The sequence below is a fragment of the Actinosynnema sp. NPDC037264 genome (assembly GCF_055603705.1).
Map to the genome: position 1 here is coordinate 55,002 of NZ_JBVJVK010000011.1, position 46,407 is coordinate 101,408.

Here is a 46,407-nt window from a genome sequence, read left to right on the forward strand (position 1 = left end):
ACCCGCGCAGAGCGCTGACCAGCCGGGTGAGGTGGCGGCGCTCCGCGTCGGTCGGGGCCAGGGCCAGGGCCCGCTCGTAGGCGGCGAGCGCCTCGGTGGTCCGGCCGAGGCGTCGCAGGAGGTCCGCCCGGGTGGCCGGGAGCAGGTGGCCGGTCACCTCGTCGGCGAGGTCGTCCACCAGCGCCAGACCGGCCGCGGGGCCGTCCGCCATCGCCACGGCGACCGCCCGGTTCAGCCGCACGACCGGTGACGGGACGAGCTTGGCCAGCTCGCCGTAGAGCAGGGCGATCTGGGGCCAGTCCGTGTCGTCCGCCCGCGCGGCGGTGGCGTGGCAGGCGGCGATGGCGGCCTGCACCTGGTACGGCCCCGGCCGGCCGCGCCGCAGCGCCGAGTCCAGCAGCGCCACACCCTCCTCGACCTGCCCGCCGTCCCACCGCGACCGGTCCTGCTCGTCGAGCGGCACGAGGTCGCCCGCGTGGTCGAACCGCGCGTCCCGGCGGGAGTCCTGCAACAACATCAGCGCGAGCAGGCCGACCGCCTCCGGCTCGTCGGGCATCGCCGCGACCAGCGTGCGCGCCAGCCGGATCGCCTCCGCGCACAGGTTGCGCCGCAGCAGGTCGGCGCCACCGCTGGCCGCGTACCCCTCGTTGAACAGCAGGTACAGCACGCCCAGCACGCCACCAGTGCGTTCGGGCAGCAGGTGGGCGGGCGGCACGCGGTACGGGATGCGGGCGTTGCGGATCTTCTGCCGCGCCCGCACCAGCCGCTTGGCCATCGTCGCCTCCGGCACCAGGAACGCCCGCGCGATCTCCGCCGTGGTCAGGCCGGCGACGGTGCGCAGGGTCAGCGCGACCCGCGCCTCCAGCGTCAACGCCGGGTGGCAGCACGTGAAGATCAGCCGCAGCAGGTCGTCGCCGAGCTCGTCGTCGACCTCGTCCGGTGGCGCGTCCAGCACCGCCACCACCTCCCGCAGCTTCGCCGCCTCCACGCTGGAGCGCCGCAACCGGTCCAGCGCGCGGTTGCGGGCGGTCGTGGTGAGCCACGCGCCGGGACGGCGGGGGACGCCTTCGCGCGGCCAGCACTCCAGTGCCCGCGCGAAGGCGTCCTGCACGCACTCCTCGGCCAGTTCCCAGTCGCCGGTGAGGCGGATCAGCGTCGCCACGATCCGCCCCCGTTCGGCCCGGAACAGCTCCGAGACCTCCGCCTCGACCGTCATCCGGTGAAGAACGGCCGCACCTCGACCGACCCGAACCGCGCGCACGGGTGCCGTGACGCGATCCGGATCGCCTCGTCCAGGTCGGCGCAGTCGACGACGTCGTAGCCCACGATCTGCTCCTTCGTCTCGGCGAACGGCCCGTCGCTCAGCAGCACCTCGCCACCGCGCGCCCGCACGGTCGTGGCGTCCTCGACCGACCGCAGCTGCGAGCCGTCCAGCCGCCGGTCCCCGAGCTCGGCCAGCCACTGCTCGATGGTCGGGTCGCCCTCGGTCGGCTCGATGGTGTCGTCGACGCAGATCAGCAGCATGTACTTCATCGGTCACTCCCGTCGTCCGGTGCATTCCACCACTACGACGAACGGGGACCGCCGAGGAGGACACCCCGCCCGCGATCCGCGTCATGACGAGGGACCTGGTCGTGATCGAGGAGGACGTCGCGCTGCTCGACGCCGTCCGTTCCGCGTTGACGCTGCCTCGTCGACCGGTACGGCCTCGGCTCGGTGCGCGGGATCTTCCTCAAAGCCGCCCGGTGAAATGGCCCGGTCGGCCCGGGATAGCACGCGCGCGCAATTCCCGAGCTCGGGTTTGCGTGCCGGTGACAAGAATCCACAGGGCGCTTGACCTGCGGGAACCCGTCACGCAATGGTTCGGCGGTATTCGCCCGAGCTCGACGAGGAGCAGCCAATGCGATTGCACCGGGGGTGGGCCGTCGCGCTCACCGCGGTCCTGACGGCGGCCGGCACGACCGACGCCGTCGCCCAGATCTCCTACACCGGAACGGGCTCCGCGCCGGCCAACGGCGACGTGCTGCGGTCCGAGCCCGCCGACTTCTTCCTCGACCCGGTCAAGCTGCTGCGCGCGCCCGCGACCGTGCACCGGATCCTGTACCGCAGCACGGACACGCACGACCGCCCGATCGACGTCAGCGGCACCGTGCTCACGCCGCACACGCCGTGGTCCGGCCCCGGTCCGCGCCCGGTCGTGGGGTACGCGCCGGGCACGCAAGGCGTCGGCGACGACTGCGCGCCGTCCCGGCAGCTGGCGATGGGCAGCGAGTACGAGGGCCCGTTCCTGGCCGGTCTGCTCACCCGCGGCTACGGCGTCGTCGTCACCGACTACGAGGGCCTGGGCACGCCCGGCATGCACACCTACGTCAACCGCGCGGCCGAGGGGCACGCGGTGCTGGACGCGATCCGCGCCGCGCAACGGCTGCCGGAGGCGAACCTGCCCGACGACGGGCCGGTGGCGGTCGCCGGGTACTCGCAGGGCGGCGGCGCGGCGGCGGCTGCCGTCGAGCTGTACGCCGGGTACGCCCCGGAACTGGAGCTGAAGGGCGCGTACGCGGGCGCGCCGCCCGCCGACCTCGGCGCGGTCGCGCGCAACCTGGACGGCCACTACGCCGCCGGGTTCCTGGGCTACTCGCTGCTGAGCCTCGACGCCGCGTACCCCGAGCTGGACATCCCCGGCGTGCTCAACGACGCCGGCCGGACGCTGCTGGCGCAGGTGGCGCGCCAGTGCACCGCCGAGGCGCTCCTCGCGCACGCGTTCCGCAAGTCGGTCGACCTCACCGCGGACGGCCGGCCGCTGGCCGCGTACCTGGACGAGGAGCCGTACAAGTCGCGGGTGGAGCAGCAGCGGATCGGCGTGCGCAAGCCGGGCGCGCCGGTGCTCGTGATCCACAGCGCGTTGGACGACATCGTGCCGTACGCGCAGGGCGCGGAGATGGTGCGGCGGTGGTGCGCCCTGGGCGCGAACGTCAAGTTCAGCACCTCGCTCGTGCCGACGCACGCGGCCGGCATGGTCGCGGCCTACCCGGAGGCCTTCGCCTGGCTGGAGGCCCGCTTCGCAGGCTGGCCCGCGCGCGGCACCTGCTGAGCGTCGCGCGCCCGGCGGAGCAACCGGCGGGCGCGCAACGCGATCTCCAGCGTCAAGCGCTCGTCGGGGTCGGCCAGCCGGTCGCCCAGCAGCTCCTCCAACTGGTGCATCCGGTACCGGACGGTCTGCGGGTGCACGTCGAGCCGGTTGGCGATCTCGCCGATGCCGCCGCGCGTCTCCAACCACGCCAGCAACGTCGTCTCCAGCCGTTCCCGCTGCTTGACCGTCAGGCCGTTGAACGCCGCCAGCGCGCGCCGGCTGAGCTGGCCCACCAGGAACTCGTCCGACAGCAGCGCCAACGTGGCCAGGTGGTCGTCGCACCACGTCACCGGCACGGCGGGCAGCAGGCCGCGCCGCACGAACCCCAGCGCCCGCCGCGCGCACGCCAGCGACTGCCGCGCCTCGGCCAACGGCACCGTCGGACCCACCGCGGCCCGCCGCCCGCGCAGCTCCAGCTGCGAGCGCCCCTCGGGGTTGGCCACCACCAGGCACGGCGTGGAGCTCTCCAGGTCCACCAGCACGTCACGGCCCAGCGTCACCGACGGGAGCTGGTGCTGGTCCTCCCGGTACTCCAGCGCCACCACCGCGACCCGTTCCGGCAACGGCCAGTCCGTCGTGCCCGCCAGGTCCGCGAGCGACCTCGGCGACGGCGGCTGCTCGGCCAGCACCAGCTTGAGCAGCTGGCGACGCCTGCGCTCCAACGCGCCGCTGGCGTTGGCCTGCGCCTCCGAGTAGCCCTCGATGGCCACCCGGCACAGCTCGTCCACCCACGCGAAGATCGCGTCGGCCACCACGAACAGGGTGTCGGTGGACACGCCCACCGCGCGGCCGTGCTCGCTCAGGTGCCGCCACACGACCCGCGCGCCGACCCGCACCGCGGTCTGCAACGAGTCCATCGTGCGGCCTTCGAGGTACTCCATCCGCCCGCTGTAGCGCAGCACGGCCTGCCAGTCGGTCTGCGCCGCGTCCGGGTTGGCGATGTTGTCGAAGCACTTCACGATCGCCATCTCGACCGCGCCGACCAGCACCTCGCGGAACTTGCCCTCCAGCGGCTGCGCGTACGCGGGCACGGTCCGGCGGATCTCCCGCACCACGTCCCGCACCAGGACGCCCGACAGCGGCGCCATCTTCTCCGCCAGCTCGCCCGGGATGCTCGACCACAGCTGCCGCGCCGCGCTGTAGGTCCGCTGTCGCACCAACCCGCCGTTCAGTGAGATCGCCATGCCGCCTCCGCTGTGCGCGAAGCACCGCCCTGGGACTTCGCCCGGCTGACCATAAAATCATCCGCGACGGTGTGTCAAATATTCTTTCCGGCACTGCTCCGCGTTCACTCTTTCGAGTGATGGGGCTTGTTGTACGAGCATTACAAATCCGGTTTTGGAAACACGCACCCGGATGACAAGTCGGGCGGTCGGCCTGGACTGGCCGGTCCGGATTAATGCACTGTGCATTGTCTCTGTCACATTTCCTGGGAGGTGTCGGTTTGCGAAAGATATTCTCATTATCGGCGGTCGCGGTCGTGGTGGCCGCCGCCGTCACGGGCCTCGCGCCCTCGGCGGCGGCCGACGACTCGTTCTACGTGCCGCCCAGCCCGCTGCCCGCGGGCGCGCCGGGCGACGTCATCCGGTTCCGCGCGTCGTCGGCGGGCGCTCTCGGCTCGACGGTGAACGCGTGGCAGGTCATGTACCGGTCCACCGACGCGCTGGGGCAGCCGAACGCGGTGACCGGCACCGTGCTCGTGCCGCGGTCCGCCGACCCGGCGACGGCGCCGGTGGTGGCGTTCGCCGTGGGCACGCACGGCCCGGCGTTCAGGTGCGCGCCGTCGGAGATGGTGCGCATCGGCGCGCTCTACGAGCAGCCCGCCGTCAACGACCTGCTGCGCGCGGGCTACGCGGTCGCCATCACCGACTACGAGGGCTACCGGCCCGACCCGAGGACCACCTACGTCACCGGCCGGTCCGAGGGTCACGCGGTGATCGACGTGGTCCGGGCCGCGCAACGGCTGCCGGACGCCCGGCTGTCCCCGGCCGCGAAGGTCGTGTTCCGGGGCTACTCGCAGGGCGGTGGCGCGGCGATGTGGGCGGGTCAGCTGCAGCCGGCGTACGCGCCGGAGCTGAACCTGGTCGGCGTGGTCGGCGGCGGCGTGCCCGCGGACCTCGTCCAGGTCGCCCTGCCGCTGGACGGCCGGAAGGGCTTCGGCCTGCTCGCGTACTCGTTGATCGGGTTGGACCACGCGTACCCGGAGCTCGACCTGGAGGCCTACCTCAACGACGCGGGCCGCGCGGAGTTCGCCCGCATGGAACGCGAAGCGTGCACGTTGGAGCTGCTGGTCGACTACCAGGGCCGCAGGCTGTCCGACTACACGACGTCCAGCCCGGTGCTCACGCCGCCGTGGCTGGCGAGGGTGGCGGAGAACAAGCTCGGCGGCACGGCGATCCGCGTGCCGGTGCACGCCTACCACGCCACCGGGGACGACCTGGTCGACTTCACGCAGGCCAAGGCGTTGCGCGACGCGTACTGCCGGCTCGGCGTGCAGGTGGACTGGCGGACCTACGCCACCGACCACATCACCGCCGTGCACACGGGCAGCGCGGCGGCGCAGGCGTTCACCGCGGACCGGATCGCGGGCCGCCCGGCGACGTCGAACTGCTGACCGGCCCGGAACAGCAGGAGACCGCCGCGGTCGGACGCGGCGGTCTCCCAGTGCGGTCGGGGTGGGTTCCGGGCGGTTACGCGGTCTTCGCGGTGAGCGTCAGGTCGATCGTGTTGTCCGGGCCCGCGGCGAAACCGCTGACCAGGTCGTTGAGCGGACCGCAGCCCGTCAGCGCCGGGATCGTGTACGTGCCCGCCAGCTTGCCGCCCTTGAGCGGGTCGAAGCCCGCCGCCGACGCCAGGCCGATGTCCGCGGGCGTGGTGGTGCGGCAGTTCGGGTCGTTGCTGATCGGGATGCCGAACGCGGTGACCGACGGCAGCTTGATGGTGACCTTCGAGCTCGACTTCACCGCGCCGGCGGCGAGCGTGCCGGTCGTCTTGCCCTCCGGCACGAACTCGATCTTCGACTCCACCGGCACGAACCCGAACAGGCTGAACTTGCCCGAGGTCGGCGGCAGCACCAGGTCACCGGTGAAGGCGCCGGTGGCCAGGTCCAGGTCGGCGTTCAGGCTGCCCGGGCCGAGCGCGACCGCGCCGCCCAGCTTCTTGATCGTCGACGTGCCGTTCAGGGAGTAGGCGTACTTGATGCCGCCGGGGGGCCGGGTCGTCGTGGTCGTGGGCACGGTGGTGGTCGTCGTGGTGGTGGTCGTGGTCGTGGTGGTCGTCGTGGTCGGGCCGCCGCCGCCCGACACGTCGAACCGGATCAGCGTCGGGTCCTGGCCCGGGTCCAGCACGCAGTTGGACGTGAACGTGCCGAGGCCGGTGTCGGTGCCGTCGGCCTTCTTCGGCGTCAACGTCGTGCTGTAGTTGCCGACCGTCACGGTCGTCGTGCCCGCCTTGGGGATCACCGCGGTCGGCACCGGACCGCTCGCGACCACGTCGAACGCGCCCTCGGTCGGCACCGGGGTCTTCGGCACGGTCAGGCCGGGGATCTTGATGTCGAGCTTGCTGCCGGCGTTGTCCAGCGTCACGCCCGCCTCGGCGGAGCCCTCCACCGTCGCCGCGCCGACCAGCGTCAGGCCCTGCGTCGCGGTCGGCGGCACGGTGACCGTCGCGGAGAAGTCCGTGGTCTTCAACTCGCCGCCGACCGAGGTCGGCGCGTCGATGGTGGCCCGGATCCGGGTCGACAGCACCTGGTTGCCGATCAGCGGGAACGGGCAGGTGAACGTCAGCGTCTTGTCGACCTGGACGGGCGCCGCCGAGCCGCTGCCGACGCCGGCGAGCAGACCGGCCACGACGAGCCCGGACGTCACGCCCGCGCCCAGTATTGTCTTCAACCTCACGGGTGATCCTTCCTCGAAATCTGCCGGAAATGTGCCGACTCGACGGAAGTTAATGAGGTGCGCGGACCACCGGCAAGAGTTGCCCGGAAAACCTTCGATATCCGCTAAATAATGCGGCAGACATTGTGGCGGCGCCGGTCGCGGCACTCACGTGGTGACAAGAACGCGGCGCCGCGCACTCGTGATCGTGCGAACAATCGCTAGTCGTCCGCCTTGGCCTCGCCGCGGCGGCGCATGAACGTGAACCCGGGGATGCCGAGGATCGCCTGCCGGACGTCGTTGGTGACCTCCAGCAGCTGGTGGATGTCCGGCCCGACGCGGTCGAGCGTGGCCAGGATCGGCAGGACGTCCTCGATCAGGTGCTTGGTCAGCACCGGCAGCTGGTCCACCAGCTGCACGGCGGCGTCCACCTCGTGGGGCGACAGGTCGTCCACGAACCGCTGCGCGAGCGGCTGGGCCTTCCGCGCGATGGGCGCGTAGCTGTCAAGCAGCTCGCGCGACGTCCGGGCGGTGCGGCCGACGTCGGTCGTCACGTCCTCGGCCGTCGCGGTCACCGCCTTCGCCCGCCCGACCAGCGCCTCGGTCTCGGCCAGCACCCGTTCGGTGCGTGTGACCATCTCGTCGGCGCGGCGCACGACGGCCTCCGCCGCGCCGAGCAGGTCGAGCACGCGGCCCGGCACCGACACGGCGGTCTCGACGGTCGTCCGGGCCAGGCCGAACAGGGCGCGCGGGGTGAGCTCCATGCCGTCCACTGTGCCGCACGCGGACGTGCCCGGCCTCAGGGAGATCCCTGACCGGGCGATCCTTGTCCGAGTCGTCCAGACCAATTACAGTGACCTGCGCCACCGCCTCGACCCTCCCCGTCACCAGGGGAGTCGAAGGAGGCGCGCATGTCCGGAACACTCGGAGCCCTGGTCGCGGCGGTGTTCGTCGGCGGCCTGGTGGTGGCCCCACCGGCCGCGCACGCCCAGGTCGAACCCGGACCGTGGACCTCGTACTCGCCCACCTTCACCGTGCAGGAGCGGGGTTGCGGCGACGTCGCGGACCTGACCTTCCGCCTCACCTGCGCCACCGCGAGCGGCGACCAGCGCGCCGAGCGCCGGTACGCCACCTACTCCGGGGGCACCCGCCAGTTCGAGGGGTCGTTCCGCATCACCAGCCTCGGCGGCACCCGCGTCAGCCTGAAGCAGACGTTCCACGAGTCCGCGGCCGGCCCGTTCTTCATGCTGGCGGTGGAACGGGGCGGCCGGCTGTACGCGGTGCACGGCGGCGCGACGATCGCCACGGGGGCGACCGTCGGCACGTCCGTGCGGGTGAACACGGTGCACGTGGTGGGCGGTCAGCACCGCACGTACATCAACGGATCGCTGAAGCACGCGTACGACCGCCCCGGTGGCAGCTTCTACGACAAGTTCGGCGCCTACCGCACCAACAGCGGCCAAGGCCCGGCGACGGTCGTGTGGAGCGGCATCCGGTTCTGGCGCAAGTGAGGCGTCTCGTCGTGGTGTCGGTGCTGCTCCTGGTCGCGTGCGGCCGGGAGCGGCCCTCGACGCTCACCGCCACGTTGACGTCGCCGACGGACGTCTCGCTGGCGTGGGAGGCCGAACCGGGCGCGGCGGGGCAGGTCGTCGAGTACGCCCACGCGGCCGACGACGCGTACACGGTGCTGGAGTTCGTGCCGCCGTCCCGGACGACGTTCGCGCACCCGGACCTGATCCCCCGGACGTCGTTCCACTACCGGGTGCGGTCGTTCCACGGCCCGGCGTCGGCGTCGGTGGACGTGGCGTTGCCGCCCGGCGACGAGGTGCCGCCGGCCGACGGTCACGAGTGGGCCGCGCCGGTGAGCGGTCCGAGCGGCGTGCGCCCGGTGCGTTCGGCCGACGCCGGTGCGGGTGACTTCCGGGCCGAGGTGAAGCACGCCAACGGGATCCTGTTCACGTGGACCGACCGCGCGGCGGGGGAGGAGGGGTACCTGCTGGAGGTCAGGCCGGCCGGGGCGGCGGAGTTCTCGGTGGCCGCGCGGCTCGACCCGGACGTGCGGTCGTTCGGGTTGATCACGCTGCCGACGGAGAAGACCGCCACTTACCGCGTACGTGCCTACTACTACGGCGCGGCGTCCGACGTAGTGCACCTGACGACCGGAGGCGAGGCCTAGGCCAGCGCGAGGTCGACGCCCGTCTCGACGTGGATGCGGGTCGAGTCGACCAGCGGCACGGTGCTGTCGGACTGGTCGACCAGCAACGTGATCTCCGTGCAGCCCAGGATCACCGCCTCCGCGCCGCGCTCGACCAGGCGTGCCATCACGTCCCGGTAGGCGGCGCGGGACGCGGGCTCGACCCGGTTCTTGGTCAGCTCCTGGTAGATCACGTCGTGCACGAGCGTGCGGTCCGGTTCGTCCGGGACGACCAGCTCGATGCCGTGCGCGCGCATCCGGTCGCGGTAGAAGTCCTGCTCCATGGTGAACCGGGTGCCGAGCAGGCCGACCTTGCGGTAGGCGGTCAGCCGCCGCGCCGTGGCGTCCACGATGTGCACGAACGGCACCTGGACGGCGTCCGTGATCGCGTCGGCGACCTTGTGCATGGTGTTGGTGCACAAGAGGACCAGCTCGGCGCCCGCGCCTTCGAGCTTGCGGGCGGCCTCGGCCAGCAACTCGCCCGACCGCTCCCACTGCCCCGTGCGCTGCAACTGCTCGATCTCGGCGAAGTCGACGGTCAGCAGCAGGCTGGGCGCGCAGTGGTGGCCGCCGAGCCGGCGCCGCGTCTCCTCGTTGAGCAGCCGGTAGTACTCGGCGGACGATTCCCAGCTCATCCCGCCGATCAACCCGATGGTTCGCATGGCGACGATTGTGTCGGCACGCCGTCTGCCGAGCGGCATGAATAACGTTGTCGCTGGTCACGAGGTTGCGGCCTGCGGTACGTTGCCGTGATGGCGCACCTGAGTTACTCCTCGGGCACCTCCGACGTGCCGCTGCTGGGCGACACCATCGGCGTGAACTTCGACCGCGCGGTGGCCACGCACGCCGACCGGGAAGCCCTGGTCGACCTCCCCACCGGCCGCCGGTGGACCTACCGCGAGCTGGCCGCCGAGGTCGACTCCGTCGCGGCCGGGCTGATGGCGGCCGGGGTCGGTGTCGGCGACCGGGTCGGGATCTGGTCGCCCAACCGGGCCGAGTGGGTGGTGGTCCAGTACGCGACCGCGCGCATCGGCGCGATCCTGGTCAACATCAACCCGTCGTACCGGGTGCACGAGCTGGAGTACGTGCTCAACCAGGCCGGCGTGCGCACGCTCTTCGCGGCCGCGTCGTTCAAGACCTCCGACTACGCCGGGATGATCGCCGAGGTCCGGCCCCGCTGCGCGGCGCTGCGCCAGGTCGTGCTGTTCGACAGTCCCGAGTGGACGGACCTGCACGCGGACGCGTTGCCGCGGTGGCCGGAGCTGTCGGCGGACGACCCGATCAACATCCAGTACACCTCGGGCACCACGGGGTTCCCGAAGGGCGCGACCCTGTCGCACCACAACATCCTCAACAACGGCTTCTTCGTCGGTGAGCTGCTCGGGTACACCGAGGACGACCGGATCTGCGTGCCGGTCCCGTTCTACCACTGCTTCGGCATGGTCATGGGCAACCTCGCGGCCACCTCGCACGGCGCGTGCGTGGTGATCCCCGCGCCCGCGTTCGAGCCCGCCGCCACGTTGCGGGCCGTGGCGGAGGAGCGGTGCACGTCGCTGTACGGCGTGCCGACGATGTTCATCGCCGAGCTCGCCGACCCCGGCTTCGACTCCTACGACCTGTCGTCGCTGCGCACCGGGATCATGGCCGGCTCGCCGTGCCCGGTCGAGGTGATGAAGCAGGTGGTGGAGCGGATGGGCATGCGCGAGGTGTCCATCTGCTACGGCATGACCGAGACCTCGCCGGTGTCCACGCAGACCCGCCGTGACGACTCGCTGGACCGGCGGGTGTCCACCGTCGGCCGGGTCGGGCCGCACCTGGAGGTGAAGGTCGTCGACCCGGACACCGGCCGCACCGTGCCGCGCGGCACGCCCGGCGAGCTGTGCACGCGCGGGTACTCGGTGATGCTCGGCTACTGGGAGCAGCCGGACAAGACCGCCGAGGCGATCGACGCCGCCCGGTGGATGCACACCGGCGACCTCGCGGTGATGGACGCCGACGGGTATGTGAACATCACCGGCCGGATCAAGGACATGGTGATCCGCGGCGGCGAGAACCTGTACCCGCGCGAGATCGAGGAGTTCCTCTACACCCACCCCGACGTGCTCGACGCGCAGGTCGTCGGCGTCCCCGACGTGAAGTACGGCGAGGAGCTGATGGCCTGGGTGCGCCTGCGCCCCGGCGCGGAACCGCTGACCGCCGAGTCGCTGCGGTCGTTCTGCGCCGGCAAGCTCGCGCACCAGAAGATCCCCCGGTACGTCCACGTGGTCGACGAGTTCCCGATGACCGTCACCGGCAAGGTGCGCAAGGTCGAGATGCGCAAGCAGGCCGTGCAGCTCCTCGGTCTTGCCGACGCCGACGCGGTGCGGCACGCGTAGGTGCCGGCTTACGACGTTCGCACCTCCTCCGCGAACTGGGTCCGGTACAGCTCTTCGTAACGCCCGCCCGCGGCGAGCAGTTCGGTGTGGGTGCCGCGTTCCACCACCCGACCGCCCTCGACCACGAGGATCAGGTCGGCCGCCCGGATCGTCGACAGCCGGTGCGCGATCACCACCGCCGTGCGCCCGTGCAGCGCCTCGCCCAACGCGGCCTGCACCGCGGCCTCCGAGGTGGAGTCCAGGTGCGCGGTGGCCTCGTCCAGGATCACCACGCGCGGCTTCGCCAGCAGCAGCCGGGCGATCGTCAACCGCTGCCGCTCGCCGCCGGACAACCGGTAGCCGCGCTCGCCGACCACGGTGTCCAGCCCGTCCGGCAGCGACGCCACCAACTCGGCCAGCCGCGCCCGGCCCAGCACCTCCCACAGGTCGGCCTCGGTGGCCTGCGGGCGGGCGAGCAGCAGGTTCGACCGGATCGACTCGTGGAACAGGTGACCGTCCTGCGTCACCATGCCCAGCGCGCCGCGGACCGAGTCGGCGGTCAGGTCGCGCAGGTCCACACCGGACAGGCGCACCACGCCCGAGTCCACGTCGTAGAGCCGGGGCAGCAGCGAGGCGATCGTGGACTTCCCGGCGCCCGACGAGCCGACCAACGCCACCACCTGGCCGGGCTCGGCCCGGAACGACACGTCGTGCAGCACCTCCTCTCCGCCGCGGCTGTCGAGCACCGCGACCTCCTCCAACGACGCCAGGGACACCTTGTCCGCCGACGGGTAGGCGAACCGGACGTTCTCGAACTCCACCGACACCGGACCGTCCGGCACCGACCGCGCATCGGGCTTCTCGGTGATCAACGGCTTCAGGTCGAGCACCTCGAAGACCCGCTCGAAGCTCACCAACGCGCTCATCACCTCGACCCGCGCGCCGGCCAGCGCCGTGAGCGGCGCGTACAGCCTGGTCAGCAGCAACGCCAGCGCCACCACCGACCCCGGGTCCAACTCGCCGCGCAGCGCGTAGAACCCGCCCAACCCGTACACCACGGCCAACGCCAGCGCCGAGACCAGCGTCAACGCCGTCAGGAACACGGTCTGCACCATGGCCGTGCGCACCCCGATGTCCCGCACCCGCCGCGCCCGCGTCGCGAACTCCTCCGACTCGTGCGCCGGCCTGCCGAACAGCTTCACCAGCGTCGCCCCCGGCGCCGAGAACCGCTCGGTCATCCGGGTGCCCATGGTGGCGTTGTGGTTGGCCGCCTCACGTTCCAGCCGCGCCAGCCGCGTCCCCATCCGCCGCGCCGGCACCACGAACACCGGCAGCAACACCAGCGCCAGCAGCGTGATCTGCCACGACAGGCTGATCATCACCGCCAGCGTCAGCGCCAACGTGACCAGGTTGCCCGCCACGCTGGACAAGGTGTCGCTGAACGCCCGCTGCGCCCCGATCACGTCGTTGTTGAGCCGGCTCACCAGCGCCCCGGTGCGGGTGCGGGTGAAGAACGCGATCGGCATCCGTTGCACGTGGTCGAAGACCGTGGTCCTCAGGTCGAGGATCAGGTCTTCGCCGATGCTCGCCGACAGCCACCGCGTCAGCAGCCCCAACCCCGCCTCGACGATCGCGATGACCGCGATCACGACCGCGAGGACGAGCACCACCCGGTACGCCGCGCCGTTGACGATCGCGTCCACGATCCGGCCCGCGAGCACCGGTATCGCCACCGCCAGCACCGCCACGACCACGCTCAGGGTGAGGTACTGGGTCAGCCTCACCCGGTGCGGACGGGCGAACGCCCAGATCCGGCGGAACGTGGCGACGGAGAACGGCCGCTTGTCGTCCTGCGCGTTCGTCACGTGGTACAGCGACATCCAGGCGGTGGTCTCCATGTCCATGCCCGGAACGTAGGACCTGGAGTCAGGTGGAGGTCAAGCTCCGGGGCCGGTAGTCCGCCAACGACACGGTGTTCGCCAGCTTCTGCAGGTCGCCGAACAGTCTCGCGCCGCCGGGGATGTGCGGGACTACGCGGATCGCGAAGTCGCGCATGCGGATGGACATCCGCGACTTCGGCATCAGGCTGTCGACCCCGCCCAGCGCGAACTTCTGGCACCGCGTCACGTACTCGCGCATCACCTCCTCGTACCGTCTGAACGCCGTGGCGTGATCCGGGGCGGTGGCCAGCTCGCCCGCGAGGACGTACGCGCCGACCAACGCCATGCTCGTGCCGTTGCCCGCCATGGGCGACGCGCAGAACGCCGCGTCGCCGAGCAGCGCGACGCGACCGTCCGACCAGGTGTCCATCCGGATCTGGCAGAGCCGGTCGAAGTAGAAGTCCGGCGCCTCGCGCATGTCCTCGAGCAGCCGGGGCACCTCCCAGCCGTCGTCGGCGAACGTGGTGGCGATCAGCTCGCGCTGCCACGCCGTGTCGCGCCGGTCGTGCTCCAGCGGGGGCGAGGCGAACACGAACATCGCCTTGGCCCCGCCGTCCGGCGTGGGGTAGATGCCCGCGGTGCGGCCGGGCACGGTGTGCATCAGCTGCACGCCGTCCAGGTCTTCTCGCTGGGTCGTGCCGAAGATGGAGATGTAGGCGCCGAGGTCGTGCGCGAACCGCGACTCGGGGCCGAACGCCAGCGACCGCACCTTGGAGTGCAGCCCGTCCGCGCCGATGACCAGGTCGAACGTGCGCGGCTCGCCGCGCTCGAAGGTCACCGCCACCCCGGCTCCGGTCTGGGTGAGCGAGGTGATGCCGTCGTCGAAGACGTGCTCGACGCCGGTCGCGGTCGCCTCGTGGAGGATGCGGACCAGGTCGCCCCGCAGGATCTCCAGCTCGGCGATCACGCCGCCCGAGTCGCCCATCGCGTCGGACGCCATGGTGGCGGTGCGCTTGCCCTCGGCGTTCACGAACGCCATGCCTCGCGCGCCCGTGTGCGCGGCGCGCACCTGATCGAGCACGCCCATTCGCTCGGCGACCTCGCGGGCCGTTCCGCGCAGGTCGACGGCCTGGCCGCCGGGGCGCGGGGCGGGTGCCCGCTCGACGACGGTCGGGGTGAAGCCGTGGTGGCGCAGCCAGTAGGCGAGCGCGGGGCCGGCGATGCTCGCGCCGGAGATCAGTACGGTGTTCATGCGTACACCGTACATGGGTGTTCTGCTTGGTCAATCACTCGATCGTGCACTAGTGCTGTAGCATCAGGTGCACTACCTTTGAGGAGGCGGGCGATGACTGACGCGATCTACCAGCGGATTGCGCGCGAGATCCGCGATTCGATCGAGTCGGGCCAGCTGCGACCGGGTGATCGGGTGCCGTCGACGCGCGAGATCACCGTGCGCTGGAACGTCGCGATGGCCACGGCGACCAAGGTGCTGGTCACCTTGCGTTCCGAGGGCTTCGTGCGTCCCGTGGCCGGCGTGGGCACGGTCGTGTCGCCGGAAGGTGGGGAACCTGTGCGGCCGCGCGCGCAGGAGACCGACCTGACCGGCGAGCGGCTGGTCCTCGCGGCGGTCCGCCTGGCGGACCAGGAAGGGCTCGACGGGTTGTCGATGCGGCGGGTGGCGGCACGGCTGGGCGTGGCGACCATGTCGCTGTACCGGCACGTCGAGAGCAAGGACGAACTGGTCCTTCGGATGATCGACCACGTGTTGCGGAAGGAGGAGTTGCCCGAGCCGGGGCCCGAGACCTGGCGGGAGCGGCTGGAGGTGAGCGCGAGGGTGCAGTGGAAGTTGTTCCAGGAACATGCGTGGCTGGCGCCGGCCATGTCCATGACCAGGCCGCAACTGCTTCCCAGTGCGCTCGCGCACACCGAGTGGGTCCTGCGCGCGCTCGACGGGAAGGGGCTGAACCTGGAGGAGATGATGCACGCCGCCGTGACGATGTTCGGCTTCGTCCGGGGCGTCGCGGTGAACATCGAGCCGGAGGTCGAGCAGCGGCGGGACACCGGGATGACCGGGGACGAGTGGATGACCCAGCAGGCGCCGGCCCTGCTGGACATCGTCTCCGGCGGGGAGTTCCCGATGTTCAGCCGCGTCGTGGGCTCTGACCTGGACCTGGGGCTGGACACGCTCTTCGAATTCGGTCTCGCTCGAATGCTCGACGGAATCGGGGAATGGATCAGCGGTCGGTCGACGTTGACGGAGGGGAGGACTGGCATGTGAGCACTTGGGGAGGCACGAGGTGGCGCTGGACCCGGAGGATCTGTTCGAGGTCGACTCCGACGTCCCGGACCTGACCGGAGCGGTGTTGTTGCACCACTTCGACGGCTTCATGGACGCCGGTGCGGCGGGCGCGACGGTGGTCGCCCACCTGCTGGAGGTGCACGAACACCGGGTGATCGCCCGGTTCGACATCGACGACCTGATCGACTACCGCGCCCGGCGGCCGACGATGATCTACGCCACCGACCGCTGGGAGTCCTTCGACGCGCCCGAGCTGGTCGTGCACCTGATGCACGACGCGGTGGGCACGCCGTTCCTGCTGATGACCGGCCCCGAGCCGGATCGCCGGTGGGAGGCGGTGGTCGCGGCCGTGCGGTCGCTGATCGAGCGGTGGGGTCTGCGCCTCGCGGTCAGCTTCAACGGCATCCCGATGGGCGTGCCGCACACGCGGAAGCTGTCGGTGATCTCGCACGCGACCAGGCCGGAACTGGTGACGGAGGGCTCGCCGTTCAGCCGGGTGCAGGTGCCGGGCAACCTGTCGGCGCTGCTGGAGCTGCGGCTCGGGCAAACCGGCCACGACGCCATGGGCTTCGCCGCCTACGTGCCGCACTACCTGGCGCAGGGCACCTACCCCGCCGCCGCGCTGAGCCTGCTGCAGGCGTTGACGAAGTCGACGGGCCTGGTCATCCAGGCGGCGGCGCTGAACGAGGCGGCCAAGCGGACGGACGCCGAGATCACCCGCCAGGTGTCGGAATCGGCCGAGGTCGCCCAGGTCGTCGAGGCATTGGAACGGCAGTACGACGCCTTCACCGAGGCCTCGGACAACCTGCTGATCAACGACGACGAACCACTGCCCAGCGCCGACGAACTGGGCGCCGAGTTCGAACGCTTCCTAGCCGAACAACAACGCGACCACTAACCCCGCACCAACCGGCCCCACCAAGGCCAAACCGCAGCCGCACCGCAGCCCAACCGGCAGCCCTGCCACGCCGCGCCACCACCCATCCGCGCGCCGCACCGCAGCCCTGCCACCGGCGCTCCGCTGTGCCCGCACCAGCCGCCCGGCAGCCTGCCCCACCGCAGCGCTGCTGCCCAGTGCTGCCCTCAGCCGACCTACTGCCGACCAGCCGCACCGTAGCCTCGCCACCCGGTGCTGCCATCGGCTGACCGGCAGCCGTGCCACCCGGTGCTGCCATCGCGGCGGCCTGACAGCCTTGCCGCAGCGCTGGCGCACCGCGTTCCGCTATGTCGCCACCGGCCGGCCGACCGACCCGCAGCCTCGCCACCCGGTGCTGCCACCGGCCGCTCGGCGGTCGGGCCGCACCGCAGCCCGGCCGCACCTTGCCGCGCTAGCCCGCCCGGCAGCCTTGCCGCACCGCAGCGCTGCCACCCGGCGCTGCCACCGGCTGACCAGTGGCCCTGTCCCACCGCAGCCCGGCCGCACCGTGCCGCGACAGCCTGACCGGTAGCCCTGTCCTACCGCAGTGCTGCCGCCCGGTGCTGCGGTCAGCTGACCGGCAGCGACGCCGCAGCGCTGCCATCGCGGCCGGCCGCCCGGCGCCTTGCCACAGCGCGGCCGTACGGCGTTTCCGGTAGGCCGCCCGCAGCCGACCGGCCGACCTGCAGCCGTGCCACCCCAGTGCTGCCACCGGCTGACCGGCGGCACTGCTCCACCGCAGCGTTGCCACCTGGTGCTGCCATTGGCTGACCGGCAGCCATGCCCCAGCGCTGCCGACCCCCGCTCAGCAGCGCCGCCACCAGCCGACCCCCGCAGGCTCCCCACCGGGGGGCGTGCGGACCTGCCGCGCCACTACCACCACCACGCCGCGTACCCGAACCCGAGCGCCCGCACCAGGGCACCCGAACACCCGCACCACGGCACCCGAGCGCTTGCGCCGTGGTGCCTTCAGCGCTGTGCCGTCGTGTCGTGGACCCCCGCCCCCGCCGCGCCGAGGATTGGTGCTTTGCCGTGCTGCGGAGTGGCATGCGCTGGTAGCGGTGTTCGGGTGGTGGGGCGTTTGGGTGCCGTGGGGTTGCGAGGTGGGGAGTAGTCGGTTGGTATGAGTCGTGGATGATGATGGACGTGTCTGACTCCACCTCCACGTCGGTCCCGTCGCCGTCGCCGTCGTCCGATTCGTCGTCGCAGCCGTTGCTGCCCCCGACGTCACTGGACGAGGTTCGTGCGCGCATCGATGTGATCGACTCGGAGCTGGTGCGCCTGCTGGCGCAACGGCAAGGTCTGGTGCGGGCGGCTGCGGCGTTCAAGTCGGATGACCAGGCGGTTCGGGCGCCGGACCGGGTTGCCGAGGTGATCGCGTCGGTGCGGGAGCGGGCGTCGGTGGCAGGGTTGGAGCCGGTGGTGGCGGAGGCGGTGTGGCGGGCGATGATCGGTGCGTTCATCGAGGTTGAGCTCGTAGAGCACGCGGTGGCACAGCGCGCTGGGGCACAGCACACGGCAACCCGGCACGCGGCGACTCGGCGCGCGACGAACCCGCAGGGGTGACGCGGTCCGTCGGAGTCTGACCGCAGGCGGCGGTCGTGCGGGTCAGAGGTAGAGGTCGGCCAGTCGGCGGTACGAGTCGAGCATGGCGGCGCGGTCGTACGTGCTGGTGGTGACCAGGACCTCGTCGGCGGCGGTGCGGTGGAGGAGGTTGTCCAGGGCCTTGGCGACTTCGGATGGTGTGCCGTGGACGTGGCCTTGGAGGGACTGCTCGAACAGTCGGCGCTCGCGGCTCGTCATGGCCTGGGCGAGGATGTCGTTCGGCGCGCTCAGGGGTGGGAACTCGCCTCGGGTGCGTGAGTGCGCCATCGCCCACGCCTCCGGCACGAGGAGTCGCCAGGCGTCCTCGGTGGTGTCGGCGACGGCGACCGTCGAGGAGATCACCACGTACGGCTCGTCCGACCACGCCGACGGGCGGAACTCGGCGCGGTAGGTGGTGATGGCGTCGATCATGGCGTCTTCGCCCCGGAACGAGCCGATGACCAGTGGGACGCCGTGTGCTGCGGCAACGCGCGCGCCGGCGCCGGTGGCGAGGACGAACGGCGACACGCGGAGGCCGTCGGCCGGGTAGCCGCGCACCGCCTGGTCGCCCGTGAAGTACCCCAGCAGCTCGGTGAGCCTCGGGCCGAAGTCGGCGGCGTCCTCCTTGTCGTGCCCCAACGCCTTGCGGACCGCCTCGATGAAGCCGACCGACCGGCCGAGGCCCATGTCGATCCGGCCCGGGAACAGCGACTCCAGCACACCGAACTGCTCGGCCACGACCAGTGGCTGGTGGTTGGGCAGCATCACGCCGCCGGTGCCGACCCTGATCCGGGACGTCGCCCCGGCGACGGCTGCCGCCAGCACCGTCGGCGCGGAACCGGCCACGCCCGGCACGCCGTGGTGCTCGGACACCCAGAAGCGGTGATAGCCGAGCTGTTCAGCCTGACGGGCGAACGCGATCGTGTCGCGCAGCGCCTCAGGGTGACCACTCCCGACCCTCACCCGCGACCGGTCCAGCACGGAAAGCTTCACGACAAGGTCAACGGTGTCGATCACCACCGCATTCCGGTCGAACCGCGTTCCGGATGTGCGGGGGTGGCGAGGGGGAGGGGGAGTTCGGGGAGGGGATGGTGCAGCTGGGGAAGTGCGACGGCAGGGAGGTGGGCGTGAGCATCCGCGTCACGCCCGCCTCGACCGGCGCCGCTGCGACAGCCGCGACTGTCGTGACCGACCGTGACCGACCGTGACCGCCGGGGAGAGTCGGCGGTCACGGTCGCGGGCGGGCTTGAGGGGCCCGAATCAGGAGCTACAGGCCCCGATCACGTCACGTGGCTCACGCGACGGTCCACTTCTGGTTCGCGGTGCCGAAGCAGGTCCACAGCTGCAGCCGCGTGCCGTTGGCGGAGCTGTTGTTCTGCGCGTCCAGGCACTTGTTCGCCTGGATGTTCACGATGTCGTTGGCACCGCTCACCGCCCACTTCTGCGCACCGGTCCCGTTGCAGTCCCACAGCTGGACCAGCGTGCCGTCCGCCGTGCCGCCCGACGCCGCGTCCAGGCACTTGCCCAGCGCCCGGATCGTGCCGTCGCCCGGCCGGGACCACTGCTGGGCCGCCGTGCCGTTGCAGTCCCACAGCTGCACGGGCGTGCCGTTGGCCGAGTTCGCGCCGGCCACGTCCACGCACTTGCCGCCGATGCCGGTGATCCGGCCACCCGCGGGCGGGTTGCCGTCCGTCGTCGACACCCGCACGTAGTCGATCACGAACTGCTGCGGGAACGTGGTGGTGGCGTCCGGGTAGCCCGGCCACTCGCCGCCGACCGCCAGGTTCAGGATGATGAAGAACGGCTTGTTGAACACCCACTGGTTGCCGCCGACGTCGGCGGGCGTGCGGCGCTGGTAGACGTTGCCGTCCACGGACCACGCGATGCCGGTGGGCGACCACTCGATGGCGAAGGTGTGGAAGCCGTCGGCGAAGTTCGGCCCGTTGAACGGCATGCCGATGCCGCCCGCGCCGGAGTAGCCGGGACCGTGGATCGTGCCGTACACCGTGTCCAGGTCGTGGCCCAGGAACTCCATGATGTCGATCTCGCCGCTGCCCGGCCACGGGTTGCCGGAGTTGATGTCCTGCCCGAGCATCCAGAACGCGGGCCAGATGCCCTTGCCGCGCGGCATCTTCATCCGCGCCTCGACCTTGCCGTAGGTCGTGGTGAACTTGCCCGCGGTGTTGATCCGGGCCGACGTGTACTGGCACCGGCCGTACCAGCAGTTGTAGTTGCCGGGGTTCTCCTTGCGGGCGGTGATGACCAGGTTGCCCGCGCCGTCCATGGCGGCGTTGCTCGCCGAGGTCGTGTAGTACTGGTGCTCGCGGTTGTTGCCGTTGTTGTCGCCGACCTCCGTGTTCCACTTGGAGGCGTCGACCCGCGTGCCCGCCGGGCCGTTGAACTCCTCGGCGAAGGTCACCGCCATGGCGCCGACGTCGGCGGCGTCCGGCGCGGGCGCGGGTGCGGCTTGGGCGGCCGGCACGGCCAGCCCGCTGAAGGCGAGCACGACCGCGCTCACCACCACTCGTGTCCTCATCGACACTCCTCTCATTCTGGCGGCGGCCGTCCAAAAGTTACTGCATGACCTTGAATCAAGTCACGATGAAAGTGCGGAGGCTTTACTGTCGGGTCATGCCGGGACACCCACCGGCCCGACGAGGAGGTCGACACCCGATGGCCATGCTGCGCAGCTACGTGTCAGGTCGCTGGCACGCCCCGTCCGTCGAAGGAACGCCGCTGCACGACGCGGTGACCGGCGAGGAGATCGCCCGCATCTCGTCGCAGGGCGTCGACATGGCGGCGGCGCTCGACCACGGCAGGCGCGTCGGCGGACCGGCGCTGCGGGAGCTGACGTTCCACCAGCGCGCGGCCCTGCTCAAGGCCCTCGCCTCGCACCTGCGGGAACACCGCGACGAGCTGTACGCCCTGTGCGCCCGATCGGGCGCCACCAGGACGGACTCCCTGATCGACGTGGACGGCGGCATCGGCGTGCTGTTCGGCTACGCGAGCAAGGCCAAGCGCGAGCTGCCCAACGACAAGGTTTACGTCGACGGCAACGTGGAGCCGCTGAGCAAGGGCGGCACGTTCGTCGGCCAGCACGTCGCGACCCCGCTGCGGGGCGTGGCCGTGCAGATCAACGCCTTCAACTTCCCGATGTGGGGCCCGCTGGAGAAGTTCGCGCCCGCGTTCATCGCCGGCGTGCCGTCGCTGATCAAGCCCGCCTCCCAGACGGCGTACATCACCGAGAAGCTGGTCGAGCTGATGCTGGCCTCGGGCCTGCTGCCGGAAGGCTCGCTGCAGCTGGTCACCGGCAGCGCGGGCGACCTGCTCGACCACCTCACGGCCCAGGACCTGGTCGGCTTCACCGGCTCCGCGTCCACCGCCCAGGTGCTGCGCACCCACCCGGCGGTCGTGCGCAACAGCGTGCGCTTCAACGCCGAGGCGGACTCGCTGAACTGCTCGATCCTCGGCCCGGACGCGGTCGAGGGCACGCCCGAGTTCGACCTGTTCGTCAAGCAGCTCGTCAGCGAGATGACGGTCAAGGCAGGCCAGAAGTGCACCGCGATCCGGCGCGCCCTGGTACCCGCCTCCCTCCTGGGCGCCGTCGCCGACGCCGCCACCGCGCGCCTGGCGAAGGTCGTGATCGGCAACCCCGCGAACGAGAGCGTGCGGATGGGCGCGCTGGCCGGGCTGGAGCAGCGCGAGGAGGTCCGGCGGTCGCTGAAGGCGCTGCTGGAGGTCGGTGACGTCGTCTACGGCTCCCCGGACCGCGTGGACGTGGTGGACGCCGACGCCGAGCGCGGCGCGTTCCTGTCGCCGGTGCTGCTCAAGGCCGACCCCGACCACGCCCAGCCGCACGAGGTGGAGGCGTTCGGGCCGGTGTCGACGCTGATGGCCTACCGCGACGCCGAGCACGCGGTCGAGTTGGCCGCACGCGGCGCGGGCAGCCTGGTCGGCTCCGTCGTCACGCACGACGCCGACTTCGCGCGCGACGTGGTGCTGGGCGTGGCCCCGTGGCACGGCCGCGTCCTGGTGCTCGACCGCGACGACGCAAAGGAGTCCACCGGCCACGGTTCGCCGCTGCCGATGCTGGTGCACGGCGGTCCGGGCCGCGCGGGCGGCGGTGAGGAGATGGGCGGCATCCGGGGCGTGCTGCACCACATGCAGCGCACCGCGGTGCAGGCCGGCCCCAGGGTGCTGAGCGCGGTCACCGGGCGGTGGGTGCCGGGCGCGCCGCGCACCGAGTCGGACGTGCACCCGTTCCGCAAGTCGTTGCGGGAGTTGAGGATCGGCGACACGGTCGTGGCCGGGCCGCGCACCGTGACGTTGGCCGACATCGAGCACTTCGCGGAGTTCACCGGCGACACGTTCTACGCGCACATGGACGAGGAAGCCGCGACGGCGAACCCGTTCTTCGGCGGTCGGGTCGCGCACGGGTACCTGGTGGTGTCGTTCGCGGCGGGCCTGTTCGTCTCGCCCGAGCCGGGGCCGGTGCTGGCCAACTACGGGCTGGAGAACCTGCGGTTCCTCACGCCCACGTTCCCCGGCGACGAGCTGACCGTGACGTTGACCGCGAAGCAGATCACGCCGCGCGAGGACCAGGAGTACGGCGAGGTCCGCTGGGACGCCGACCTGGTCAACCAGAAGGGTGAGTCGGTGGCCAAGTACGACGTGCTCACGCTGGTCGCCAAGCAGTAGCCGGGTTCCACCACGTGGACGCGCGTCGGCCCGATCCCCCAGGACGGGAACAACCGACGCGGTCCGACCGGTTGGCGCGAGTGGAGAACCGAGCAACACCCGAACCACGAGGAGCACCAGAGGTGTCTGAGACCTTTTCGCTGGGTGGGGACCTGACCGTCAACCGCCTCGGCTACGGCGCGATGCGGCTCACCGGTGAGGGCATCTGGGGCTACCCGGCCGACCGCGACAACGCGATCGCCGTGCTGCGCCGGGTGGTCGAGCTGGGCGTCACCTTCATCGACACCGCGGACGCCTACGGCCCGCACGTCAACGAGGAGCTGATCCGGCAGGCCCTGCACCCGTACGCGGACGACCTGGTCATCGCGACCAAGGGCGGCCTGCTGCGCACCGGCCCGAACGAGTGGCCGATCCTCGGCAAGCCCGCCTACCTGCGGCAGGCCGTCGAGACCAGCCTGCGGCGGCTCGGCGTCGAGCGCATCGACCTCTACCAGCTGCACCGCGTCGACCCGGACTACCCGCTGGAGGACCAGGTCGGCGAGCTGCGCAAGCTCCAGGAGGAGGGCAAGATCCGGCACATCGGACTGTCCGAGGTGGACGTCGCCCAGCTCGAGGCCGCCCGGGCGGTCGCGCCGATCGCGAGCGTGCAGAACCTGTACAACCTGGCCAACCGCGGGCACGAGGCCGTGCTGGAGCGCGCGACCGAGCTCGGCATCGCGTTCATCCCGTGGTTCCCGGTGGCGACCGGCGAGCTGGCCCGTCCCGGCGGCGTGCTCGACTCGGCCGCCAAGGAGCACGGCGCCACGCCCGCGCAGCTCGCGCTGGCGTGGCTGCTGCGCAGGTCGCCCGTGGTGCTGCCCATCCCCGGCACGTCCTCGATCGCGCACCTGGAGGAGAACGTGGCGGCGGCGCGGATCGAGCTGACCGACGAGGAGTTCGAGAAGCTGTCCGCGCTCGCCTGAGCCACCGCTACGCCGGGTCGAACGCCCGCCGCTCGACCCGGCGTCGCAGGTCCTCGGGCAGGTCGTCGCCGGCCGCCAGCAGGCCCGGCAGCAACGCGGGCTCCAGGGTCAGGGCGCGGAACGCGAGCGCGATCGTGACGTCGTGGTCGGGCCGGTGCTCGATCGTGATCTCGTCACCCGCCGTGATCGTGCCGGGCTCCAGGACGCGGAAGTACGTGCCGGGAAGCCCGCGCCGAGTGAACGTCTTCACCCACCCGTGCTCCTCCATCACCCCGGCGAACGTCCGGCACGGCACCCGCGGGCTGGTCGCCTGGAGCAGCAGCCCGCCGATCCGCCACCGCTCGCCGATCCGCGCGCCGCACACGTCGAGACCCACCGTGGTCAGGTTCTCGCCGAACAGCCCGGGCCGCAGGTCGGCCCGACCCAACTCCACCGCCCACGCGTCCAGGTCTTCCCGCGCGTAGGCGTAAACGGCCTGGTCGTCGCCACCGTGGTTGCGCGAGTCGGAGATGTGGTCGCCGATGACGCCGCTGCCGACCGGGCCGGGCGCGCGGACGTCCACGGGGCCGGGCACGGGGAGCTTGCCGATACCGGTGTGGCCGACGTTGGCCTGGTCGAACTCGACGCGGGAGCCGACGTTGACGGAGAGCACGTGGGGCATGCCCACGACGGTAGCCGAGACACTTTCGGGGTTCGCACTCCTTATCGGTCGCCGGTGGGGGAGGATGGCGTGGTTCACCGTCCGTGGGGGGAGACATGCGCAGGTCCGTCGTCGCGTTGGTGCTGGCCGGGGTGGCGCTGGCGGGCTGCGCGGAGCGGACAGCCCTCCCGACGCCGACCCTCGGCCCGGTGGTGGACGACAGCGCCACGCTGATCGCGAACCTGGTCGCCCGCGCCGACGAGCAGCACTCCGTCCGGTTCGCCGCCGAGACCACCATGACCGGGCTGAGCGTCGCGCTCGACGGCGGCCTGCTGCGCGCCGGCGAGGGCCGGCTGGTGTCGTTGCGGCAGGACTCGTCCACCGACGTCGTCGTGCTGGCCGACGCCGGCTACTCCCGCACCGACGGCGGCACGTGGACCAGGCTCGACCTGGCCGACCGCGCGCCCGTGCGGGTGGACACCACGGTCGCCGGCCTGGCAGACGAGGTCGACCCGGCCTCGGTGGTGCGGTCGCTGACCGGCAGCCTGCTGGTGGAGAAGGGCGACGAGCAGCTCGACGGCGTGTCGACGCGCCGCTACACGCTCCTGGTCGACCTGCGGCTGCAGGCCGAGCGCACGCCCGACAGCTCGCGGCGCGCCCAGCTGATGGCGGCCTACGAGTCGGGCTTCACCGCGTCCGCGACCGTGTGGGTCGGTCCGGGCGACCTGCCGGTGCGGGTGGAGCAGGTGCTGAAGACGTTGGAGGGCAACGTCTTCCAGCGCACCCTGCACCGCTTCACCGACTGGAACGCCGACATCCGGGTGAGCGCGCCCGTCTCCTAGCGCCCTAGCAGGTGCGCTTGGCCCGCTGGATGTCCGTGGTCAGGGCCGGGCGGCCGTCGACCTCGCTGTCCGGGTTCGGCGCGATGCCGCCAGCGGCGACCTTGTCCAAGGTGGCGAGCCCGGCGGGGGTGACGCGGCCGAAGACGGTGTAGTTGGGCCGCAGCACGGAGTCCGACGTGACCAGGAAGAACTGGCTGCCGTTGGTGTCCGGGCCCGCGTTGGCCATGGCCAGCGTGCCGCGCGGGTAGATGCGGCGCAGGCCCGTGGGGTCGTTCGGCGCGGGCGCGAGGTCGGTCGGCAGCTCGTCGGCGTACTTGTAGCCCGGACCGCCTTCACCGGTGTTGGACGGGTCGCCGCACTGCAGCACCTTCAACGTCGGGTACGCCGTGAGCCGGTGGCACGTCGTGTCGTCGTAGAACTTCTTCCGCACCAGGTGCAGGAAGCTCTGGACGGTGCACGGCGCCTTCGCGCGGTCCAGCACCAGCGGCACGGGGCCCTGGTTGGTCTGCAGGAGGACCTCGGGGTGACCGCGGTCGGGCGTGTGCCGCGGGTCGGGCGGCAGCGGCACGGGCCGGGCGGCCGGCTCGTCCGGCGTCACCGCGTACGCGCACGGCCCGCGAGTCGTGCCCGGTGCTCCCGCGTCCGGTGTCGCGGGGGAGGCCTGCGCCACCCCGCCGCCGAGAGCCATCGTCAGCGCCACTGCCACCAGGATTCTCACCGCACCAGGTCTAACGGACCGGCACCCGCCTTGCTAGGGCCGGTCGGCGGGTCCGAGGGACGCGGCGAACGCGCTGAGCGACTCCCGGTCCGGCTTCGCGGTCTTCGTGATCAGGCTCGCCACGTGCTTCTCCACCGTCCGCGGCGAGATGTGCAGCCGGGTGGCGATCGCCTTGTTGCCCAGGCGACCCGCCAGCAGCCGGAACACCTCGAACTCGCGCACGGTCACGCCCAGCGCCCGCAGCTCGCGCGGCACCTGGTCGGACCCGGTCCGCCGCTGCGGCACCGACGCGCCCACCTGCCGCAGCAGCCCGCGGCACGCGCTGGCCACGGCCGGCTGACCGGCCTGGTGGAAGTACTCCTCGGCGCCGCGCAGCCAGCCGACCGGCTCGCCCCACCCGTCGGCCACCGCCGCCTCGGCCACCAGCCGCAGCCCCAGGTGGCGGGCCAGCGGGTGGATCGCCGCCGCCTCGCGGCCCGCGCGCACGGCCTGCGCCGCCTCCGCCTCCCGACCGAGCCTGCCCAGCAGCACGGCCAGCGCGAACTGCGCGAAACCCCGGTTCCAGCGCATCCGCGCCGCCGCCGCCCGCGTCACCGCGCGGTAGCCCGCCAGGTCCAACGCGCCCGACAACGCGTCCAGCAGCAGGCGCAGCCCGTGCCTGCCGGACAGGTGGTACACGGTCGGCGCCTCGGCCTCGTACGCGATGGCGCGCGCCAGGTCGTGCCCGGCGGTCACGCGGTCCTCCTCCAGCAACGCGCAGAACGCCCGCGCCAACCCGAAGCACAGCGGCCGTTCCTGCGAGCCGACCCCGCCGAGCTGGTCGAACGCCTCGATCGCCGCGTCCATCTCGGCCCGCTTGCCCTGGTGCGCCGCCGCGGTCGCGCGCGCCATCAACCCGTACAGGGTGAGGTTGCGCAGCTGCAGCCGCCGCGTGTCCGCGATGATCCGGGTCAACTGCTCCGCCGCGGCGTCGTACTGCCCGCGCAGCACGGTGTCCAGCCCGAGGATCGCGTCGACGTTGTAGGCCACGCTGATCGCGCCGATCCGCAACGCCTCCTCGCGCGCCTCGGCCAGCTCCGCCGCCTCGCCCTCGGCCAGCCAGCCCAGCCCGGCCTGCCGGATCACCGCGTACACCCGCTGGATGGGCAGCCCGTGCTCCTCGGCCAGCGCACGGGCCCGGCTGAAGCACTCGGTCGCCTCGTCCAGGTCGCGGTCGCGCGCCAGCACCCCGAGCAGCTGCCACGTCTCGCAGCCCACCTCCGGCAGCGGCACCCGCTTCGCCGCGTCGGCCGCCCGCCTGGCCAGGAACTCGGCCGAGGAGATCCGGTCCGGCACCTCCAGGTTCAACGTCAGGAACGCGGCCACGGCGTCGAGGCGGGCGGTGTGCTCGTCGGTCGCGTCCGCGCCGAGCAGCGCGCGTGCCGTCTCCACGTGCGCCATGCCCTCGGTCCACCGGCCCGCGGTGTTGGCCACCTGCGCGAGCTTGGTGTGCAGCTCGGCCCGCCGCACCCGGCCCAACCCGGCGGCGCTCAGCTCGGTCACCGCGTCGACCAGCGCGAACGCCCGCTCGAACTGGCCCGCCTCGGCGAGCGCGGGCAGCAGCGAGTCCAGCACGTCGGCGCGGATGGCCACGTCGACCTCGGTGGCCAGCAGCCGGTGCGCGTGGTCGAGCAGCCGCACCGCCGACCCGGCCGCGCCGTCGGCCAGCGCCCGCCGTCCCGCCTCGGCCAGCAACGCGCCCGCCTCGGCGGTCTGCCCGGCGTCCAGCCGCAGCGACGCCACCAGCGCGCACCACTCGCCGGACAGGTCGGGGTGCAGCTCGCGCACGGCGTCGGCGGTCCGCCGGGCCAGCTCGGCCCGGTGCGGCGGCGGCAGCTGCGCCAGCAGCGCCTCGGCGGTCAGCGGGTGCCGGAACGCGTACCAGTCGGGCACCGGCTCGTCCGGCGTGACCAGCTGCGCGGCCACGCCCGCGTGCAGGTGCGAGAGCAGGGCGCGGTCGTCCATGCCGGTCACCCGCCGCAGCACCGACAGCGGGAACCGGTGGCCGAGCACGGCGGCCACCGACAGCACCTCGCGGCCCTGCGGCCCCAGCCGGTCGGTGCGGTGCGCGATCGAGCGGACCAGCGCCGACGGCACGTCGATGCGCAGTTCGCCGAGCACCTGCCAGCCGCCGGGCCCGCGCACCAGCAGGCCGCCGTTCACCAGGCCGTGCAACATCTCCTCGACCACGAACGGGTTGCCCGCGCTGTCGGCCCACAGCCGCTGCACGACCTCGGCGGGCACCTCGTGGTCCTCCGCCTCCAGGCACAGCCCCACCATCCGGCGCACCTGCCGCTCGTCCAGGCGGCGCAGCTCCATCAGCACGCCCACCTGCCGTTGCGCGGCCAGCCGGACCACGTCCAGGGTGGGGCCGGGGTCGGCGCGGGTGGTCACCAGGAGCGCGGCGGGCGCCTGGTCGAGGTTGTCCACCAGGTAGTCGACGACGGCCAGCGTCTCGGCGTCCGCGTCGTGCAGGTCCTCCAGCACCAGCAGGCACGGCTGCGTGCGGCCGACCACGGCCAGCAGCCGCAGCACGGCCTCGGCGAGCACCAGCACGGAGTGCGCGGGCCGTTGCTCCTCGGCGCCGGCCGCCTCCGGGCTCCACTCGGGCGCCAACCGGCCGAGCGCCGGCTGGTACGGGCCCAGTTCGCGCAGGTTGAGGCCGTCCCCGGCGCGCAGCAGCGACATCAGGGCCTCGGCCAGCGGCCGGAACGGCACGATCGGCCCGATCGTGCTGCCGCGACCGCGCAGCACCCGCATGCCGCGGTCGAAGGCGGCGCCGGCGGCGAAGCGCGCCAGCCGGGTCTTCCCGATGCCCGGCTCGCCGACGAGGAACACGGCGCGGCCCCGGTGGGCGCCCGCGTCGGCCAGCATGCGGTCGAGCACGTGGAGTTCTTCGTCGCGGCCGACCACGACCGGCGCGCGGGTGTGCATGCGCCGACCTTAGTCAAGCCGAACGGCGGCATGCCAAACTGCCCGCACCCCCAGTGTGGGCGGGCAGTCCGGCGGTAGGGCCGAGCCCGGCTACAGGGGCAGTCCCGGCGCGCTCACCGTGGTCATGGTGCCTTCGCTCACCGCGACCGCGGCGTACGCGCCCACGGCCATGGTGAGGCCGGCCAGCGCGCGTGCCCGTGCGCCCGCCTTGGCCTTGCGGGACAGCGCCATCTCCCCGGCGGGGTGGTCGCCGTCCTGGTCTTCGCTCCAGGTGGTGACCTCGTCGCGGTTGGCGTCGTTCATCGGGTGTTCTCCTCGAGGGGGTGGATGTCGTGCGTGGACCCGAGCAGGAGCACCGAAGGCACCTGCTCGGGGAAACCGAGGCGGAGCAGGCCGTACCCGATGCCGGACAGCCCGGTGAGCAGGCCGGCCGACGGCACGCCGCCGGGCGTGCCGCAGCGCGCCCCGTACTGGTCCAGCGCGCCGAGGACCAGCCCCGCGCGCCGGGTCTGCATGGCCGCGGCCAGGCCGTGCCCCCGTTCCGCGAGGACGGTCAGGGCCTCGATCACGCCCAGCTCACCGTGGCACAGGCTCAGGTCCCGCAAGGGTTCGTGCACCGCCAAGGCGTTCAGGCACCGGTCGAGGTGCAGGGTGTGCGCGTCGACCGGTTGGTCCGGGTGGGCGCAGTGCGCGAGCACCGCGCCGGAGAGCCCGGAGCACCAGCTGTGGTCCGCTTCGGCCACGTCGAGCAGGCGTTGCCGCAGGGCGTGGTCGGCGCGCAGGTTCGCGCGGCCGACCACACCGTAGCGCTGGTCGCCCGCGGCGCGCGCGTAGCGCAGCAACGCCCAGCCGACGCCCGCCCGGCCGCGGGCGAAACCGTCGCCGCCGGGGGTGGCCGCGGCGAGCCGGTCGGCGTAGGACCGGGCCAGCGCCGCGGCGGCGGGCGAACCGCTCTCCGCCCGCACCGCCAGCATCGCGGCCAGGCCGCCCGCCCACCCCTCGACCACGTTGGCGGGGTCCTCGCCGACGGCCTCGACCTCGGTCGCGACCTCCACGGCGGCACGCAGCCAGCCGCCGACCTCGTCGTCGTCGAGCAGGTTCGCCAACCGCGCCAAGGCGTAGGAGATGCCGCCCAGCCCGTGGAACGCGCCGCTGCCGACGGCCGCCGCCAGGTCGGTGGCCTCGGCGAACGCGGCCAGCAGGCCGGGGATCGGCCGCAGCGCGTCCCGCGCGTACTCGGTGTAGCGGGCGGCGCCGGTGAGCTTGCCGAGCTGCGCGAGGAACAACGCGACGCCGGTGTAGCCGTTGGACAGGCCCGCGCCCATCGGGGCGACCGCCCAGTGCCGGTCGTCGACCAGTTCGAGGCCCACCCAGTTGACCCGGCCGTCGGCGGTCGCCGCGTGCGCCAGCACCTCGTCGGCGATGCCGCACGCGGCGACCAGCAGCCGTTGCCGGTCGGGGACGCCCGCCTCCACCGGCGCGGCGACCCCGCGGCCGGTGCGGTGCTCGACCGGTCGCGGCCTGCTCGCCAGCCCGGCGCTGATCAGCCACTGCTGGTCGTGCTTGTCCACCTCGTCCAGCGCGGTGACCTTGGCCGTGACGGCGTCCAGCGCGGAGGACGGCAGCAGGTCCGGCAGCCGCTGCCCGGTCGAGGTCCACACGTCGCGGCTGCCCGGCCGGGTGGTGAACAGCGGCACGTCGCCCGCCCACAGGTCGCGCATCTCGTGCGGCACGAGGGCGTGCGCCACCTCGTCGTCCGCCGTGCCGTCCCACAGCAGGTCGAGGATGTCCTGGCGGTCCGAGGCGCCGCGCAGCGCGTCCGGGTGCGTCGACTCGTCCAGCAACGTCGCGTACAGCTGGGTCATCCGCGGCACGAACCGCACCGGCAGGTCGGCGAAGCGGTGCAGCAGCCCGTTCGGGCCGAGCAGCTCGGCGCGGTGGTCGTAGAGGGCGTCGTACCCGATCCGGAACCCGGCCAGCAGCGCGCCCTGGTAGTCCGCGGGCTCGGCCTCGCGCCCGTCCAGCACGGGCCGGTTGTGCGCGGTGGGCATGGGCGCGGGCCTGCGCACCAGGCGCATCCGGTCGGTGCCGGGGTGCAGCCAGGCCACGCCCTCGGTCGGCAGCCCGTCGCCGTGGTCGCCGCCGATGCCGCCGACGTCCAGCGCGCCGTGCTCGCCCAGCAGCACGCGCGGCAGCACGGCGGTGCGGTGCACGGACCGGGCCAGCGCCCGGACCGCCGGGTCCGCCGGCGCGCCGACCGTGGGGTGGAACACCGTCTCCACGTCCACCAGCACGGGCTGGTCGGCCGCCGCGATGAGGTTCTCGTAGTGCATGTCGGTGCCGTCCACCGCGTACAGCAGCGCGATCAGCGCGCCGAGCCGCTGGTAGAACCGGCCGACCTCGGTGACGTCCGCGCACGGGCGGTGCTCGACGAACTCCAGCCATCCGTGCCCCGCGCCGGCGAGGGCGCGCGGTAGCCGCAGGCCGAGGCCGGTGTGCCCGTCGAACCACGTCACCAGGTCCGCGAACGCCCGGTGCAGCGCCACCGGCCGGGGCTTGTAGACCACCCGGCGGCCGTCGGAGAAGGTCAGCACGGCGACCGAACGCCCCTGCGCGTGCGGGTCGCCCCGACCGGTCTCCACGTGCGCGAGCGGGCCGGGGTCGCGGCCGTCGAGCAGGGTGCGCACGATCTCCGGCCGGTCGGCGGCGAACCGGTCGAGCAGCTCGCGGTGCGCGTCGACCGCGTGCAGGCAGGTCTGGCCGAGCAGCCGGGCCAGCACCGGGTACCGGGCGAACAGCGCGGGCAGGTCGACGCGCCGGACGAACGCGGCGAACCGCTCCTGCGGCGTGTCGCCGACCAGCCGCTCGCCGACCCGGTCGAGGTTCAGCTCCAGCACGAGCGTGCGCGCGGCGATCCGGACCAGCCGCCTGCCCAGCGCGTGGGCGAAGTCGTCGTCCAGCCGGGGGTCGAGGGCCACGGCCGCGCTCACCAGGGGTCTCAGCGCGGACGCGAACCCCTCGTCCCAGCTGCCGCCGGTGAAGTCTGCACGGGCCGCGGTCGTGGTGGCGCGTTCCACGAACGCGGCCCATGAGGGCCGTCCACGGGGGACGACCAGCTCTTGGTGGTTCCCGCGCACGCCGCTGAGCCACCACGCGGGGGGTGGCCGATCTACGGCGGAGGGGAACACGCCGCACAACGTGTCACGGGCGTGCGGTGGCGCACATGGGGGCCGTGCCCCCAGATTTGCGGGTGCGCGGGTCCGAAGCCGCAGATGTGCGGAGAACGCTCCCGTCGCAGGTCACCAGCGCACCGCGGGCAGGTGAACGGACGGCGTGCCCGGCGTCAGGCCGCGCAGTTCTCGGCTTGGCCGGCGGCGTCGCGGAACTCGTCCGGCAGCGAGACCACGCCCATCTTCTCCACGCCCTCGTTCATCACCGTGACCGCCTCGGTCATGTCCTGGATGACGGCGCTGTAGATGTCGAGGGTCATCTCGGGCGCGGCGTCCACGGCCGACTTGGCCGAGACGAACTTGTCCCGCGCCCTGGTCAGCGGCTCGCTGATGACCTCGACCGCGGTGTCGGCGGCGGGCGTCGGCGCCGGGGTCAGCTCGTCGAGGTCGTGCAGGACGACGTCCAGCACGTCGACCACGCGGCCGAGCGAGTCGCTGACGGACTTCTTCGCCTGGACCGGGTCGGTCTGCGTCTGGTCGAACTGCACCCCGCCCGAGGCGATCATGTACTTCGCCACGCCGCAGAAGTTGTTCATCCAGCGCACGACCTCGGGCTCGGCCCCGGAGGCCGACGACGTCGGGCCGGGCGCGGGCTGACCCGTCACGGGCACCGCGCACCCGGTCAGGCCGACCAACGCCACCGCCACCACCCACCGCTTCACAGGGGATTTGTACCCCGCCGTCACCCGATAGTGGGGTGGAACATGACAACCGGGGGAACCGTCGACCACGATGGCGGCTCATGACCGTCTCACTCGATGTCTCCGGCGGGATCGCGGTCATCCGGATCGACGAGCCGTCGGACACCCTGCTGACCGACGTGCGCGCGCTGCTGCCCGTGGTGGCCGGCGCCCGCGCCGTCGTGCTCATCGTCGACCCGGGTCTGTGCGCCGCCGACACCGAGCGGCTGGTCCGGGGGTCGGTGGCGGAGCGGGAGGCGGTGGCGGCGTCGTTGCGCGGCGTGCGCGAGGAGGTGGCGAACCTGCCCGTGCCGGTGGTCGCGGCGATCGGCGGCAGCCCGTCCGGCGAGGCGGCGGAGCTGGCCATGGCGTGCGACCTGCGGGTGCTGGCCGCCGACGGTGGTCTCGGGTGGGTGACGGACGGTCGGGTGACCGGCGATCAGGTGTTGGTGGCACGGCGGGTGACCGCCGACGAGGCGTTGCGCACCGGGTTGGTGGACCGGGTCGTGCCGCGGTGCTCGGTGCTGCGGGCGGCGGTGGAACTCGCAAACGAGTGCAAGTCAACGCAAGCGGAACGTAAGTCCTGCCGTATAGTTGCTCCATGACGCAACGGCGGTTGGCGGAAGTGGCCGCGAAGGTCGGCGTGAGCGAGGCGACGGTCAGCCGGGTGCTCAACGGCAAGCCGGGCGTGTCCGACGCGACGCGGTCGGCCGTGCTCACGGCGCTGGACGTGCTCGGGTACGAACGGCCGACGCAGCTGCGCGGGGAACGTGCCCGACTGGTCGGCCTGGTGCTGCCGGAGCTGCAGAACCCGATCTTCCCCGCGTTCGCCGACGTGGTCGGCAACGCCTTGGCCCAGCGCGGCTTCACGCCGGTGCTGTGCACCCGGACGGCCGGCGGCGTGACGGAGGCGGACTACCTGGAGCTGCTGTTCGAGCAGCACGTGTCCGGGGTGGTGTTCGCCGGCGGGCAGTACGCGCAGGCGGACGCGTCGCACGAGCACTACCGGCAGATGACGCGGCGCAAGCTGCCCGCGGTGCTGGTGAACGCGGCGATAGACGACCTCGGGTTCCCGCGGGTGTCGTGCGACGACGCGGTGGCGGTCGAGCAGGCGTTCGGGCACCTGGTGGCGTTGGGGCACACGCGGATCGGGGCGGTGCTGGGCCCGTCGGACCACATGCCGTCGAGGCGGAAGCTCACCGCGTTGACCTCGTGCGCGGCGGGCGCGGGGGTGGAGCTGTTCGAGGAGCACGCGATGTTCTCGCTGGAGGGCGGGCAGGCGGCCACCACCCGCCTGCTGCACCGGGGCGTCACCGCGATCGTGTGCGCCTCGGACCCGCTGGCGTTGGGCGCCGTGCGCGCCGTGCGCCGGCACGGGCTCAAGGTGCCGCACGACGTGTCCGTCGTCGGCTACGACGACTCGCCGCTCATGACCTGCACCGAGCCGCCGTTGACCACGGTCCGCCAGCCGATCGAGGCCATGGGCCGCGCCGCCGTCGAACTGCTCGCGAACCAGATCGCCGGCACCCCGGTCCCCGACGAGGAGCTGCTCTTCGAGCCGGAGCTGGTGGTCCGCTCCTCCACCGCCCCGGCCCCCCGCTGACCGCGAGCCGAACCTCCGCGTCCCGCGCGTCCTGGAGGTCGACGCGCGGGGTCTGAGGTTCGACCACGTCCGTTGCCGTCTGCCCCGTCAGGGGTGGGCGGCATTTTTTGTGCGTGAGTGTGGGGCGAGGGTTGCTTACGAGTTGATGTCGTGAAGTTGCGAGTTTTCGTAGACATCTTGCGGCGAAGTGGTGGGGCGACTTACCGTGTCCGCCACACCACACCCGAGGAGGGTCCGCCCCCATGAACTCACTCAGCCTCCGCAGAGCGGCGGGGTTGCTGCTGGCAGGCAGCCTGAGCCTGACCGCCGTCGCGTGCTCGCAAGCCGACGAGACCGGCGCCGCCGGCGGCAAGGTCACGATCTCGGTCAACGGCCAGCCGCCGCAGACCCAGCCGTTCGAGCGCAAGATCTTCGACGAGGACGTGGCCGAGTTCGAGGCCGCCAACCCCGACGTCGACATCGAGCCGCACGAGGGGTTCATGGACCCCAAGACGTTCTCCGCGAAGCTCGCCGGCGGCCAGCTCGAGGACGTCTTCTACGCCTACTTCACCGACCCGGCGAACCTCATCGCCCGCAAGCAGGCCGCGGACATCACCGCCTACGTCAAGGACGTCCCGCACTACGAAGCCATCCGGCCGGAGCTGCGCGACGTCTTCAGCAAGGACGGCAAGGTCTACGGCGTCCCCACCGCCAACTACTCGATGGGCCTGCTCTACAACCGCGCCCTGTTCACCCAGGCGGGCCTGGACCCCGACCAGCCGCCGAAGACGTGGGACGAGGTCCGCGAGGCCGCCAAGAAGATCACCGCGCTCGGTGACGGCAAGGTCGGCTTCGCCGAGTACAGCAAGAACAACCAGGGCGGCTGGCACTTCACCGCGTGGATGTACTCCGTCGGCGGCCAGGTCGCCCGCCAGGACGGCGACAAGTGGGTTGCGGACTTCAACAACGACAAGGGCCGCGCGGCCCTCCAACACCTCAAGGACATGCGCTGGACCGACAACACGATGGGCGAGAAGCAGCTGCTCGTCATCGAGGACGTCCAGCAGATGATGGGCGCCGGCCAGCTCGGCATGTACCTGGCCGCGCCGGACAACGTGCCCACCCTGGTCAACCAGTTCAAGGGCGACTACGCGAACTACGGCCTGACCGGCATCCCGGACGGCGAGGGCACGCTCATCGGCGGCGAGGGCTACATGATCAACCCGAAGGCGTCGCCGGAGAAGATCAAGGCGGGCCTGAGGTGGATCCAGTGGAAGTACCTCAACCCGGACCGGTTCGAGCGCAACCTCCAGCGGTACAAGGACCAGGGCCAGCCCATCGGCCTGCCCGTGCCGCCGGTCGCCGACGTCTGGACCGGTGACATCGCCGCCAAGCAGGCCGAGCTCAAGGAGCGCCTGGCCACGGTGCCGGTGGCGAACTTCCAGTCCTACGTGGACGCCACGCCGAAGGGGAAGATCGAGCCGCCGAACGCGCAGCAGGTGTACGCGATCCTCGACAACGTCATGCAGGCCGTGCTCACGGACCGCGACGCGGACGTCAGCAAGCTCCTGGCCGACGCGGAAGCCAAGGTGAACCCCGTCCTGGCCCAGGTCAAGTGATGCGCCGCCGCGTCGCGGAGAACCTGACCGCGTACGGGTTCCTGTCCGCCGCGCTGATCTGCTTCGCGGTGTTCTCCTGGTACCCCATCGCGCGTGGGGCGGTGCTCGGCTTCCAGCAGGTCGACTTCGTCACCGAGCCCACGTGGGTCGGCTGGGAGAACTTCGAACGACTCTTCGCCGACCCCCTGTTCGCCACGGCGTGGCGCAACACCCTGCTGTTCACCGCGCTGGCGCTGGTGTTCGGCTTCGTGGTGCCGTTCCTGCTCGCGGTCGTGCTCAACGAGCTGCGGCACTTCAAGGCGTACTTCCGGCTCATCGTGTACTTGCCCGTGATGCTGCCGCCGGTGGTGGCCGCGCTGATCTGGAAGTGGATGTACGACCCCGGCCCGGGCCTGCTCAACTCCGCGTTGCGCGGGCTCGGGCTGGAGGGGGTGGCGTGGCTGGACAGCGCCGACACCTCGATGCTGTCGCTGGTGATCGTGGCGACCTGGGCGAACCTGGGCACCGCCACGCTGATCTACCTGGCCGCGTTGCAGAGCATCCCCGGCGACCTGTACGAGGCGGCGGAGCTCGACGGTGCGAACGTGCTGCGCAGGCTGTGGCACGTCACGGTGCCGCAGACCCGGTTCGTGCTGCTGGTGCTGCTGCTGTTGCAGGTCGTGGCGACGATGCAGGTGTTCACCGAGCCGTACGTGATGACCGGCGGCGGACCGGAGGACTCCACGGTCACCGTGCTGCTCCTGCTGTACCGGTACGCCTTCTACTACAACGACTTCGGCACCGCGAGTGCCCTGAGCCTGTTGCTGCTGCTGGTGCTCGGCGCGTTCACCGCGCTGTACCTGCGCGTGACGCGGAAGGCGGACGCGTGAGGACGTTGATCGCGCCGGGACGCGCCGGCGTCGGCTACAAGGTCGCGCTCGCGATCACGACCGTCGTCCTCACCGCCATCTTCGTGGTGCCGCTGGTGTGGGTCGTGCTCTCGGCCATGAAACCGGCCGTGGAGCTGGCCCGCGTGCCGCCGACGGTCCTGCCCGAGACGTGGACGCCCGGCACCTACGCCGAGGCGTGGGACCTGATGGACCTGGGCCGGTACTTCCTCAACACGATCGTCGTCGCGGTCGGTGTGTGGGCGGTGCAGCTCGCGGTCGACGTGCCTGCGGCGTACGCGCTGTCGCGGCTCAAACCCGTGCTGGGCAAGGGGATCCTCGGCATGATGCTGCTGACCCTGATGATGCCCGCCGCGGTGCTGCTGGTGCCGACCTACCTGACGATCGCCGACCTCGGGCTGCTGAACAACCCGTTGGCGCTGTGGCTGCTGGGCGCGGCCAACGCGTTCACGGTGTTCCTGCTCAAGCGGTTCTTCGACCAGCTGCCCGCGGAGGTGCTGGAGGCGGCCCGGATCGACGGCGCCGGCCAGTTCACCATGCTGTGGCGGATCGTGCTGCCGCTGTCCAGGCCGATCCTGGCGGTCGTGTCCATCTTCGCGGTCGTGGCCGCGTGGAAGGACTTCATCTGGCCGCTGCTGGTGTTCTCCGACCCGGCGCGGCAGACGCTCAGCGTCGCGTTGCAGCGCTTCGCCCCCGACACACCGGTCAACCTGCTGCTGGCCGGCCTCGTGCTGTCCAGCGTGCCGATGATCGGCCTGTTCCTGGTGTTCCAGCGGCACGTGCTGGCGGGTCTCACCGCCGGCAGCGTGAAGGGCTGAACACATCACCGAGGGAGGAATCCACATGAACTGGTGGCGCGGTGCGGCCATCTACCAGGTGTACCCGCGCAGCTTCGCCGACGGCAACGGCGACGGGATCGGGGATCTGGCGGGTCTGCGCCAGAAGCTCCCGTACCTCGCCGAGTTGGGTGTGGACGCGATCTGGCTCAGCCCCTGGTACCCCTCGCCGCTGGCCGACGGCGGCTACGACGTCGCGGACTACCGCGACATCGAGCCGGTGTTCGGCACGCTCGTCGAGGCGGAGAAGCTGATCGGCGAGGCGCACGCGGTCGGCCTGCGGGTGATCATCGACATCGTGCCCAACCACTGCTCCGACCAGCACCCGTGGTTCCAGGAGGCGTTGCGCGGCACCGGTCGTGACCGGTTCTGGTTCCACGAGGGCGACGAGCCGCCGAACGACTGGCGGTCGCGGTTCGGCGGGCCGGCGTGGAGCCAGGCGCCGGACGGCTCGTGGTACCTGCACCTGTACAGCCCGGAGCAGCCGGACCTGAACTGGACCAACCCGGAGGTGCGGGCCGAGTTCGAGTCGATCCTGCGGTTCTGGCTCGACCGCGGCGTGGACGGGTTCCGCATCGACGTCGCCGACGGCCTGGTCAAGGACTTCTCCCGGCCGGACGCCGAGCTGCCGTACTCCGACCAGGACGGCGTGCACGACATCTACCGGTCGTGGCGCGAGGTGCTCGACGAGTACCCGGACGAGCGGGTGTTCGTCGGCGAGATGTGGTTGCCCGACCCGGAGCGGTTCGCCCGCTACCTGCGGGCCGACGAGCTGCACTCGGCGTTCAACTTCGACTTCCTGTGCTGCCCGTGGGAGCCCGACGAGCTGCGGCGGGTCATCGACGGCACGCTGGCCGCGCACGCGCCGGTGGGCGCGCCGCCGACCTGGGTGCTGTCCAACCACGACGTGACGCGGCACGTGTCGCGGATGGGTCGGGCGGACTCGTCGTTCGACTTCGGCCGGCGGCAGCACCTCACGCCGACGGACCTGGAGCTGGGCGCGAAGCGGGCGCGTGCGGCGATCATGCTGACCACCGCGCTGCCCGGCTGCGTCTACGTCTACCAGGGGGAGGAGCTGGGGCTGGAGGAGGTGGACGACCTGCCCGACGAGCTGCGCGAGGACCCGGTGTGGGTGCGTTCCGGGCACACCGACCGCGGTCGTGACGGGTGCCGGGTGCCGATCCCGTGGGGTGACGACGGCCCGTCGTGGCTGCCCCGGCCGGCGCACTGGCGGTCGCTGTCGGTGGCCGCGCAGACCGGCGACCCCGACTCGATGCTCGCGCACTACCGCACCGTGCTGGCGTTGCGGCGCTCGGAGCGGGCGTTGGGCGACGGGCCGATGGAATGGCTCGAGCTCGGGCCGGGCGTGGTCGCGTTCCGCCGCGGTGACGACTTCGCGTGCGTGCTCAACCTGTCCGCCGAACCGGTCGCGCTGCCCGCGCACGACGCCGTGCTGCTGACCAGCGGACCTCTCGTGGACGGCGCCGTGCCGCCGGACACCGCGGCCTGGCTCAGGACGGCTCGCTGAACCGACCGGTCCGCGTCGCCAGGTTGCACTCCAGCAGGCCGAGCACCCTCAGGGTCTCGGTCTGCTGGTCTTCGTCCAGGTCGCCGAGCGTGGCCTCCTCCAGCTCGCGCCACACGCGCTCGACCTCGTGCCGCAGCGCCTGGCTCGCGGCGGTCGGCTCGACCAGCGCGGCGCGGCCGTCGGTCGGGTCGGGGGAGCGGCGCACGAAGCCGGCGCGTTCCAGGCGCTGCACGGTCCGGGTCATGGTCGGCGAGTCCGTGCCCAGTTCCTCGCACAGGTCCGCCTGCCGCATCGGGCCGCAGTCCCACAGCCGCATCATCACCAGCTCCTGGCCGGGGTGCAGGCCTGCCTGCCTGAGCAGCTGACCGGCCAGGAGGCGGTGCAGGCGGGCCACGCGGAAGATCGCATGGCTGATCCGACCGCTCTCGGCGACCTCTGGAATGGGCATTGACGTGGGATTTTGTCCTGTCGCGGCCATGCTTCGATTCTAGCCGCGCGATGGAGTGATGGGGGTCACCACGGCTCACGGGAATCATCCGCGCTCGGATTACTGTTCGAGCAGGTAAAGGCAGCAACCTGGAGGAAGCCATGAGCACCGCGTTCGAGCCCCTGGATCTGGCCGGCACCGAGCTGGCCAACCGGATCGTGATGTCGCCGATGACCCGCAGCCGCGCGCACGACACCGTGCCGACGCCCGCCATGGCCGAGTACTACGCGCAGCGGGCCAGTGCCGGCTTGATCATCACCGAGGGGATCCAGCCGTCCGCGATCGGCCAGGGCTACCCGTTCACGCCCGGTCTGCACAGCGACGAGCAGGTCGAGGGCTGGCGCGGCGTGACGGACGCGGTGCACGCGGCGGGCGGGCGGATCTTCGCGCAGCTCATGCACACCGGCCGGATCAGCCACCCGAGCGTGCTGTCCGGCGACCTGCACCCGGTGGGCGCGTCCGCCGTGCGTCCGGCGGGCCAGCTGTTCACCGGTTCGGGGATGGCGGAGTTCGTCACGCCCAGGGAGTTGACCGGCGCGGAGGTGGAGGCCACCATCGCCGACTTCGCCACCGCCGCGCGCAACGCGGTCGAGGCGGGGTTCGACGGGATCGAGCTGCACGGCGCCAACGGGTACCTGCTGCACCAGTTCCTGGCCGACAACACCAACCGGCGCGCGGACGAGTGGGGCGGCCCGGTGGAGAACCGGATCCGGTTCGTGGTCGAGGTGGTCCGCGCGACGTCCGAGGCGATCGGCGCGCACCGCGTCGGCCTGCGGATCTCCCCGTCCAACCCGTACAACGACATCGCCGAGGAGTCGACCGAGGAGCTGTACCCGGCGCTGGTCGACGCGATCGACCCGTTCGGCCTGGCGTACCTGCACATCGGCGAGACCGGTGAGCGGGCGCTGACGCTGGAGCTGCGCAAGCGCTTCTCCGGCGCACTGATCCTCAACCCGTTCACGCCGGACGGCGTCACCGGCCCGGACCACCTGCCCCTGCTGGACGACGGCACGGCGGACGCGTTGAGCTTCGGCGCGCTGTTCCTGGCCAACCCGGACCTGCCCGCGCGCCTGGCGAACGGCGGCCCGTTCAACACGCCGGACCCGGCCACGTTCTTCGGCGGCACCGAGAAGGGCTACCTCGACTACCCGGCCCTGACCACCGTCAACGCCTGATCGGCCCGTCCTGGGCGTTCGGCACGAGGCGAGGCCCCCGAGTTGCGCAAACTCGGGGGCCTCGTCGCGTCGGCTGTGGGTGTGAACGGGCAGGAAGTGGGGCCCGTTCGGGCAAGAATTCGCCCGATCGTGTGTGTTCGGTCAGGCGAAGCGGGCGGAACTCGGGCATCGTTCACCCAGGTGTGGTGCTGGCCACACCATTTCGACGGTGTTAAACCTTAGGCGCGGCCCGAACGGGCAGCGACGGTCCGAGCGGGCAAGGGAGGCGACGTGCGGGCGGACGAGCGCAAGCGCCGCATCCTGGCCCGTGCCCGGGCGGACGGCCGGGTCGACGTGGCCGAGATCGCGGCCGAGCTGGAGGTCGCGCAGGAGACCGTGCGGCGTGACCTGCGCCTGCTCGACGAGCACGGCCTGGTCCGCCGCACGCACGGCGGCGCGTTCCCGGTGGAGAGCGCCGGGTACGAGACCGGGCTGAAGTTCCGGTCCGCGTCGATGGTGCCGGAGAAGCGGCGCATCGCCCGGGCCGCCGCGGACCGGCTGGGTGACGCGGAGACGGTGTTCGTCGACGAGGGCTACACACCCCAGCTCGTCGCCGAGGCCCTGCCCACCGGCAGGCCGTTGACGGTGATCACCGCGTCCCTGCCCACCGCCGCCGTGCTGTCGGAGGTGCCGTCCACGACCGTGCTGCTGCTCGGGGGACGGGTGCGCGGCCGGACGCTGGCGACGGTCGACCACTGGGCCACCCGCATGCTCTCGGAGATGGTGATCGACCTCGCCTACATCGGGGCGAACGGCATCTCCCGCGAGCACGGCCTCACCACGCCGGACCCTGCGGTGGGCGCGGTCAAGGCGCAGGCCCTGGCCTCGGCCCGCAGGCGGATCTTCGTCGGCGTGCACACGAAGTTCGGCGTGTCGAGCTTCCACCGGTTCGGCGGCATCGCCGACCTGGAGGCGGTCGTCACCGACTCCGTGCTGCCCGCCGGCGAGGCGCACCGCTACGCCCTGCTCGGACCGAAGGTCGTCCGGGCCTAACCCCCGACCCCACACCCGAACGACCCCGGAGCGCCAGGGGTCTGGTTCCGCTCGCCCTAAGGAAGGCAAGACGATGAAGTCATTGCGGTATGGCGGCCTGCTGGCCGCGGTGCTCCTGGCCACGACCGCGTGCGCCGGCGCGGGCGGCGGGGGCGGCGGCGCCGAGAACTCGATCAACGTCCTGATGGTGAACAACCCGCAGCTGCAGGACCTGCAGAAGCTCACCGCGGACAACTTCACCAAGGACACCGGCATCACGGTCAACTTCACCGTGCTGCCCGAGAACGACGTCCGCGACAAGATCAGCCAGGACTTCTCCAGCCAGGCCGGCCAGTACGACGTGGCCACGATCAGCAACTACGAGACGCCGATCTACGCCAAGAACGGCTGGCTCACCCCGCTGGACGACTACGTCGCCAAGGACACCGGCTTCGACCAGGACGACGTCCTCGAACCGATCCGCCAGTCCCTCACCGGCGCCGACGGCAAGGTGTACGCGCAGCCGTTCTACGGCGAGTCGTCGTTCCTCATGTACCGCAAGGACGTGCTGGACGCCAAGGGCCTGACCATGCCGGAGGAGCCGACGTGGCAGCAGGTCGCCGAGATCGCCGCCCAGGTCGACGGCGCGCAGCCCGGCATGAAGGGCATCTGCCTGCGCGGCCAGCCCGGCTGGGGCCAGCTGATGGCGCCGCTGACGACGGTGGTCAACACGTTCGGCGGCACGTGGTTCACCAAGGACTGGCAGGCCGGGCTGGACTCGCCGGAGTTCAAGGAGGCCACCGGGTTCTACGTCGACCTGGTCCGCGCGCACGGCGAGGCGGGCGCGCCGCAGGCCGGGTTCGCCGAGTGCCTGAACAACATGACCCAGGGCAAGGTCGCCATGTGGTACGACGCCACGGTCGCCGCCGGGCTGCTGGAGGCCGACGACTCGCCGGTGAAGGGCAAGCTCGGCTTCGCCCAGGCCCCCGTGGTCAAGACCGAGAGCTCGGCGTGGCTGTACACGTGGGCGTTCGGCATCCAGAAGGCCAGCAAGAAGGCCGACAACGCGTGGAAGTTCGTGTCCTGGGCGTCCGGCAAGGGCTACGAGGAGCTGGTCGGCAAGACGCTGGGCTGGTCCAAGCTGCCCGACGGCAAGCGGAAGTCGACCTACCAGCGGCCCGAGTACCTGGCCGCGGGCGGCACGTTCGCCAAGCAGGCGGAGGCGGCCATCGCGGGCGCCAGGCCCACCGACCCCGGCGTGCAGGAGCGGCCCGCGAGCGGCATCCAGTTCGTCGGCATCCCCGAGTTCACCGACCTGGGCACGCAGGTGTCGCAGAAGATCAGCGCCGCCATCGCGGGCTCGACCACCGTGGACGCCGCGCTGGCGGAGAGCCAGGCGCTGGCCGAGGTCGTCGCCGAGAAGTACCGGGGGAAGTGATGAGCAACCCCACCCCCATCGGGAGGACCCGGTGACCGCCGTCCGGGAAGCCCCCGCGCGCACCGGGCCCAAGCCTCCGGCGCGGACGGGGCAGTTGGCCGCGGCGGCGCGCTGGGCCCGGCGCGCCCCGCTCCTGCCCGCCCTGATCTTCACGATCGTGGTCACGCAGCTGCCGTTCGTCGCCACGCTGGTGATCTCGCTGATGCGGTGGAACTCGCTCGACCCCACCAACCGAGGGTTCGCGGGCCTGGACAACTACACCGCCGTGTTCACCGATCCCGACCTGCGCAGCGCCATCGGCGTCACGGCCCTGCTGACCGCGACCGTGGTGCTGGTCAGCCTGGTCCTCGGGCTGGGGCTGGCCCTGCTGCTGGACCGGAGGTTCGCCGGGCGCGGCCTGGTGCGCACGATGCTCATCGCGCCGTTCCTGGTGGTGCCGGTCGCCGCCGCGCTGCTGTGGAAGCACGCGCTCTACAACCCCGAGTACGGCCTGCTCAACGGCGTGCTGACGTGGCTGTCCGGCGCGGACGCGCCGCAGCCGGAGTGGATCAGCGGCATGCCGCTGACCGCGGTCGAGGCGGCGCTGGTGTGGCAGTGGACGCCGTTCATGATGCTGATCCTGCTGGCGGGCCTGCAGAGCCGCCCGCAGGACGCGGTCGAGGCCGCGCGCATCGACGGCGCCTCGGCGTGGCAGGTGTTCCGCTACCTCACGCTGCCGCACCTGCGGCAGTACCTGGAGCTGGGCGCGCTGCTCGGCTCGATCTACATCGTGCAGAACTTCGACGCCGTCTTCACCATCACCTCCGGCGGCCTCGGCACGGCCAACCTGCCGTACACGATCTACCAGACCTTCTACCAGGCGCACGACTACGGCCAGGCGTCCGCCGCGGGCGTGGTCGTGGTCGTCGGCTCGATCGTCATCGCCACGTTCGCGTTGCGGGTGGTGTCGTCGTTGCTGCGCGAGGACGGCGGCCGAGCCGCGAACCGGACGGAGGCACGGGCATGAGCAGGTTGCTCGGCTTGGCCGCGTGGGCCGCGGGCCTGCTGTTCTTCGCGCCGGTGGCGTGGATGGTCCTCACCTCCCTGCACAGCGAGCAGGACGCGGCGACCAACCCGCCGTCGCTGACCGCGCCCCTCACGTTCGACGGCTACGCCGAGTTCTTCGACTCGGAACCGTGGCCGCCGCTGATCAACTCGCTGAGCGCGTCGGTCGGCTCGACCCTGCTCGTGCTGCTGCTGGCGGTCCCGGCGGCGTACGCGCTCTCGATCAAGAAGGTCGACAAGTGGTCGGACGTGCTGTTCTTCTTCCTGTCCACCAAGATGCTGCCGGTCGTGGCCGGGCTGCTGCCGATCTACCTGGTCGCCCAGTACACCGGGATGCTCGACAACATCTCGTTCCTGGTCGTGCTCTACACCTCGATGAACCTGCCGATCGCGGTGTGGCTGATGCGGTCGTTCCTGGCCGAGGTGCCGGGCGAGATCCTGGAGGCCGCCGCGCTGGACGGCGCGGGCCTGGTCACCACGCTGCGCCGGGTCGTCGCGCCGGTCGCCATGCCCGGTATCGCCGCGACCTCGTTGATCTGCTTCATCTTCAGCTGGAACGAGCTGCTGTTCGCCCGCGTGCTGACCGGTGTGGTCGCGGGCACCGCGCCGGTCTACCTCACCGGGTTCGTCACCAGCCAGGGCTTGTTCCTGGCCAAGGTGTGCGCCGCCGCCGTGGTGGTGTCGCTGCCGGTGCTCGTCGCCGGGTTCGCCGCCCAGGACAAGCTGGTCCAGGGCCTTTCTCTGGGAGCCGTGAAGTGAAAGCAGCCGTGATCACCGGGGTCGGCGCGGTGGAGGTCGCCGAGGTGCCGGACCCGAGGCCCGGCCCGCGCCAGGTCGTCGTGGACGTCGCGGCGTGCGGGCTGTGCGGCACCGACCTGCACATCCTGCAGGGCGAGTTCGCGCCGACGCTGCCGGTCGTGCCGGGCCACGAGTTCGCGGGCGTGGTCGTCGAGGTCGGGTCGGAGGTGGCGGAGCTCGCGGTCGGCGACCGGGTCGCGGTGGACCCCTCGCTGTACTGCCACGAGTGCCGGATGTGCCGGTCCGGGCGGAGCAACCTGTGCGAGCGGTGGGCCGCGATCGGCGTCACGACCGGCGGCGGCGCGGCCGAGTACGCGCTGGCGCCCGTCGCGAACTGCGTGAAGCTGCCCGACCACGTGCGCACCGAGGACGCCGCGCTGATCGAGCCGCTGTCGTGCGCCGTGCGCGGTTACGACGTGCTGCGGTCGCAGCTGGCCAGCCGGGTGCTGATCTACGGCTCGGGCACGATGGGCCTGATGATGCTCCAGCTCGGCAAGCTCACCGGCGCGTCGTCCATCGAGGTGGTGGACCTCAACCCGGACCGCCTGGCCACGGCCGAGCTGCTCGGCGTCACGGCCACCGCGACGTCGCCCGACGAGCTGGACCGGCCACAGGGGTGGGACGTGGTCATCGACGCCACCGGCAACGAGAAGGCGATCCAGGACGGGCTCGGCCGGGTCGCGAAGGGCGGCACGTTCCTGCAGTTCGGCGTCTCCGACTACGCGGCGCGGGTGACCATCGACCCGTACCGCATCTACAACCAGGAGATCACGATCACCGGCTCGATGGCGGTGCTGCACTCGTTCGAACGGGCGGCGGACCTGTTCGCCACCGGGGTGCTCGACCCGGAGGTGTTCATCAGCGACCGCCTGCCGCTGGCGGACTACGCCCCGGCGCTGGCGCGGTTCCAGGCCGGGCGGGGTCGCAAGATCCAAGTGCTGCCGTGACGCGGCTCGGGGGAGGGGGGGGGGGGGGGGGGGGGGGGGGGGGGGGGGGGGGTGCGGGGGGCGCTGTGCCGGTGGGCGGG

41 protein-coding genes (2 of these 41 running past the window's edge) are annotated in these 46,407 nt (G+C 72.0%); 24 read left to right on the top strand and 17 right to left on the bottom strand.

Annotated features, from left to right (window positions below; genetic code table 11):
- On the top strand, positions 1-18 hold the 3' end of the coding sequence (locus tag ACZ7GX_RS15370; RefSeq protein WP_498776954.1) for an RICIN domain-containing protein. 879 nt of this gene lie to the left of the window's left edge; the window shows 18 of its 897 coding nt (coding positions 880-897); its start codon lies off the left edge, out of view; its stop codon occupies positions 16-18.
- Here the strand turns inward: ACZ7GX_RS15370 and ACZ7GX_RS15375 are convergent.
- On the bottom strand, positions 1-1,216 hold the 5' portion of the coding sequence (locus ACZ7GX_RS15375) for an RNA polymerase sigma factor (protein ID WP_498776956.1). It extends 2 nt beyond the left edge of the window; the window shows 1,216 of its 1,218 coding nt (coding positions 1-1,216); its start codon is at positions 1,214-1,216; only part of the stop codon is in view: it crosses the left edge, with 1 base visible at position 1. The two genes, ACZ7GX_RS15370 and ACZ7GX_RS15375, sit on opposite strands and share 20 nt — an antisense overlap.
- Positions 1,213-1,533 carry a YciI family protein gene (locus ACZ7GX_RS15380; protein WP_498776958.1) on the bottom strand — a complete coding sequence of 107 codons (321 nt, stop codon included), beginning with the start codon at positions 1,531-1,533 and terminating at the stop codon, positions 1,213-1,215. Before ACZ7GX_RS15380 ends, ACZ7GX_RS15375 begins: the two co-directional genes overlap by 4 nt.
- A gap of 367 nt (positions 1,534-1,900) precedes the next feature.
- Between ACZ7GX_RS15380 and ACZ7GX_RS15385 the strand changes: the two genes are divergently transcribed.
- Positions 1,901-3,091, top strand: a complete 1,191-nt coding sequence (locus ACZ7GX_RS15385; RefSeq protein WP_498776960.1) for a lipase family protein — start codon at positions 1,901-1,903, stop codon at positions 3,089-3,091.
- On the opposite strand, the gene ACZ7GX_RS15390 is transcribed toward ACZ7GX_RS15385, so the two are convergent.
- Positions 3,025-4,314, bottom strand: a complete 1,290-nt coding sequence (locus ACZ7GX_RS15390) for a PucR family transcriptional regulator (RefSeq protein WP_498776962.1) — start codon at positions 4,312-4,314, stop codon at positions 3,025-3,027. The two genes, ACZ7GX_RS15385 and ACZ7GX_RS15390, sit on opposite strands and share 67 nt — an antisense overlap.
- 215 nt (positions 4,315-4,529) lie before the next feature.
- Between ACZ7GX_RS15390 and ACZ7GX_RS15395 the strand changes: the two genes are divergently transcribed.
- Positions 4,530-5,744 carry a lipase family protein gene (locus ACZ7GX_RS15395; RefSeq protein ID WP_498776964.1) on the top strand — a complete coding sequence of 405 codons (1,215 nt, stop codon included), beginning with the start codon at positions 4,530-4,532 and terminating at the stop codon, positions 5,742-5,744.
- Between the two features lie 76 nt (positions 5,745-5,820).
- On the opposite strand, the gene ACZ7GX_RS15400 is transcribed toward ACZ7GX_RS15395, so the two are convergent.
- Entirely contained in the window at positions 5,821-7,026 is a 1,206-nt protein-coding gene (locus ACZ7GX_RS15400; protein ID WP_498776967.1) for a DUF6801 domain-containing protein, read from the bottom strand.
- Between the two features lie 200 nt (positions 7,027-7,226).
- On the bottom strand, positions 7,227-7,769 hold the full coding sequence (locus tag ACZ7GX_RS15405; protein WP_498776969.1) for a hypothetical protein: 543 nt from the start codon (positions 7,767-7,769) through the stop codon (positions 7,227-7,229).
- Positions 7,770-7,916: 147 nt separating this feature from the next.
- On the opposite strand from ACZ7GX_RS15405, the gene ACZ7GX_RS15410 reads away from it, so the two are divergent.
- Both ACZ7GX_RS15410 and ACZ7GX_RS15415 read left to right on the top strand, forming a co-directional pair.
- Positions 7,917-8,516, top strand: coding sequence for a polysaccharide lyase family protein (locus ACZ7GX_RS15410; RefSeq protein ID WP_498776971.1), 600 nt, complete (start codon positions 7,917-7,919; stop codon positions 8,514-8,516).
- On the top strand, positions 8,513-9,181 hold the full coding sequence (locus tag ACZ7GX_RS15415) for a fibronectin type III domain-containing protein (protein ID WP_498776973.1): 669 nt from the start codon (positions 8,513-8,515) through the stop codon (positions 9,179-9,181). Before ACZ7GX_RS15410 ends, ACZ7GX_RS15415 begins: the two co-directional genes overlap by 4 nt.
- Here ACZ7GX_RS15415 and ACZ7GX_RS15420 read toward each other — a convergent pair.
- Positions 9,178-9,861 carry an aspartate/glutamate racemase family protein gene (locus tag ACZ7GX_RS15420; protein WP_498776975.1) on the bottom strand — a complete coding sequence of 228 codons (684 nt, stop codon included), beginning with the start codon at positions 9,859-9,861 and terminating at the stop codon, positions 9,178-9,180. The genes ACZ7GX_RS15415 and ACZ7GX_RS15420 overlap by 4 nt on opposite strands.
- Positions 9,862-9,951: 90 nt before the next feature.
- Between ACZ7GX_RS15420 and ACZ7GX_RS15425 the strand changes: the two genes are divergently transcribed.
- A complete protein-coding gene (locus tag ACZ7GX_RS15425; RefSeq protein WP_498776977.1) occupies positions 9,952-11,574 on the top strand; it encodes an AMP-binding protein in 1,623 nt (540 codons plus the stop codon).
- An 8-nt stretch (positions 11,575-11,582) separates the two neighbouring features.
- Here ACZ7GX_RS15425 and ACZ7GX_RS15430 read toward each other — a convergent pair whose 3' ends face one another.
- Entirely contained in the window at positions 11,583-13,433 is a 1,851-nt protein-coding gene (locus tag ACZ7GX_RS15430; RefSeq protein WP_498777198.1) for an ABC transporter ATP-binding protein, read from the bottom strand.
- A 46-nt stretch (positions 13,434-13,479) separates the two neighbouring features.
- A complete protein-coding gene (locus ACZ7GX_RS15435; RefSeq protein ID WP_498776979.1) occupies positions 13,480-14,685 on the bottom strand; it encodes an FAD-dependent monooxygenase in 1,206 nt (401 codons plus the stop codon).
- A gap of 93 nt (positions 14,686-14,778) precedes the next feature.
- Between ACZ7GX_RS15435 and ACZ7GX_RS15440 the strand changes: the two genes are divergently transcribed.
- From ACZ7GX_RS15440 to ACZ7GX_RS15450, 3 genes are all read left to right on the top strand, one after another.
- Positions 14,779-15,711 (top strand): TetR/AcrR family transcriptional regulator C-terminal domain-containing protein, encoded by a 933-nt coding sequence (locus tag ACZ7GX_RS15440; protein ID WP_498776981.1) that lies wholly within the window; start codon positions 14,779-14,781, stop codon positions 15,709-15,711.
- Between the two features lie 19 nt (positions 15,712-15,730).
- Positions 15,731-16,630: a proteasome assembly chaperone family protein gene (locus ACZ7GX_RS15445; RefSeq protein ID WP_498777200.1), complete on the top strand. Its 900-nt coding sequence runs from the start codon at positions 15,731-15,733 to the stop codon at positions 16,628-16,630.
- Positions 16,631-17,782: 1,152 nt separating this feature from the next.
- Complete coding sequence (locus ACZ7GX_RS15450; protein WP_498776983.1) at positions 17,783-18,214, top strand: chorismate mutase; 432 nt, start codon at positions 17,783-17,785, stop codon at positions 18,212-18,214.
- Positions 18,215-18,256: 42 nt separating this feature from the next.
- On the opposite strand, the gene ACZ7GX_RS15455 is transcribed toward ACZ7GX_RS15450, so the two are convergent.
- Both ACZ7GX_RS15455 and ACZ7GX_RS15460 read right to left on the bottom strand, forming a co-directional pair.
- Positions 18,257-19,225 carry an LLM class flavin-dependent oxidoreductase gene (locus ACZ7GX_RS15455; protein ID WP_498776985.1) on the bottom strand — a complete coding sequence of 323 codons (969 nt, stop codon included), beginning with the start codon at positions 19,223-19,225 and terminating at the stop codon, positions 18,257-18,259.
- Positions 19,226-19,526: 301 nt separating this feature from the next.
- Positions 19,527-20,768 (bottom strand): family 16 glycosylhydrolase, encoded by a 1,242-nt coding sequence (locus tag ACZ7GX_RS15460; RefSeq protein ID WP_498776987.1) that lies wholly within the window; start codon positions 20,766-20,768, stop codon positions 19,527-19,529.
- Positions 20,769-20,905: 137 nt separating this feature from the next.
- Between ACZ7GX_RS15460 and paaZ the strand changes: the two genes are divergently transcribed.
- Both paaZ and ACZ7GX_RS15470 read left to right on the top strand, forming a co-directional pair.
- Positions 20,906-22,930, top strand: a complete 2,025-nt coding sequence (gene paaZ / locus ACZ7GX_RS15465; RefSeq protein WP_498776989.1) for a phenylacetic acid degradation bifunctional protein PaaZ — start codon at positions 20,906-20,908, stop codon at positions 22,928-22,930.
- A gap of 122 nt (positions 22,931-23,052) precedes the next feature.
- Positions 23,053-23,892 (top strand): aldo/keto reductase, encoded by an 840-nt coding sequence (locus tag ACZ7GX_RS15470; protein WP_498776991.1) that lies wholly within the window; start codon positions 23,053-23,055, stop codon positions 23,890-23,892.
- A gap of 7 nt (positions 23,893-23,899) precedes the next feature.
- On the opposite strand, the gene ACZ7GX_RS15475 is transcribed toward ACZ7GX_RS15470, so the two are convergent.
- Positions 23,900-24,553, bottom strand: coding sequence for an MOSC domain-containing protein (locus ACZ7GX_RS15475; protein WP_498776993.1), 654 nt, complete (start codon positions 24,551-24,553; stop codon positions 23,900-23,902).
- Positions 24,554-24,648: 95 nt separating this feature from the next.
- On the opposite strand from ACZ7GX_RS15475, the gene ACZ7GX_RS15480 reads away from it, so the two are divergent.
- On the top strand, positions 24,649-25,374 hold the full coding sequence (locus ACZ7GX_RS15480; protein ID WP_498776995.1) for an SCO4651 family lipoprotein: 726 nt from the start codon (positions 24,649-24,651) through the stop codon (positions 25,372-25,374).
- Positions 25,375-25,378: 4 nt separating this feature from the next.
- On the opposite strand, the gene ACZ7GX_RS15485 is transcribed toward ACZ7GX_RS15480, so the two are convergent.
- From ACZ7GX_RS15485 to ACZ7GX_RS15505, 5 genes are all read right to left on the bottom strand, one after another.
- Positions 25,379-26,062: a peptidylprolyl isomerase gene (locus ACZ7GX_RS15485; protein WP_498777202.1), complete on the bottom strand. Its 684-nt coding sequence runs from the start codon at positions 26,060-26,062 to the stop codon at positions 25,379-25,381.
- Between the two features lie 63 nt (positions 26,063-26,125).
- Entirely contained in the window at positions 26,126-29,065 is a 2,940-nt protein-coding gene (locus tag ACZ7GX_RS15490; protein ID WP_498776997.1) for a helix-turn-helix transcriptional regulator, read from the bottom strand.
- Positions 29,066-29,155: 90 nt separating this feature from the next.
- Positions 29,156-29,368, bottom strand: a complete 213-nt coding sequence (locus ACZ7GX_RS15495; RefSeq protein ID WP_498776999.1) for a hypothetical protein — start codon at positions 29,366-29,368, stop codon at positions 29,156-29,158.
- On the bottom strand, positions 29,365-32,202 hold the full coding sequence (locus tag ACZ7GX_RS15500) for a type 2 lanthipeptide synthetase LanM family protein (RefSeq protein ID WP_498777001.1): 2,838 nt from the start codon (positions 32,200-32,202) through the stop codon (positions 29,365-29,367). The genes ACZ7GX_RS15495 and ACZ7GX_RS15500 overlap by 4 nt, the downstream gene beginning before the upstream one ends.
- A gap of 206 nt (positions 32,203-32,408) precedes the next feature.
- Positions 32,409-32,957 (bottom strand): hypothetical protein, encoded by a 549-nt coding sequence (locus ACZ7GX_RS15505; RefSeq protein ID WP_498777003.1) that lies wholly within the window; start codon positions 32,955-32,957, stop codon positions 32,409-32,411.
- Positions 32,958-33,037: 80 nt separating this feature from the next.
- Here ACZ7GX_RS15505 and ACZ7GX_RS15510 point away from each other — a divergent pair, with 80 nt between their 5' ends.
- From ACZ7GX_RS15510 to ACZ7GX_RS15535, 6 genes are all read left to right on the top strand, one after another.
- A complete protein-coding gene (locus tag ACZ7GX_RS15510; protein ID WP_498777005.1) occupies positions 33,038-33,580 on the top strand; it encodes an enoyl-CoA hydratase/isomerase family protein in 543 nt (180 codons plus the stop codon).
- Entirely contained in the window at positions 33,577-34,578 is a 1,002-nt protein-coding gene (locus ACZ7GX_RS15515; RefSeq protein ID WP_230569298.1) for a LacI family DNA-binding transcriptional regulator, read from the top strand. Before ACZ7GX_RS15510 ends, ACZ7GX_RS15515 begins: the two co-directional genes overlap by 4 nt.
- Positions 34,579-34,820: 242 nt before the next feature.
- On the top strand, positions 34,821-36,176 hold the full coding sequence (locus tag ACZ7GX_RS15520) for an ABC transporter substrate-binding protein (protein WP_498777007.1): 1,356 nt from the start codon (positions 34,821-34,823) through the stop codon (positions 36,174-36,176).
- Positions 36,176-37,045: a carbohydrate ABC transporter permease gene (locus ACZ7GX_RS15525; protein WP_498777009.1), complete on the top strand. Its 870-nt coding sequence runs from the start codon at positions 36,176-36,178 to the stop codon at positions 37,043-37,045. Before ACZ7GX_RS15520 ends, ACZ7GX_RS15525 begins: the two co-directional genes overlap by 1 nt.
- Positions 37,042-37,881 carry a carbohydrate ABC transporter permease gene (locus ACZ7GX_RS15530; protein ID WP_498777011.1) on the top strand — a complete coding sequence of 280 codons (840 nt, stop codon included), beginning with the start codon at positions 37,042-37,044 and terminating at the stop codon, positions 37,879-37,881. Before ACZ7GX_RS15525 ends, ACZ7GX_RS15530 begins: the two co-directional genes overlap by 4 nt.
- A gap of 25 nt (positions 37,882-37,906) precedes the next feature.
- Entirely contained in the window at positions 37,907-39,427 is a 1,521-nt protein-coding gene (locus ACZ7GX_RS15535; protein WP_498777013.1) for a glycoside hydrolase family 13 protein, read from the top strand.
- On the opposite strand, the gene ACZ7GX_RS15540 is transcribed toward ACZ7GX_RS15535, so the two are convergent.
- A complete protein-coding gene (locus ACZ7GX_RS15540; RefSeq protein WP_498777015.1) occupies positions 39,411-39,875 on the bottom strand; it encodes a MarR family winged helix-turn-helix transcriptional regulator in 465 nt (154 codons plus the stop codon). The two genes, ACZ7GX_RS15535 and ACZ7GX_RS15540, sit on opposite strands and share 17 nt — an antisense overlap.
- 140 nt (positions 39,876-40,015) lie before the next feature.
- Here ACZ7GX_RS15540 and ACZ7GX_RS15545 point away from each other — a divergent pair, with 140 nt between their 5' ends.
- From ACZ7GX_RS15545 to ACZ7GX_RS15570, 6 genes are all read left to right on the top strand, one after another.
- Positions 40,016-41,089 carry an alkene reductase gene (locus ACZ7GX_RS15545; RefSeq protein ID WP_498777017.1) on the top strand — a complete coding sequence of 358 codons (1,074 nt, stop codon included), beginning with the start codon at positions 40,016-40,018 and terminating at the stop codon, positions 41,087-41,089.
- A 270-nt stretch (positions 41,090-41,359) separates the two neighbouring features.
- Positions 41,360-42,121, top strand: coding sequence for a DeoR/GlpR family DNA-binding transcription regulator (locus ACZ7GX_RS15550; protein ID WP_498777019.1), 762 nt, complete (start codon positions 41,360-41,362; stop codon positions 42,119-42,121).
- A gap of 73 nt (positions 42,122-42,194) precedes the next feature.
- Positions 42,195-43,538: an ABC transporter substrate-binding protein gene (locus ACZ7GX_RS15555; protein WP_498777021.1), complete on the top strand. Its 1,344-nt coding sequence runs from the start codon at positions 42,195-42,197 to the stop codon at positions 43,536-43,538.
- Positions 43,539-43,569: 31 nt separating this feature from the next.
- Positions 43,570-44,544: a carbohydrate ABC transporter permease gene (locus ACZ7GX_RS15560; protein WP_498777023.1), complete on the top strand. Its 975-nt coding sequence runs from the start codon at positions 43,570-43,572 to the stop codon at positions 44,542-44,544.
- The gene (locus ACZ7GX_RS15565; RefSeq protein WP_498777025.1) at positions 44,541-45,341 is read left to right on the top strand and encodes a carbohydrate ABC transporter permease; all 801 of its coding nucleotides are present in this window, start codon (positions 44,541-44,543) and stop codon (positions 45,339-45,341) included. Before ACZ7GX_RS15560 ends, ACZ7GX_RS15565 begins: the two co-directional genes overlap by 4 nt.
- On the top strand, positions 45,338-46,327 hold the full coding sequence (locus tag ACZ7GX_RS15570; RefSeq protein ID WP_498777027.1) for a zinc-dependent alcohol dehydrogenase family protein: 990 nt from the start codon (positions 45,338-45,340) through the stop codon (positions 46,325-46,327). The genes ACZ7GX_RS15565 and ACZ7GX_RS15570 overlap by 4 nt, the downstream gene beginning before the upstream one ends.
- Positions 46,328-46,407: the final 80 nt, after the last annotated feature.

Coding starts and splice junctions, on each gene's coding strand:
- ACZ7GX_RS15495 (WP_498776999.1), bottom strand. CDS start 29,368: ATGAACGACGCCAACCGCGACGAGGTCACCACCTGGAGCGAAGACCAG.
- ACZ7GX_RS15405 (WP_498776969.1), bottom strand. CDS start 7,769: ATGGAGCTCACCCCGCGCGCCCTGTTCGGCCTGGCCCGGACGACCGTC.
- ACZ7GX_RS15520 (WP_498777007.1), top strand. CDS start 34,821: ATGAACTCACTCAGCCTCCGCAGAGCGGCGGGGTTGCTGCTGGCAGGC.
- ACZ7GX_RS15525 (WP_498777009.1), top strand. CDS start 36,176: ATGCGCCGCCGCGTCGCGGAGAACCTGACCGCGTACGGGTTCCTGTCC.
- ACZ7GX_RS15475 (WP_498776993.1), bottom strand. CDS start 24,553: ATGCCCCACGTGCTCTCCGTCAACGTCGGCTCCCGCGTCGAGTTCGAC.
- ACZ7GX_RS15555 (WP_498777021.1), top strand. CDS start 42,195: ATGAAGTCATTGCGGTATGGCGGCCTGCTGGCCGCGGTGCTCCTGGCC.
- ACZ7GX_RS15535 (WP_498777013.1), top strand. CDS start 37,907: ATGAACTGGTGGCGCGGTGCGGCCATCTACCAGGTGTACCCGCGCAGC.
- ACZ7GX_RS15435 (WP_498776979.1), bottom strand. CDS start 14,685: ATGAACACCGTACTGATCTCCGGCGCGAGCATCGCCGGCCCCGCGCTC.
- ACZ7GX_RS15390 (WP_498776962.1), bottom strand. CDS start 4,314: ATGGCGATCTCACTGAACGGCGGGTTGGTGCGACAGCGGACCTACAGC.
- ACZ7GX_RS15485 (WP_498777202.1), bottom strand. CDS start 26,062: ATGGCTCTCGGCGGCGGGGTGGCGCAGGCCTCCCCCGCGACACCGGAC.
- ACZ7GX_RS15515 (WP_230569298.1), top strand. CDS start 33,577: ATGACGCAACGGCGGTTGGCGGAAGTGGCCGCGAAGGTCGGCGTGAGC.
- ACZ7GX_RS15440 (WP_498776981.1), top strand. CDS start 14,779: ATGACTGACGCGATCTACCAGCGGATTGCGCGCGAGATCCGCGATTCG.
- paaZ (WP_498776989.1), top strand. CDS start 20,906: ATGGCCATGCTGCGCAGCTACGTGTCAGGTCGCTGGCACGCCCCGTCC.
- ACZ7GX_RS15425 (WP_498776977.1), top strand. CDS start 9,952: ATGGCGCACCTGAGTTACTCCTCGGGCACCTCCGACGTGCCGCTGCTG.
- ACZ7GX_RS15510 (WP_498777005.1), top strand. CDS start 33,038: ATGACCGTCTCACTCGATGTCTCCGGCGGGATCGCGGTCATCCGGATC.
- ACZ7GX_RS15430 (WP_498777198.1), bottom strand. CDS start 13,433: ATGTCGCTGTACCACGTGACGAACGCGCAGGACGACAAGCGGCCGTTC.
- ACZ7GX_RS15385 (WP_498776960.1), top strand. CDS start 1,901: ATGCGATTGCACCGGGGGTGGGCCGTCGCGCTCACCGCGGTCCTGACG.
- ACZ7GX_RS15545 (WP_498777017.1), top strand. CDS start 40,016: ATGAGCACCGCGTTCGAGCCCCTGGATCTGGCCGGCACCGAGCTGGCC.
- ACZ7GX_RS15565 (WP_498777025.1), top strand. CDS start 44,541: ATGAGCAGGTTGCTCGGCTTGGCCGCGTGGGCCGCGGGCCTGCTGTTC.
- ACZ7GX_RS15410 (WP_498776971.1), top strand. CDS start 7,917: ATGTCCGGAACACTCGGAGCCCTGGTCGCGGCGGTGTTCGTCGGCGGC.
- ACZ7GX_RS15380 (WP_498776958.1), bottom strand. CDS start 1,533: ATGAAGTACATGCTGCTGATCTGCGTCGACGACACCATCGAGCCGACC.
- ACZ7GX_RS15420 (WP_498776975.1), bottom strand. CDS start 9,861: ATGCGAACCATCGGGTTGATCGGCGGGATGAGCTGGGAATCGTCCGCC.
- ACZ7GX_RS15480 (WP_498776995.1), top strand. CDS start 24,649: ATGCGCAGGTCCGTCGTCGCGTTGGTGCTGGCCGGGGTGGCGCTGGCG.
- ACZ7GX_RS15395 (WP_498776964.1), top strand. CDS start 4,530: ATGCACTGTGCATTGTCTCTGTCACATTTCCTGGGAGGTGTCGGTTTG.
- ACZ7GX_RS15490 (WP_498776997.1), bottom strand. CDS start 29,065: ATGCACACCCGCGCGCCGGTCGTGGTCGGCCGCGACGAAGAACTCCAC.
- ACZ7GX_RS15450 (WP_498776983.1), top strand. CDS start 17,783: ATGATGATGGACGTGTCTGACTCCACCTCCACGTCGGTCCCGTCGCCG.
- ACZ7GX_RS15460 (WP_498776987.1), bottom strand. CDS start 20,768: ATGAGGACACGAGTGGTGGTGAGCGCGGTCGTGCTCGCCTTCAGCGGG.
- ACZ7GX_RS15540 (WP_498777015.1), bottom strand. CDS start 39,875: ATGCCCATTCCAGAGGTCGCCGAGAGCGGTCGGATCAGCCATGCGATC.